The organism is Shimia sp. CNT1-13L.2 (assembly GCF_024331145.1).
GTDB lineage: Bacteria > Pseudomonadota > Alphaproteobacteria > Rhodobacterales > Rhodobacteraceae > Shimia.
Genome location: NZ_JANDJO010000008.1, coordinates 57672 through 114857, shown reverse-complemented (window position 1 = coordinate 114857; position 57186 = coordinate 57672). Strand labels below are relative to the sequence as shown.

Sequence of the window (57186 nt, the reverse complement as noted above, 5' to 3'; positions counted from 1 at the left end):
GGCACTCTGCTATTTGGTTCGTCAGGGTCCACCCAGTTTCCCTATCTTCTCGACGATCCTCGCGTGCGCTATGAGTACAAGGACTGGAGCCCAGTCATGGCCTCAGGAACAGGTGGTGTAGCCTATCTGAATGCTGAAGATGGCGCCAAGTTTGACGGCTCTGCCAATGCTCTACAGGAGACGGACTTCATCTATGGTTCGCAGGGGGCAACCCGCCTCGACCTCGTGCCGCTCTTGGCGTGGCAGATGCTTGGTATGAATGTCGAGCCGGTCTTTGGCATTAAGGGGCGCGGTGACGGCCGCCTGATGTTCGAGCGAGGGGAAGCTAACATCGACTATCAGACCTCATCCGGTTACCTCAAAGGATCCGCAGAAATGGTTGCCAATGGTCAGGCCGTCGCGATGATGACTTGGGGGGCATTGGATGAAGATAGCAATATCGTGCGCGATCCGACCTTCCCCGATATTCCGACTTTCAAGGAAGTCTGTGAAGCTACCGATGGCTGCGAGACTTCGGGCGAAGCATGGGATGCGTGGAAAGCCTTCTTCGTTGCCGGGTTCCCGGTGCAGAAACTCGCCTTCCTGCCTGCTGGCACTCCGCAGGATGTGATTGATACCTACACAAAGGCATTCGAAGCCGTGGTCGCGCGGGATGACTTTGCCGACATCTCATCCAAGCGTGTTGGCAAGTACAAGGTCTTTACCGGTAACGGGGCAAACGCTGCTTTGGGCACTGCAACCTCGGTGCCGGACGCAGCCAAAGTTTACGTCACCAACTGGCTCAAAGAAGCCTATGGCGTCGAGCTGAAGTAAGCTCTCCTCCTCAAGGCGCGCGTCGGTTCGCGAGACACGAGCGCGCGCCACCCTTCTCTACATCTCTACAGAAAGGCGGCTCCCATGGAGGCTTTCGCCACAGCTCTTCCTGCGCTCGGTGAGGCGTGGGCCCTGATCCTGCAACCCGTTGTTCTTGGCTATCTGGTTCTTGGCGTCGTAATGGGGCTGGCCGTGGGGGTCTTTCCTGGACTTGGCGGCATTGCCGGGCTCTCTTTGCTCCTGCCTTTCATGTTCGGCATGGACCCGATCCTTGGTTTGGCCCTGATGATCGGCATGGTTGCCGTGGTTCCGACCTCGGACACCTTTGCTTCGGTGCTCATGGGCATACCCGGCTCATCCGCGTCACAGGCGACCGTGCTCGACGGTTTCCCAATGGCCAAGAAAGGTGAAGCTGCCCGCGCGCTTTCCGCCGCGTTCTCCTCGTCACTCTTCGGTGGGCTTGTAGGGGCCACTTTCCTAACCATATTCATCCTTGTCGCGCGCCCGATCGTTCTCGCTTTCGGTCTCCCGGAAATGCTGATGATTACCATCCTTGGCCTGTCCATGGTTGCGGTGCTTGCAGGTCGTATTCCCCTGAAGGGCCTTGCAGCAGCCGGTCTGGGTATCATGATCGGCACAATTGGCGAGGCCGATGCGGGCGGCAGCTTGCGCATGGCATCTTATGACATTCCATATCTCGCCGATGGTTTGAAACTGGTGATTGTCGGCCTCGGTATCTTCGCCATTCCCGAAATTGTTTCACTGCTGCGCCAGGATCGCTCGATTGCCAAAGGTGCCTCGCTCGGTGGCGGTTGGTTAGATGGTGTGAAGGATTGGTTTGCCAACATCTGGCTCTCGGTACGCTGCTCGATCATTGGGGTTGTTGTCGGCATCATTCCCGGCCTCGGTGGCTCAGTTGTCGATTGGATCGCCTATGGTCATTCTGTGCAGACTACCAAGGACAAGTCCAATTTTGGCAAGGGTGAAGTCCGTGGTGTGATCGGGCCGGAAAGTTCGAACAATGCCAAAGAAGGCGGTGGTCTCGTGCCGACACTTCTTTTCGGTATTCCGGGCTCGGGTTCCATGGCGATTTTCATTGGTGCCGTCGCATTGCTTGGTTCTGGCGACATCGAAGTCGGCCCCGGCATGCTCAAGAACAATCTCGACATCACATACTCTATCGTATGGTTGTTGGCGCTGGCCAATGTTGTCGGCACGATCCTCTGCATCGCAGCCTCTGGTGGTATTGCCAAGTTGACCACCATCCGCTTCACCTATCTCGCTCCTTTCTTGTTCATGCTCATTAGCTTTGCAGCTTTCCAGTCGGGGCAGAACTTCGAAGATCTTCTGGCGCTATTCGCGATCGGCTTGATCGGTATCTTCCTGCGCCGCTTTGATTGGTCGCGCCCGGCGTTTCTGATTGGTTTCGTCCTGTCGAATCCGGTCGAAAAATTTACCAACCAAGCCTTTCAGATCGCGTCCTTCCGTTTCCGCAAGAGCTTTGACGCAGGCCTTGAGTATGTCTTTAGCCCAATCGTGATCGTGCTTATCATTATTACGATGGCGTCGGTCGTTCTTGGCATTCGTCAGGCCAAGTCGATCATGGCCGAAGGCGAGGTTGAGTCGGGCTCCAAACGCGCGCCTCTCGTCTTTCTTCTGGTGATCTTGGGCTACCTGACTTTTGCTCTCGTCAATGCCAATTCGATCCCGGACTACAACATGACCGACAAGATTATCCCGCTTGTCGTGGGAGGCTTCTCGTTGGCCTGTTGCCTGATCCTGATGGTGCAGATGGTGCGCCGCCCCGAAGGCGACAGTATCTTTGCCGACAAGGAGGTTGCGGGTGAAGACGCGGATGCGCCCTATGGTCTTTGGTCTACGCTGGCGTGGTTCGCCGGGTTGATCGTTGCCACCTGGTTTGTTGGCTTCATCATCGCTTTGGTCGGTTTCCTGATTACGTTCTTCCGGGTTCGCGCCGGGGCTGAGTGGGGCAAAACTCTGCTTCTCACTGCCGTGGGTATCGGCTTCATGTGCCTTATGGCTGGCGCTTTGAACCGAGATTTTCCGCCGGGCCTTCTACAAAACGCTGTCGCACTGCCGTGGCCATTGAAGTGAGCGGGATAGTTATGACACAGACAGCTATTCCCTACATCTTCATGCGCGGCGGTACTTCAAAGGGCCCTTACTTTCGGCGGGAGGACCTGCCTGAAGACCTCGACACCCTGTCTGAGGTGCTCATCTCGGCGGTGGGGTCAGGCCATGCACTCAATATCGACGGGATCGGCGGTGGGGCCGCCGTGACCACCAAGGTCGCGATGCTCTCGATGTCAGATGACGAGTGGGCTGACGTGGACTATTTCTTCGCTCAGGTTTCGGTTGAGGACCAGTTGGTCGACTTCAAACCGACCTGTGGCAATATCCTCTCTGGTGTAGGCCCAGCGGCGATCGAGATGGGGCTCATCACCCCAACTGACGATCAAACTGAAGTACGTGTCCGTGCCGTCAATACGGGTGCGAGGATCATCGCCAAGGTTGCGACACCCGGCGGGCAGCTCGAATACGCGGGCGATACAGTCATTGCCGGAGCGCCAGGTAGTTCCGCACCGGTACAGTTGACCTTCATGGGTGTTGTCGGATCTTCAACCGGTGCCTTCCTGCCAACGCAGAACCTGCGCGATGAAATCGACGGGGTTGAGGTGACTTGCATGGATGTGGCCATGCCCGTGGTCCTGGCGCGCGCGCGTGATTTCGGACTGACGGGATATGAAAGCGCCGCAGAGCTGGATTCTAATAGCGCCTTTTTCAAGCGCATGGAGGCGATCCGCTTAGAAGCGGGGAAACGAATGGGGATGGGCGATGTCCGTGAGAGTGTGACGCCGAAATTTGCAATCCTTGCTGAGGCGCGGGCAGGCGGTACGATCTCTTCGCGATACTTCATGCCATGGAACACACACCCCACAATGGCGGTTACCGGCGCGCAATGCATCGCCTCTTGCGCACTTACTCCCGGAACAGTGGCTGATGGCATGCTGGAACGCCCATCGGACTCACCCGCAGAAGTCGTGCTCGAACATGCTTCGGGAACAATTGACGTGTTGGTCGATTTCACGGTCAATAATGGCTTTTCACTCAATGCGGCGGGTCTTGTGCGTACTGCCCGCAAACTGGCTGATGGCCATGTTTATGTGCCTACATCGGTCTGGGCCGGAAAGGAGTTCGCATGACTATCCGCAATATCATGGTTGCTTTCAATGGTTCCGAAAGCGCGGTCAGCGCACTAAAGTACGCTGCGAAGATGGCGGGGGACTCGGCCCACGTCACGGCAGTTCTGGCGTATTCAACCCATGAGGTTGTAAACAGCCGAGCGCCCTGGGTGCCGGCAAAGGCCCGCGAGATCATTGAACAGGCCAACGCCGATATTCTGAGTGAAATTGAGGCGCGGTTTGAAACGGCCAAGGAGGGTTTCGGGCTTGGCGGCAGACTGCATTTCCGGCGTCAAACCGGGCGGGTCGATGCGGTTCTTGCGGAATATGCACGAGGCTTTGATCTACTGGTGATTGGTCAAGATCAGTCCGAAGTCGTCGACGAGCATGTCACCATTCACCCCGACCGGATCGCACTGATGAGTGGTCGCCCTGTTTTGATCGTACCAAAGGGCCATGACAGGGGCGGGTGCCGCACCCATGCTGTCGTAGCCTGGGAAGGAACGCGGGCTTCGGCGCGTGCGCTCTCGGATGGCCTCGACCTTCTGGAAGCTCAAGGTAGGGTTACGGTTTTGACTTTGGGCGAAACTGAATTGGCGCGTCCGGTCGATGAGGTGCTTGATCACCTGCACCGGCATGGCATCGACGCTTCCCACGGCACCCTCTTGACGTCTCCCGGACCGGCGCGGGCATTGCTTGCCTATTGCACTGAAAAGGACCCGTGCCTCCTTGTTATGGGGGCCCATGAACACTCCAAATTCCGCGAGGATTTCCTCGGCGGCGTCACCACACGAGTGCTGCGAAACACGACAGTGCCTGTTCTCCTGTCCCACTGAAAAAGAAAGACCATGCAATCTTCCAAAATTCAGAGACGCGTCAACGAGTGCAAGAACAAGCTGGGCGTTTTACACGATGAGATCGGCAGCGTTTTTGCAGATAGAATTGCTGATTTCCGACGAGAAGGGACATGTCGTCTCTCAGAATTCAAGGCCCGATTTGCCATTTTGTTCATAGTTCTTTGTCGCGGGGTCTAAAATGAAAGTTCACATTCTTGATGACTGGTTTGACACATTGGGCAGCTTGCCCTGTTTTGAAAAGCTTCGCGGCCATGATGTGACGGTCTGGAACGATCATGTTGAGGATGTTGACGTGCTGGCTGAGCGGTTGCGAGAGGCCGACGCCGTGGTTTTGTTTCGCGAGCGAACACAGATCACGCGCGATTTGTTGAAGAAACTGCCCAACCTCCGGCTCATCAGTCAACGCGGTGTCTATCCGCATGTGGATGTAGAAGCGTGCACAGATCTTGGCGTGCTGCTGTGTTCCCGGATGCCCGCGGGAGGCGGCCCGAACTATGCCGCTGCAGAGCTTACATGGGCGCTTATCATGATGGGAATGCGCGACTTGCCTGCGCAGATGGACTCAGTAAAGTCCGGACATTGGCAGGTGGGCGTTGGCAAGACATTGCGGGGGCGTCGGCTCGGCCTCTACGGCTATGGCCGGATCGCCAAGGCGGTCGCGGAATATGCTCGGGCCTTTGGCATGGATGTCATTTGGTGGTCCTCCGAGGAGGGCAGAGCACGCGCTTTGGCCGAAGGAGAGTTTGTTTCGAAAAGTCGCACTGCTTTTTTTGCTGAAAGCGATGTGGTTTCGCTGCATGTGCGCCTCAAGCCCGGGACCCGCGGGGTCATAACGGCTGATGACCTCACCCATATGCAGCCCGGTGCTCTGTTCGTGAACACCTCGCGGGCCGGGTTGATCGAGCCGGGGGCGCTTTTGAAAGCGCTGAATGTTGGGCGACCCGGCAAGGCGGCCATTGATGTTTTCGATACCGAACCGCTGACCAACCCCGAGGACCCGCTTTTGGCGCATCCAAATCTCATAGCGACGCCGCATATCGGTTTCGTGACCGAAGACGAGTTTGAAAAGCAGTTCGCCGACATCTTCGACCAGGTGGTGGCCTATGCCAAGGGTGCACCGATCCAGATGATCAATCCGGAGGTTTGGTCTCGGCCGCGCACATTCGGTGAGTAGTGGCATCTAACCAGTTGCTCCATCGTTGCAGCAATCAGGACTTTTCCGGGAGAAGTTCAGCGAAAAGGAAAATAGGGTGTTGCGGCGGTGTATCCGAAAGGCAGGGCCTCCAATACATCCCAAATCCACTTGGAGGCTGTGACCTTGTCGCAGAGCCGCTCTACACTCCCCGTCCTACTCGAATATATTCAAGTCACGCCGTTGTTCACTCAGCGGCTTGAGATGTGATGCTTGCCTGATCGCGAACCCAATCGCAGAAAGTGGCCGCGTCTTTCCGGTTTTCCGTGGCATCAATGAGGTAGAAGAAATCCCGTTCGATTTCCGGGAACCCTTCCAGTTTTCTGAGTGATCCATCTGAAAGGTAAGGGTCCACCAGTGGGTTGCCGGCCAGGGCGATGCCTTGTCCTGCGATCGCAGCCTGAAGCATGTTGATATAGGTATTCAAGACCACGCCGCTGGACTCTGGCGGAGGCGGGATTTCGCAATTGCGGAACCAGTTCGGCCATCGTGCGCCCGGGCGGTAAATCCCTGAGAGGTGCAGCAGGTTCTCATTGAGCAGGTCTTCCGGAGTTTCCATACCTGTACGGGCCCTGTAGTTCGGGCTGTAAACGGGAAAGACGCGTTCCTGCAATAGAGGCGTCACGTTTTCCCAGTTTGGTGGCGTCTTGGAATATCGAATGGCAACATCGATCCCTTCGGCTTCGAGATCGAGTTTTCGATCGGACACCACGAGGTTCAATTCGATGTCGGGGTGCTGGTTGCTGAAATCGACCAGGCGCGGCATCAACCAGTAGGTGGCGAAGGCCGAGGTCGTGGTGACAGTCAAACGCGTGTCACTTGCGCGCGCCGTCGCGTTCAAAAGGGCTTCGGCAATTTGGTGCAGTGCTGGAGACACCTCGGTTTCCAAAGCACGCCCGGCCTGAGTCAGGGTTACCTTGCGATGATCCCGATAGAACAGTTTTGTTCCAAGTGCCTCTTCCAACTCGGCAATCTGGCGGCTGACGGATACACGCGTAACCCCGAGATATTCGGCGGCTCTTGTAAAGTTACTGTGTCGGCATGCCGCCTCAAAAGTAATCAAGTGAGGCAGCTTGGTAAGGGTTTTTCGTAAGTTTGCCATAACGCTGTGGTTAACATTTTGCTTCGGATTTTGGAACTTCACAATGCGCATTTTCTGACAAACCATGACATCAAAGATTAGCTGCGGCACCGATCAGGGCCCGCATTCATGGGAGGACATCATGAAACACTTCAAGAAAATCGCGCTGGCGACAGCCCTGTCGGCAACACTTTCCATTCCGGCTGCGGCGGCCGATATGCCCGGAAAGGGCGTGTCAGTGTCCCCCATCAAGGGCTCGCCCGCGAACGCCTGGTTCCAGCACATGGTCGTGCAGCTGGGGCTGGAGGCGCTGGGCTATGAAATGGAAGAAACGCTTGAAGCGGATTTTCCGGCTGTTCACCTCGCCGTTGCCTCGGGCGATGCGGACTACACGTTCAATCACTGGAAACCACTGCACAACGGTTTCTTTGACAAATCCGGGGGCGAAAGCGTCATGACTCGCGTGAACCCGGCGATCAAGGGCGCGGGGCAGGGGTTCTTCATGGACAAGAAAACCGCCGAGGCCAATGGCATTACCAGCATTCAACAACTGGGTGATCCGGCGGTGGCTGCATTGTTTGACGCAGATGGTGACGGTCGCGCCAACCTTTCCGGCTGCAACCCCGGATGGGGGTGCGAGATCGCGATCGAGGATCATCTCGACAACCTAAAACTGCGTGACACGGTGCAGCATGATCAGGGGAGCTATTTTGCGATCATGGCGGACACGATTACCCGCTACAACGAGGGTGGCTCGATCCTCTACTACACCTGGACCCCGAACTGGATCAGCGACGTGTTGGTGCCCGGAACAGATGTGGTGCAGATCGGTGTTCAGGCTGAAGGAGACATCGATACCGGGTTTGCAGTGAACGATGTCTACATTGTCGCAAACAACGACTTCCTGAAGGACAACCCTGCTGCCGCGAAGTTCTTTGAACTCGTCGACATCCCGATCGGTGCCGTGAATGCCGCACAGGTCAAACTGCGCGATGGCGAGAATACTTTGGACGATTTCCGCCGGCACGCCGAGGATTGGGTTTCCGCGAACCAAGCAACCTTCGACGGTTGGGTCGCCGAGGCGGCCAAAGCCAACTGATCCCTCCCTGCAACTCCCGGGCGTGGAAATTTCCGCGCCCGTTTTTTCCGAAGGGAACAGCGCCATGAGTGAAGCGCAAATCGAATGCCGTGATCTGTGGAAGATTTATGGACGCCGCGCCGACGAGGCCATGAAAGCCGTTTTGGCCGAGGGCCTTAGCAAGGAAGAGGTGCGCGATCGGTACGACTGTGTTCTGGGTGTCCGGGATGCCAGCTTCAGCGTCCGAAAGGGGGAGATTTTCTGCATCATGGGTCTTTCGGGATCAGGAAAGTCCACGCTGGTGCGCCATGTGAACAGGCTGATTGAACCGACGTCAGGCGAAATCCATGTCGCGGGTCAGCGCGTCGACACGATGAACGAAGGGGAACTTCGTCAACTTCGCGCCGAAACCATCGGAATGGTGTTTCAGCACATGGCGCTCTGGCCGCACCGTACACTGGGCGACAACGTTGGCTTTGGTCTGGAGGTGCGTGGTGTCGCGCCTGAGAAACGCCGGGAGGCTTCGGTAAAGGCGCTTGAGGCGATGGATTTGGGCGGGTGGATTGACCACTACCCCGACCAACTGTCTGGCGGGATGCAGCAGCGGGTGGGTCTGGCACGCGCCTTGGCGGCTGATCCGGAGATCCTTTTGATGGACGAGCCCTTTTCCGCACTCGATCCTCTGATCCGGCGACAGTTGCAAGACCAGTTCCTCGACCTGTCTGCGCACATGGACAAGACCACGCTCTTCATCACCCATGACCTCGACGAAGCGATCCGCATGGGGGATCACATTGCCATCATGAACGATGGTGAAATCGTCCAGATCGGCACACCAGAGGAAATTGTCACCAACCCGAAAGACGACTACGTCGCAGAATTCGTCAAGGGCATCAGCCGCGTTGGTCTCGTGCGTGCGGAAACCATAATGGACAAGCTCGACGGGCGTGATCCGACTGCCAAACAGGTTGGGCTCAACGCTGAACTTGGCGAGATCATCGAGCACTTCATGGAAGATCAGTCCCCCGTCACCGTGATGAGCCCGGATGGGCCCGCAGTGGGACAGATCACCATCAAATCCGCCCTTCAGGCCTTGCGCGGATAAGGAGACGACTATGGAACTCTGGAACATTTTCGATACCGAATGGGTCCCGGTCGGCGCATGGGTGGAAAGCGCCCTGCAATGGGTCGTGGCCAACTTCCGTTTCATTTTTCAGGCGATCAAAGTTCCCTTTGATATCGTTCTAACCGGACTTGAAGACGGGCTGACCCAAGCGCCGGATCTCTTGATCCTGACTCTCATTGTTCTGGTTGCCTGGCAGGCAGGTGGCCGTAGGCTGGGGTTGATTTCACTTGCGTGCATGACGGCCATCGGTCTCATGGGCGCTTGGGAAGAGAGTATGACCACGCTCTCCATTGTCCTGACCTGCGTGGTGTTCTGCTCGCTGATCGGCATACCGCTGGGGGTGATTGCAGCGAAGAACAACCGGTTCTGGATGATCCTGCAACCGCTTCTCGACTTGATGCAGACCATCCCGTCGTTTGTTTACCTCGTGCCGATCGTGATGTTGTTCTCCATCGGAAATGTGTCGGGCGTGATCGTGACCTTCATCTATGCGCTTCCACCTGTCGTGCGCCTGACCAATCTTGGTATTCGACAGGTGCGTGCCGACATGGTTGAGGCCGCGCGCGCGTTTGGGGCCTCGAACCAGCAGACCCTTTTCAAGGTGGAACTGCCGCTTGCGATGCCCACGATCATGGCAGGGGTCAACCAGACCATCATGATGGCACTTTCGATGGTTGTGGTCTCGTCCATGATCTCGGTGACGGGCTTGGGGCAGATGGTTCTGCGCGGCATCGGCCGCCTCGACATGGGGCTGGCGACCGTGGGCGGGCTTGGCATCGTTTTCCTTGCCATTGTGATCGACAGAACCTCGCAAAGCTTTGGCATCTCGGCGCGCGATCGCGGGCATAAGAAGTGGTACGAGACCGGGCCCGTCGGGGCAATTCGCAGCCTTGTGAAGAAGGGGTAGGTCATGACGGATCGTCCAAACATCCTGTTCATTCAGGTCGACCAGCTCACCGCCGGAGCCCTGCGATCCTATGGTGACAAGGTTTGCCATGCGCCGACGCTGGATGCCCTGGCTGAGAATGGCGTCGTGTTCGAAAACGCCTATTGCAACTTTCCGCTCTGCGCGCCGTCGCGGTTTTCAATGGCCACGGGACAGTTGGCAAGCAAAGTCGGCGCCTATGACAACGCCGCGGAGTTCTCTGCTGAAATCCCGACCTATGCCCACTACCTGCGTGCAGCCGGATACCAGACAGCGCTGTCCGGCAAGATGCACTTCATTGGGCCGGATCAATTTCACGGATTTGAAAAGCGCCTGACGGCTGATCTCTATCCGGCTGACTTTGCCTGGGTTCCAAACTGGGGGAACGAAGGAAAACGCGATACCAACGATCCAAGGGCTGTGCGTATTGCCGGCATCTGCGAGCGTTCGGTTCAAATCGACTATGACGAAGAAGTCACGTTCAAAGCGGTGCAACACATTTTTGACATGGCGCGCTCAGGCGATGAGCGCCCCTTCTTCCTTCAGGTATCCTATACGCATCCACACGAGCCTTATCTGTGCCGCAAGGAATTCTGGGACCTCTACGATGGCAAGGACATTCCCATGCCGCATGTCGGGGCATTGCCAGAACAGGAGCACGATCCGCATTCAGCGCGCCTGTTGAAGGACTTTGGCATGCTGGGCATCCAGTTCAGCGACGAGGACATTCAGCGGGCCATTCGGGCCTACTATGGCTCCATCAGCTTCATCGACTCCTTGGTGGCACGGGTTCTGGATGCTCTGCGGGCAACTGGCGCAGACAAGAATACGGTCATTCTCTTCACGTCGGACCACGGCGAGATGTTGGGCGAACGCGGCATGTGGTTCAAGAAGCATTTCTTCGAGAAATCCCTGCGTATCCCCCTGATTATGTCTGGCCACGGTATCACCCCTCAGAGGGTGCAGGAACTGACGTCACTCGTCGATCTTGTGCCGACCTTCAACGCAATTGCTGGAGTGGAAGAGGAAAGCGAACCCCTTGAAGGAGTCGATCTTGCGACATTGACCGATCGTGGCGATCCGGAACCGGCGCGGGCTGTCTATGCAGAGTATCTCGCCGAAGCTACGCCCGTGCCAATATTCATGATCCGTCGTGGGCCGTACAAGTTTATCAGCTCCTCGCATGATGGAGAGCTTCTGTTTGATCTCGGGAACGATCCAAACGAGCGCGTCAACCTTGTCGCGGATGCCGACCATCAAGAGGTGGTCTCACGTTTCCGGCAGGAGGTCGCGGAGAAATGGAGCGAAGAAGACCTGACGCGTGACATTTTGTTGAGCCAGAAACGTCGCGCCATCGTCCGTGACGCCATGAGCAAAGGGGAAAAGCAACGCTGGAACCACGGGGAAAGCAGCAAGGATCAGGTTATCTGGTACCGAGGTGAACAGGGCTATAACGAGTGGGCGTTTGACTATATCTGAGCGGGGGAATTTGGAAAGAAGACGGATCGGCTGTACGTAAGAGCCGGTGAACCTGTTTCGTTTGGTTGCGCGCACACATCGAAGTATGTGTCTGCGCGCCAAATGTGATGCGGTTTACTAAGGTAAAGTGTCCCGCGGATGTTTGGGTGTCTCACGGCATTGGAGCCGTGAGACTTTTGCTTGCAGGCATCGGTGCGCTGGACAGTGCGAATGGCCGTTTTGCCTGACGGAATTCAAACGTAACCTTGGTAACTCGTCCGGTTCACGCACGACGCAACCATGGTGGAGAGAGTTGTCAGGTCAAACACTGGGCGTTCCAGGGCAGCCTGAATGCGGTGCGCATAGGGGGGCAGGTCGGTGCATTCCAGAACGATGGCTCCAATCTCCGGCGCACGGGCGACAAGTGCTTTGCCGGCTGCAATCACTTCATCTGCAACTTTGGCAAGGTCCATGTCATCGCGCTCGTTGCGGAGAATGACCGTGGCGAACTCGCTGGTCTCTTCCAGCCCCTGGATTTCCACGGGAACACCTCCCGCCCCGGCATTGTTCAAATGCGCCTTGGTCAGCGAAGGGGCAGAGGCCGTCAGGATGCCAACTGGTGCGGCGGTCATCACGTGGGCCATTTGCACCTGCACGAGGGACGATACGAAAACGGGGACTTCGACTGCTGCTGCAATATCGTTCTGATAAAGCGCCAGAAATCCGCATGATCCCGTGATCGCCCGCACGCCCGAGGCCTCAAGACGTTTGGCGGCCTTGATGATCTGGTCTTTCATCGCGCCGTTCGGATTGCTGAGCAATTCCGGCACCGTGATCCCATCAAGTATTTCGTACGACAAGGTGAAGGGCAGACTTGACGGGTTCTTGATATGACCGGGTGGTTTGGGGAAATAGCTTTCCAATGACAGCACGCCGATAGAGACGCCGCAGATGTTTTTTCCGCCGGATTGAAGCATTGTTTAGAACCTTGTTGGAGAATAGATGTTCATGTCGATATTGGGACGCGCGCCCGAAACCAGTTCGGCCACCAACTGCCCTGTTTTCGGGGCCTGCATCAGCCCATAGTGGCTGTGGCCGAAGGCCGTTATCAGGTTCGGGAACCCGGGAATTTCGCCAATCGCGGGCAGGCTGTCTGGAAAGCTTGGGCGCTGGCCCGACCATGTGGTCCGTGCCTCGGTTTTCAGCTTGGGGGAAATGCGTTTGGCCAGTTCGATCAGGCCCGTGATGCGCTTTTCGTTGATTGGTGCGTCAAGCCCCGCGAATTCGGCAGTGCCCGCAGCGCGGACTCCGTCTTCCATCGAGGAGGCCACAAATTTATTGTCCGCATCCAGCACCGAGTTGTTCAGCTTTATGCCGGGCTTGGTAAAGGTGACATGATAACCGCGTTCTGCCTCAAGCGGTAAGCGAATGCCGAGTGGCTTCAGGAACTTCGCGGACCAAGCCCCCATGGATAGCACCAGTTTGGGGGTGATGAATTCGCCCGCGTCCGTGCGGTAAATCCACTGGTCTCCATTCGGCGCGATACTGTGCAGCGCTTCTCGACGGATTTCACCACCCATGGTCTGGAATTTCTCGGCCAGAACCGCGCCAATCCGACCTGGCGAGCGGGCCCGCGCCTGGCCCTTGATGATCACAGCGGATTTGAAATCGGGTGACAAGTCGGGTTCTATCTCCAGCAACTCTCCACCGGACACGCAATCCAGTTCGGCTCCTGCAGCCAAGCGAATGCGATTGTCGAGGGTGTCCAGACTGGCTGCATTCGGGTCGCGGTAGGCGTGAACATAATAGCTATCTTCCACCAAGTCCTCGGCCCCGGTTCCGCGCAGATGGTTTCGAAACCCGGTGACACAATCCCTGTTCAGCGTCTCCATGCCAGCCGAAATCTCACGGACCCTGTGTTCCCGACTGTTGGCCAGAAACCTGAGTCCCCAAGTGGCGATCCAGGGAAAATACCTGACGGGGACAGATACGGGACCCAGCGGGTCCAGCATCCAGCCAGGCACCTTTTTCCAGGTGCCCGGCATGGATTGGGGAATGATCGACCACGGGGAGATTACGCCCGCATTGCCAAGAGAGGTGGCTTGGCCCGGTGCGTCGCGGTCGATCAATGTGACCTGATGGCCACGTTCCAGCAGGGACAGCGCAGAGCAGATGCCAACAATGCCAGCCCCTAGTACGGTGACTTGTGTCGTCATGGTTACGCCGCCGCTTCCCGGTTACGCCGCGCGATCAGCTGACTGATGATCGCGGGTGATGCCACGATCAGCGCCACCAGATCAGCTTGCAATGTGGGCGCGATAAAGATCAGCCCTGCAAGCGCCATCAGCCAGCGATACACCGTGCCCATGGGGGCCAGCCAATAGCCAACCACTGCGGCCGAAAGGGCGACAACCCCCATGATGCAGCTTGCGGCGGTATAGGTGAACTCCCACAGATCGAATCCGGTCGAGGACACGAACAGGAGAACCGGCGCGTAGACAAAGGCCATCGGCGCAACCACTTTGCCCAAGCCCAGCGTAAAGGCCGATATGCCGGTTCTGAAGGGGTTGGAATTGGCAATCGCCGCTGCCGCATAGGCCGAGGTACAAACGGGAGGTGTGATTTCGGCTACGACACCGTAGTAGAGAACGAACAGGTGGCTTGCGATCGGAGGAACACCCAACTGGGCAAGCGCAGGCTGCGCCACGGACACCAGCATGATGTAAAGTGCCGTGGTCGGGATGCCCGCGCCCATCAGAATACAGGCCAGAGCGATGAAGACGAGGGAGATAAACAGGGTCAGATCTTCAACCGAGAACAGTTCAAAGCCGCCAAAGCTGAACAACCCGTGCAGATCCGCGCCAAGAGAGCCCGCGCCCTGGGTGACCATGAAACCGATGCGAAAGCCGATCCCGGTGGTGTTGATCACGCCTACGACGATGCCCACTGCAGCCGAGGCCGCGCCCACGGCCAGCGCGTACTTCACGCCAGTCTCAAACGTCTCGGCCATCTGCGGCAGGTTGATACGTTTCTGTGGGTTGAGGGTGGCCAATGCGGAGCAGGCGATAAGAAGGGCGGACATCGGCAAATCGAACCCGCCATTGGAGTATTTCCATATGACAAACGCGATGAAGGCCGCCGGATAGACCAGCGTCATCGGATTTTTGTATCGCGCCATGCCTGCGATAATCGCAACCGAGATACCGCAGAACGCCGACATGAACGGCGTGTAGCCTGAAAACAGCACGACCAGGAGGGCAATCAACGGCAGCATATTCGCCCAACCATCGGCCCAGACTTCCTTGAACTTGGGGAGCATGTCTTTGCTCAATCCCTTCAGGTCGAGCTTGCGCGCCATCAGGTGCACCACGGCAAAAACGCCGGTGTAGTGCAGGATGGCCGGAAAGATCGCTGCAATCACGATGGTGGTGTAGGAGACCTCGAGGAACTCGGCCATGATAAAGGCAGCGGCGCCCATGATCGGCGGCGTGATTTGGCCGCCAGCGGAGGACGCGGCCTCAACCCCGCCCGCGAAATGGCCGGGATAGCCAAGGCGACGCATGTTCGGAATTGTCAGCGCACCGGTTGAAACGGTGTTTGCCACCGAAGAGCCCGAGATCGTGCCGAAGAAAGCGGACGATACCACAGAGACTTTCGCGGGCCCGCCCGTATAACGGCCTGCCAGAATGGTAGCGTTGTCGATGAACAGCTGTCCCAGACCCGTACGCTGGGCGATCACGCCGAACAGGACGAAATGGAATACGATGGTGGAAACGACCCACAGGGTCACGCCGTAGATGCCTTCCTGCGGAAAATACATCGACGAAACAAAGGTGCGGAATTTCACGCCCGGGTGCTGAAGGATGCCGGGGAAGATCGGGCCGAACAGGGCGTAGCACATGAACACGCAGATGATCAGTGGCAGAACCCAACCCAGCGTACGTCGCGCGATATCCAGAACCAGTACGATGATGATGCAGCCAAAGACCATGTCATAGGTATTGGGGTTGCCCATGCGGAACGTCTGTTCCTCGATCCCCAGCCAGGGAACACCATGCCATGCAAACCCGAGGTAAAGCGCCGCCGATACACCAAGGACCATCAGCAACCAGTCCAGATGTGGGATGCCTCCCAGGTGCAGCGCCCCGGTTTTCAGATCGAAAGACGTTTTCGTTTTCGCGAGGGGGAAGAACGCATAAATCAGGATGAAGAGCCCGGCCAGGTGCCACCCCATGTGCCAATGATCGGGCGGCAGGGCGAAACCGGCCGTCAGATAGTGATAAATGGCGAATGCCAGCGCCACCCCGCGCAGCAGCAACCCGGTTTTCTGACCAACTGAGCGGGTCGCGGCGCCTTCATCGTATTTTTCTTCAATGGCGGCCAGCTCTTCGGCTGAAAGCTCATGGGTATTGTCGGCCATCGTGTCCCCCAGGGTACCTTTTTGTTTTTCTCGGAAATTGGGCGGCAGAATTGTCGTTCCACCGCCCGATTCAGTCTTGCGGAAAGTCTGGTCGCCTTAGTCGATCATACCGATTTCGCGGTAGAAACGCTCAGCCCCGGCGTGCAGCGGCACGCCCAGTGCTTCGACGCCGTCCAGCGAAGATTCAACGGTGATCTGCTTGCCCTTGGCGTGACCATTGTCCAGCAGCTTGCGGGTGTTGGAGTTCCACAGCGCTTTTGTGATGCCGTAGATCAGTTCTTCGTCTTGCTCAGCCGAGACAACCAGCATCGCGGACACGGCAGGGGTGTTCACGTCGTAGTCAACGCCTTCGTAGACGCCCGCCGGGATTTTGGACGGGATGTAGGCCGGAATGATTTCGTTGATCTTGGCCAGGTCTGCCTCGGTGAAAGAGTGCAGGTCCATGCCCTTGGTCGAGGCCAGCTGAACCATCGCCGCAACGGGCCAGCCCGCCGCGTAGAAGTAGCCATCCAGTTGGCCGTCAGCCAGACGTTCGGCCGATTGCGAGTTGTTCAGTTCGGCTTCGTCCATGTTGTCGCGGTTCACACCCCATGCTTCCAGCATCTGAAGCACGGCAACCTGGGTGCCGGAACCGGCTTGCGCGATACCGACACGCTTGCCTTCGAGGTCGCCGAGGTCATTGATCGAGCCGCCCTTTGGCAGGACGAGGTGCAGGTCTTCCGGGAAGAGGTTGGCAATGATGCGCAGGTTCGGGTGCGGTTTGCCTTCGAACTTGCCTTCGCCCAGGTACATGGACCGGGTCACGTCAGCCGCAGCCAGACCAGCCTCGAGTTCGCCGTTCTGAACGGCCGCATTGTTGAAAACGGATGCGGTGGTGGACTGCGCAATTGCGATCAGGCCGGGCACGCCACACTGGCCACCCTTGTCACAGGGACGCGCACCGGGAGGGGCGGAGATGCCGTTGGCGATGGTACCGCCAATCGGGAAGTAGGTGCCGCCGGCACCGCCGGTGCCGATGCGGAAAAAGGTCGGGCTCTGTGCCGCCGCAAGCGACGCGCTCAGCAGCGTGGCAATCGCCATAGCGGTCAGCTTTTTAGTGAAATTCATTGTCAAACTCCCTGACGTTATCGTTCTCGCGATGCGTACTGATCGCATTTGGTTTTCACGGAGATATGAGAAATCAGCGAAAGAATAAAAACAAATTGGTAATTATTGTAATTACATAAAAGGAATTTATGATTAAGGTATGAATACCCAGCAGCTTGCCGTTTTTCGTGAAGTTATGGAAACCGGGTCGGTCTCTGCCGCCGCCCGGAACCTAAATCGTACACAACCCGCAATAAGCGCCTCTCTGAAGGCGCTAGAGGCAAGCCTGGGTGCCAAGCTTTTTCACCGTGAGGGCCGTAGGTTAGCTCCTGTTCCCGAAGCGCACTACCTGTTGTCTGAAGCTATAGGTATTCTTGACCGGCTCCAAACAACCAAAGCCCATTTCCAAGACATGTCGACAGGCGAAAGCGGCGAACTTCGCGTGGCGGCCATGCCTGGAACGTCCGCCTATTTGATGCCGGATTTCGTAAGCCGTTTTGCCGCGAAAAAGAAAGATTTGCGCATTACATTGACGACTCGAAGTTCGCCCCAGGTTCTGAATCTCATTGCTGCGCAGAATTATGACGTGGGGTTCTGCGATGTTAGAATCACAAGAGACCAGGCTCATCTTTGCGCAAGTGAAAGCTTGGAAGGGCATTGTGTCGTTGCCCTTTCCGCCTCGCATCACTTGGCAAAATGTGAGTCATTGACTGTGTCAGACCTTTCGGGTGAACCGATGGGGACACTCCACGATACACATCATATTGTTGATCAGACGCGTCAGGTGTTTCAGTCGGCCAAGGCAGAGTTCAACGTCAAGGTACAGACGCAGTTCTTTCTTCCGCTTCTTCGGTTCGTTGAAACCGGATCAATCTGTGCAATCATCGACCCGTTGAGTTTGGTCAGTTATCAAAAGATGTTCGCGTCGAGCGATGCCGTGCGTTTTGTGAGGCTGGAACCAAGCCTTCCATTTCATTACTCAATCGTCACTCCCAGCCAACGACCACTTTCATCAGTTGCGCGGGAGTTCATAGAAGCATGGTCGGTCTATATGCATTCGACGCTAGATATTGGACAATAGTAGTAGATCCCATTTGTTCGCAGAGTTTTCCGGGGACCATCGCAGAGACGGGAGTTTTGCAGGATGATGCAGACGTAGTCTGAATGATTGCATCACCCAATACCGGGTCTTGGTGGTTGAGGGCGGATCGGCTTCGTTCTTGCTGACTATAGCCGTGCCTCTTGCTTCGCTTGTTTGATTGCCTTGATCAGAGCGGCGACCGGTTCGGTCTCCAAGCGCCCGATTCCCCTAAGGATACCAATGCTCCGAAGCAATCGTGGGTCGTTTAGAGGCACGCAGGCGATATGGTCGTTTAGGGCAGCGGATTCCGGGACAAGTGCGGCCCCGAAACCGCCGATTACCATTTCAAGGGCTGTGGAGGTTCGGCCTACCTCGTATCTCCATGTTTTCGTTTGATGGGCTTGGGCTATGGCCTCGTCGATCAGCAAACGATTGCCGGTGCCTCGCGCGGGCAAAATGAGCGGAACATTTTGCAGATCAGTCCAATCCAGAGTGCTTCGTCCTGCCAAAGAGTGACTGCGAGACAGCGCGAGCACAATGCGCTCTTCGAATAGAGGTTCAAATTCGGTTGTCGGTTCAAGCGCCGGAATTGAGGAAATACCAAAGTCTGCTTCGCCGTCGGCAACCGCTTCAGCGACGTCATTTGCAGACATGTCGAGGAAACGAACCCGGAGGAGGAGACCCTGCTCGCGAAGTGTGTCCAATGCAGGCAGCACAACACGGCTGATGACGGTTGGGATTGCAGCAACGGTGACGAGGGCGTTGCGCTGATGTGCGAAAGCGACGCTTTCATCGCGCATCGCTTCAGATGTTTCGCGCGCATCCTGAAGCAAAGCTTCGGCCCGCGCCTGGAGGCGTTTTGCGGCCAAGGTGGGTTTCACTGCACGTGTGGTGCGGACGAACAATTGGCTGTCCAACGCGTTTTCCAGTTTGCGGACCCGACGGGTGATTGCAGATTGCGACAGATTCAAACGGGTTGCGGCTGCATGAAATGAGCCTGTTTCCTTGACCGCGAGAAAGGCTTCCAGGTCACCAAAGTCGTAATTGATGCTCATATCGCATTAATCGAGAATTTTTAGTCATTTGTCAAATCAGATGCCACGCTTTAGCCGATTGGATAACAAAGGACTTTGACCATGACACAGTATGATATTGCGGTGATCGGCGGCGGGAATGCGGCTCTGTGTGCCGCCATGACCGCGGCGGAAGCCGGTGCGAAAGTGCTTATACTTGAGGCCGCACCAAAGGCATATCGCGGGGGGAACTCTCGACATACCCGCAACTTTCGATGCATGCACAGGGGGCCCCTTGGTCCACTTGTCGAAGATTACACCGAAGACGAGTACTTTGATGACCTGATGAAGGTCACCAAGGGGAAGACAGACGAAAACCTGGCCCGGTTGGCGATCCGAACCTCTGAAGAATGCCTGCCGTGGATGGAGCAACGAGGTGTCCGTTTTCAACCGTCTTTATCTGGCACCCTCTCGCTTGCACGAACCAACGCGTTCTTCATGGGGGGGGGCAAAAGTCTCGTAAATGCCTATTACCGCACCTCAGAGAAGCTTGGTGTGGATGTGATTTATGGGGCTGCTGTCACACATCTGGAGCTGAATGGAGATGTGGTCGAGTGGGTTGACTATACCCACGAGGGCAAATCGCATCGTATCAAACCCAAAGCGATTGTCGTGGCTTCGGGAGGGTTTCAGGCGGACACCGACTGGTTGACTCGTGGGTGGGGGCCTGCGGCCAAGAACTTTCTGATCCGTGGCACGCCTTACAATCGCGGCGTGGTTTTGGCGGACCTCTTGGAGCAGGGCGTTAATCAAGTAGGGGACGCCGACCAATGCCATGCCGTGGCGATCGACGGGCGGGCACCAAAATTTGACGGCGGTATCGTGACCCGGCTGGATTGCGTGCCTTTCTCTATTGTCGTGAACAAGGACGCGGAGCGATTTTACGATGAGGGTGAAGATGTCTGGCCCAAACGCTATGCGATTTGGGGCCGTCTCATTGCGGCGCAACCAGAACAGGTGGGGCATGTCGTGATTGACAGCAAGTCCATAAACCTGTTCATGCCTTCGGTCTTTCCGCCGCTCAAGGCGGATACATTGGAAGTCCTTGCTGAGATGATGGGTATCGACGGCACCAAACTCAAGGCCACCGTGAATGAGTTCAACAAGGCATGTGGGGACACGTCTGCCTTTCATCCTACGGAGTTGGACGGTGTGGCCACCAAGGGGGTAATGCCAGCCAAGACCAACTGGGCACGCCCGATCAACGATCCGCCGTTTTATGGTTATTCGCTGCGTACAGGCGTAACCTTTACCTATCTTGGGCTGAAGGTGGATGAAAACGCGCAGTGCAGCACGCAAGAAGGCCCCATCAAGAACCTCTGGGCCGCGGGCGAGACGATGGCAGGTTCGATCCTTGGGCAAGGCTATCTCGCTGGCTATGGCATGACTATTGGAACGGTTTTTGGACGCATTGCAGGACGGGAGGCCGCCACATATGCAAGCTGATCTCATTCAGGAAGCCCGCCGTCAGGCGGAAATCTGCAACGCTTGCCGGTATTGCGAGGGCTATTGTTCGGTCTTTCCCTCTCTTCACGCCAAGCGCGCGTTTACCGATGGTGATATCACGCAACTGGCAAACCTGTGCCATAACTGCCGTGGTTGCTACTACGCCTGCCAGTACACCGCGCCGCATGAGTTTGACCTGAATCTGCCCGCCGCTTTGGCGGAAGTTCGTCGCGACAGTTGGGAGAGTTTTGCCTGGCCACAGACGATGGCACGCCGATTCAATACGCACGGCGGGGCGATTGTGGCTGCTTTGGTGGTTGGGTTTGCTTTGATTTTCGCGGCAATCAGGGCAATTGGTTCGGCTGGCGGCGAAGGATTTTATGCGGTGCTTTCCCACAATGCGATGGTTGCGATCTTTGCCCCGGCTTTCGTGCTGCCGTTGCTTAGCATTTTAATCAGCGTCCGGCGATACTGGCGCGAGGTCGGTGGCAAAGGAGTGAAATTTGCAGACATTAGTGGCGCACTTGGACGCGCAGCAAAGATGCAAGACCTTGCGGCTGGTCACGGTGAGGGATGCAACTTTGAGGAGGAAGACCGGTTCTCCCATGGCCGGCGCCACGTTCATCAGGCGATCATGTACGGATTCCTGCTTTGCTTTGCCTCTACGACCGTCGCCACGCTCATGCACTATGTTATGAACATGCCTGCTCCCTATCCGTTGCTTTCGCTGCCCAAGCTGTTTGGTCTTAGCGGTGGTGTGCTCCTGACAATTGGCTGCATCAAAATGGTGGCGCTCAAACTTAGATCAGATCGTCATGTGGGTGATGCAAAGGCTTGGGGGGGCGATATTGCCTTTGTCGCACTTCTTGGGTTCGTCGGGTTTTCCGGGCTGGCGCTCTACGCACTTGGAGGCACCGCCTTGATGCCGTTGCTTCTTGCGGTTCACCTTGGAGCGGTTCTAACGTTTTTCCTGCTCACGCCCTTCACCAAGATGGCACATGGCTTCTATCGCTTAGCGGCGTTGATCCGCGACGCGCAGCGCAAACGTCTTTCTGATTAGGTCCAAAGGTGATTATCTATACGTAATGCGTGTCCTTTTGGACGTGGCCTTTCAATACGTTTGTCAGCCATGTCGAGGCCGCGCAATGTTCTGATTGGGAACTGGTTAGATTCTGGTCCGTTTCCAGACGTTTCCATAGGGCGCAAATGCGCACCGCTGGTGACGCCGGGTTTAGAACTGCGGCAGCATGTGAAACGTTGATTTATCGGGCCAAGGTCACGAAGGCCAAGTGCGTGTTCATTTTCGAGAAGCTGTCAAACATTTTTTCGTAAGTTGCCATTGTGAGGTTTTGCACTAGGAAATTGTCCTGACTGGACGCATGAAATGGTTCATTGTGTGAGCAGGGAGGAGAGTGGCATTCATCGGGTTTCATAGCAGGCATATCTGGTGCCAGACTGTGAAACCGAAGACTGCCCCCTTTGTCGTGCAGAGTTGATCGGGAAACAAGGAATGGGTCGTGCGCGTGTCTGAAGGCGAGAACAGGTTTGACTATATCGTGGTTGGGGCAGGCTCGGCGGGGTGCCTGATGGCGAACCGGCTGAGTGCCGATCCGAAGAACCGGGTGCTGTTGCTGGAGGCGGGCAAGCCAGACACCTATGCGTGGATCCATATTCCGGTGGGCTATCTCTATTGCATCGGCAACCCGCGGGCGGACTGGATGTACAAGACGCAGCCCGCCAAGGGATTGAACGGGCGCAGCCTGCTGTATCCTCGTGGCAAGACGCTGGGTGGCTGTTCGTCGATCAACGGCATGATCTATATGCGCGGGCAGGCGCGGGATTATGACAACTGGGCGGCGTTGACCGGCGAGGCGGCGTGGAGTTGGGAAAACTCGCTGGACGATTTCAAGGCGCATGAAGACCATTACAAGCTGGATGGCGGGGCTGATCCGGTTACCGGAGACAACAGCCGGTTTTCCGACATGCACGGGCATGGCGGGGAGTGGCGTATCGAGAAACAGCGGCTGCGTTGGGATGTTCTTGACAGTTTTGCGGATGCCGCGGTGGAGACCGGGATTTCGCGCACCGAGGATTTCAACACCGGCGATAATGCGGGCGTGGGCTATTTCGATGTGAACCAGCGTTCGGGCTGGCGGTGGAATACCTCGAAGGCGTTTCTGCGTCCGGCCAGGTCGCGGCCGAACCTGACGGTCTGGACCGAGGCGCAGGTTGAGAAGCTGACATTCGACAGGGGCGCGGATGGCGCGTTGCAGTGTTCCGGTGCCGTGGTGCATCGCGCGGGCAGGCCGGTGACGGCGTATGCAACGAAGGAGGTTGTTCTCTCGGCGGGGGCTGTGAACTCACCGCAGATCCTGCAGCTGTCGGGGATTGGTCCGGCGGGGGTGTTGAAGGAACACGGCATCGAGGTGGTGATGGATGCCCCTTATGTGGGGGAGAACCTGCAGGATCACCTGCAAATCCGCGCGGTCTATAAGGTCAAGGGGACCAGAACCCTGAACACGCTGGCGAATTCGCTGGTGGGCAAGGCGCGGATTGGGCTTGAGTATATGTTCAAGCGAAGCGGGCCGATGAGCATGTCGCCAAGCCAGCTTGGGGCGTTCACGCGGTCAGACCCGAGCCGGCCGCATGCCAACCTTGAATACCATATCCAGCCGCTGAGCCTTGAGGCCTTTGGTGAGGACCTGCATGACTTTCCGGCGATGACGGTGAGTGTCTGCAACCTCAACCCGACCAGCCGTGGCCACATCCGGATCGCGTCTTCGGATTTCCGAAAGGCGCCGGAGATTGCGCCGAATTACCTTGATACCGAGGAAGACCGCATTGTTGCGGCGCAGAGCCTGCGGCAGGTGCGCGAGATCATGGCGCAGCCTGCGATGCGGGCCTATGAGCCGGAAGAGTTCAAGCCGGGCATCCAGTATCAGAGCGATGAAGAGCTGGCCCGTCTGGCGGGGGATATTGCCAGCACGATCTTTCACCCAGTTGGCACGATCAAGATGGGGCGCGTCGATGACGAGACGGCGGTTCTTGATCCGCACCTGCGTATGAAGGGGGTAGCGGGGCTGCGTGTGGTTGATGCGTCGGTGATGCCGGAGATTACCAGCGGCAACACGAATTCGCCCACGATCATGATCGCGGAAAAGGCGGCGGGCTGGATGCTGGCGGGCCAGTAGGGCCTGCCAGTTGTTCAGGACGCGGCGCGTTCGGGTTCCGGTGTCTGCAACGTCAGGCCGCCGACCTCGGCCAGCAATGCCAGCACATCGGCCACGCCTTCGCGGTGGCGCATGGCGGTGAAGACAAAGGGCCGCCCCTGCCGCATCCGCGTGGCATCGCGGTCCATCACCTCAAGCGAGGCGCCGACGTGCGGGGCCAGATCGGTCTTGTTGATGATGAGAATGTCGGACTTGGTGATGGCAGGGCCACCCTTGCGCGGGATTTCCTCGCCTGCGGCAACGTCGATCACGTAGAGTGTCACGTCGGCAAGTTCCGGGCTGAAGGTTGCAGAGAGGTTGTCGCCGCCGCTTTCGATCAGCACAACTTCGACGTCGGGATGACGTTCCACCATTTCCGCCACGGCGGCGAGGTTGATCGAGGCATCTTCGCGGATGGCGGTGTGGGGGCAGCCGCCGGTCTCGACCCCGATGATCCGGTCCTGGGGCAGGATTTGCAGCCGGGTCAGGGCTTCGGCGTCTTCCTGTGTGTAGATGTCGTTGGTGATCACCCCGATCGAATGCGTCTCGCGCAGGGCTTCGCTCAGGGCGGCGGTCAGGGTTGTCTTTCCGGCGCCGACGGGGCCACCGATGCCGACGCGGAGCGGTCCGTTCATCGTGCTCATGTGCGGAAAATCCTTGAATATTGGGTTTCGTGTTTCATCGCGGCGATGTCGCCAAGAAAGGCGGTGCTGGTGAGGGCATCAAGCGAGCCTTCGCAGGTCTGCTCCGCGATTTCGGTGCAAAGCGGGGTGAGATCGCGGATCAGCCTTTGGCCGTCGGTCTGCCCCAGGGGCACCAGCCGCATGGCGACCGCGGCAAGGTTGGAGACAAAGGCCATCAGGTAGAACTGCGTGGTGAGGTCCAGCGGCAGGCCTTCGAGGCGGGCTGCACGGCCGACGGCGACCGGATAGGTCAGTTGGGCGAGGTCGGTTGCCCAGACCTTGGCCGTGACATCGCAAAAGGCCGCACCCTGCAGGCGGGTTTCCTTGAGGCGTTCCGAAGAGGCGGCAAAGGCGCGGGAGGTTGCGTCGATCTCAGCGAGGCCGTCTTGTTCGGCGTGATAGGCGGCGGCGAGGAACAGACCATCGTTCCAGCCCGCGCCGTGGCGCAGCACGTCTTCGATCCATGCATGGGTCTGCGCGGCGGTTGCCACCTCGCCCGCGTCAATGGCCCATTCCAGCCCGTGCGAATAGGCGAAGGCCCCCACCGGATAGGCGGGCGAAAACCACTGGGTCAGCGTGAGGATGTCAGTGGCTGTGGCCATGGGTGCGTCCGTGTCCATAGGCTCCGCCTTCGGGGGTGAAAGGTTCCACCACCTCGCGCACTGTCGCGCCGATCTTGCCGAGCATGTCGCGGATCACATGGTCGCGCTGGATCAGCAGGCGGGTCGCTTCGATCTGGCAGGGGGTGTGGCGGTTGCCGATGTGCCAGGCAAGGCGCGGCAGGTCGGGGCCGGTGACTTCCAGAAGGTTTTCGGGGGCGGCAACGATGCCGATCTCGCGACCATCTTCCAGCACCAGAACACCGCCGTGATCCAGCGAGGTTGTCTTGGGCAGGTCGACGAGGATGGATTGCCCATCCTCGGTTTTCAGAACCTTGCGCCGCAGGAAACGCGCTTCGTAGTCGAGCGCGATCTGGGCCGCGAGGGCCTTGTGGGCATGGGCGTGATAGGCGCGGGCGATGGTTTGGGTCATTTTCGGGGCCTCAGAACAGGAAGTAGCGTTGCGCCATGGGCAGAGTTTCGGCCGGTTGGCAGGTCAAGAGTTCGCCATCGGCGCGCACCTCGTAGGTTTCGGGGTTCACCTCGACCTCTGGAGTGGCGGTGTTGAGCTTGAGGTGGGATTTGCCGATGTTGCGGGTGTTCTGCACGGCCAGCGTCTGCTTGGCGAGACCGAGGCGGTTGCCGATGTCGGCGTCCTGTGCGGCGGCGCTGACGAAGGTGACGGCAGAGTTTTCGACCGAGCGGCCATAGGCGCCGAACATGGGGCGGGAATAGACCGGTTGCGGCGTCGGGATCGAGGCGTTGGGATCGCCCATCTGGGCCATGGCGATGGTGCCACCCAGGAGAACCATTTCCGGCTTCACGCCAAAGAACGCGGGATTCCAGAGCACCAGATCGGCGCGTTTGCCTTCTTCGATGGAGCCGATCTCATGGGCAATGCCGTGGGCGATGGCGGGGTTGATGGTGTATTTGGCGATATAGCGTCGGACGCGGAAATTGTCGTTGTCGCCGGTTTCTTCCGGCAGTTGGCCGCGCTGTTTCTTCATCTTGTCGGCGGTTTGCCAGGTGCGGATCAGGACTTCGCCGACACGACCCATGGCCTGACTGTCCGAGGCGATGATCGAAAAGGCGCCCATGTCGTGCAGGATGTCCTCGGCGGCGATGGTCTCGCGGCGGATGCGGCTTTCGGCAAAGGCGACGTCTTCGGGGATGGATTTGTCCAGATGGTGGCAGACCATCAGCATGTCGAGATGCTCTTCCAGCGTGTTCACGGTGAAGGGGCGTGTGGGGTTGGTCGAGGACGGCAGGACGTGTTCCTCGCCGCAGATCTTGATGATGTCGGGGGCGTGGCCGCCGCCTGCGCCCTCGGTGTGGAAGGCGTGGATGGTGCGGCCTTTCATGGCGGCGACGGTGTTTTCAACGAAGCCCGATTCATTCAGGGTGTCGGTGTGGATCATGACCTGCACGTCGAGGGCGTCGGCCACCGAGAGACAACAGTCAATCGCGGCGGGGGTTGTGCCCCAGTCCTCGTGCAGCTTGAGGGCGCAGGCGCCGCCAAGGATCTGTTCTTCCAGCGCATTCGGAAGGGAAGCGTTGCCCTTGCCCGCGAAGGCGAGGTTCATGGGGAAAGCGTCTGCGGCCTGCATCATGCGGCCAAGGTGCCAGGGGCCGGGGGTGCAGGTGGTGGCAAGCGTGCCATGGGCGGGGCCGGTGCCGCCGCCGAGCATGGTGGTCAGGCCGGAATGCAGCGCGTCTTCGATCTGCTGCGGGCAGATAAAGTGGATGTGGCTGTCAAACCCGCCCGCCGTCAGGATGCGGCCTTCGCCGGCGATGGCTTCGGTGCCGGGGCCGACGGGGATGTTGACGCCCGGTTGCGTGTCGGGGTTGCCCGCCTTGCCGATGGTGTGGATGCGGCCGTCCTTGAGGCCGACATCGGCCTTGTAGATGCCGGTATGATCCACGATCAGCGCGTTGGTGATGACGGTGTCGACGGCGCCTTCGGCGCGGGTGGTCTGGGCCTGTCCCATGCCGTCGCGGATCACCTTGCCGCCGCCGAACTTGACCTCTTCACCATAGAGTGCGGCGTTCGGGCCTGATCCCCCGGTCTGGGCGGCACCGGCCAGTTCCGCCGTCAGATCGCGTTCGACCTCGATGATGAGGTCGGTATCGGCAAGGCGCAGGCGGTCGCCTGTGGTGGGGCCGAACATGGCGGCATAGTCAGAGCGGTGGATGGTGGCGGGCATATGTCGTCTCTTCTTTTGTCTGGTCCACACCCGAAGAGGTTTTTCACCAAGGGCGGGCCCCGACCGCGGGTGGGGGTGAAGCCCCCGCCCATGGGGGCGGTCGGGGGCTGCCCGGGCCTGAGGCCCGGGCGGGAAGATGTCTTAGGTCACAGGTCCCCCATGACCTTTTGATTGAAGCCGAACACGCGGCGTGCGCCGCCAATCGGGATCAACGCGACCTCGCGCCGTTGGCCGGGTTCGAAACGGACGGCGGTTCCGGCGGCGATGTCGAGGCGCAGGCCGTAGGCGGCCTCGCGGTCAAAATCGAGCGCGGGGTTGGTTTCGGCAAAGTGGTAGTGGCTGCCGACCTGAACCGGCCGGTCGCCGGTGTTGGCGACCATCAGCGTGGTGACCTCGCGGCCTTCGTTGAGGGTGATTTCCCCTTCGGCCGGAAAGATTTCGCCGGGGATCATTTCCTGCGCGCCCATGCAAGCATGGCGGCGCCGGCGGCGGTGAGTGCGCCAATCAGCAGCGGCAGCCAGACCGGATCATCGGCGTGCGGGTGCATATGCGCGCCGGTATGGGCAAAGGCGGGTGCGGCGGCGATGAGGGCGAGAACGGTCAGGGTGGGTTTCATAATGGTTCTCCTTCAGCGGATCGGATTGTGAACGGTGACGAGTTTGGTGCCATCGGGAAAGGTGGCTTCCACCTGCACTTCGTGGATCATCGAGGCGATGCCCTCCATGCACTGGTCGGCAGTGATGACATGGGCGCCCGCTTCCATCAGGTCGGCCACCGAGCGGCCATCGCGCGCGCCTTCGACAACGGCGTCGGTGATGAGGGCGATGGCCTCGGGGTGGTTGAGTTTCACGCCACGGGCAAGACGCTTGCGGGCGACTTCGGCGGCCATGGCGACCAGAAGCTTGTCTTTTTCTCTGGGGGTCAGGTTCATCTCACATCATCCAGCATCGGGGGAGGGGGCTGCCGTTCAGGCGGTGCAGGACCGGCAGGAGGGTTTGTCTGAGGGCAAAGCTGTCCTCGGCCAGAAGGCGCAGGACAAGCGTGTCATCGTGCAGGAGGCTGACGCCTGCGGTGTCGGGCAGGGCGGCCTGCAAGGGGGCGAGGTGCGCTTCGGCATTGGCCGCGACCAGCACCACGAGGGCCATTGCCCCGGCACCACCCGCGATGAAGGGGCGGGCAAGGTGGCGGGCCACGTTGCCATTGAGGTTCATGGCATCAAGGAACAGCGGGGTTCCGTCGCGGCGAATTTCTATTCGATCACGGAAGTGAATGTCGGTCAGGGTTTCGCCCATGGCAGGGCGGCCGAAGACCAGCGGTTCGACCATCAGGAATGAGGCATCGGCAGCGAGGTCGACCCGCAAGTGGCGATCAAGCGCGCTGCCGTTGAAGAGGATGGTTTCCTGCGGCAGCCAATTGACGCGCGCGCCGGATGCGATCTTGAGCCGGTTGCGCAGGCGTCCGACCTGACCGGCCTGCGCCTTGTAGGCGCGTTCGCAGGCCTGGGTGGTCAGGGTCAGGGTCGTCGCCGGTGCGGCGTGGGCGGAAAAGGTGAACTGGTCGCCCCCTGTCACGCCACCGGCAGTGTTGAGGAGAACGGCCTCAAGCGCAGGACCGCGGCTGCGCGGGAAGAGACATTTGAAAGAGCCGGACTGGCGAAAATCACTCAGGACGCTGCTCGTGCCGGAGGTCTTGGTGCCCAGATGCACGGTGCCCAGCGCGCGGGGCGGCTGGACGTGGTGAGCGGTCGATATGTCTGACTGTTGGGTGATCGGCTTGATCCCGGGTCATTTCGGACTGCCTCAGGTTTTGCCATCCAAAGGGCAAATCGCCATTGCAAACGGCATTTTGCGGACAGAGCGCGGCTCTTGCTGGTTATTTTTTAGGCAGCAGTCGGGATGGGAGTCTGAAAATTAGGCGCTCACTGGCAGTGGTCAGGAAAACCCCACCCCCAAGTTTGCTAAATTCGCTGCGATGCAGAATCGATAGGGCACCCGCCGGGGACAGCTTGTCCGAAATCGGGGGTGTGTGGCGACCATACGAATTGGACCTCGAAGCGGCCGCCACACGAAATGCAACATCAAGTTGCGGGGGATAGCTAATGGGATGGGGCACATATGTGCAAGCCCTGACGGCGACGGACCCGCCTGGAGGATCGTATGAACTTTCTTAAATCCACACTTGCCGGATCGGTTGTTTTTGCCACGCTGGCGGGCGCTGCCATGGCCGCTGAAGACACTATCAAGGTTGGCGTACTGCACTCGCTGTCGGGCACCATGGCCATTTCGGAAACCACTTTGAAAGACACCATGCTGATGCTGATCGACCAGCAGAACGCAAAGGGTGGCCTTCTGGGCAAACAGCTGGAGGCCGTGGTGGTCGACCCGGCATCGGATTGGCCGCTGTTTGCCGAAAAGGCCCGCGAGCTGCTGACCGTGCACGAGGTGGACGTGATCTTTGGCAACTGGACCAGCGTTTCGCGCAAATCGGTGCTGCCGGTGATCGAAGAGCTGAACGGCCTCTTGTTCTATCCGGTGCAGTATGAAGGCGAGGAATCGTCGAAGAACGTGTTCTATACCGGTGCCGCGCCGAACCAGCAGGCGATCCCTGCGACCGACTATTTCCTTGAGGAACTGGGCGTCGAGAAATTCGCGCTGCTGGGTACCGACTATGTTTATCCGCGTACCACCAACAACATCCTGGAAAGCTATCTGAAGGGCAAAGGCATCGCGGATAGCGATATCTTCGTGAACTACACGCCCTTTGGGCATTCGGACTGGTCCAAGATCGTGGCAGACGTTGTCGCGCTGGGCGCGGACGGTAAGAAGGTTGGCGTGATCTCGACCATCAACGGCGACGCCAACATCGGTTTCTACAAGGAACTGGCGGCGGCTGGCGTATCGGCGGATGACATTCCGGTTGTGGCCTTCTCGGTCGGTGAAGAAGAGCTGGCTGGCCTCGACACCTCGAACCTTGTTGGTCACCTGGCGGCGTGGAACTACTTCCAGTCGGCAGACAGCGATGTGAACGCATCCTTCGTGGAAACCTGGAAAGCCACCATGGGCGAAGAGCGTGTCACCAACGACCCGATGGAAGCGCACTACATCGGTTTCAACATGTGGGTGAACGCGGCGACCGAAGCCGGTTCGACCGAAGTTGATGCGGTTCGTGCCAAGATGTACGGGCAGGAATACCCGAACCTGACCGGCGGTACTGCCGTGATGCTACCGAACCACCACCTGGCCAAGCCGGTGCTGATTGGTGAAATCCAGGAAGACGGTCAGTTCGACATCATCAGCCAGACCACCGAAGTGCCGGGCGATGCCTGGACCGACTACCTGCCGGAATCGGCCGTTCTGGTTTCGGATTGGAAAGATCTGGGTTGCGGTATGTACAACACCGAAACCAAGAGCTGTGTTCAGACCCTGTCGAACTACTGATCCTGACATTGGGAAGGGGCCGAGCACTGGCCCCTTCCACCCAAACACGCGGACATTCCCGACATGTTACGACTTTTCCTTGCGGGTCTCGCAATTCTGCTGTCATGCGTGATGGCAACGGCCGAAGACGGCGCGATCCAGCCCTTGTTGCAGGAGCACCGCGAGGTGATCGCCAAGAGCTCGCGCAAGACGATTGCCCCGGCCATTGATGCCATCGCGGGCAGTGGCCTGCCGCAGGCACAGAGGGTGCTGGAGACCTGGGCGGCGAAAGCCATGTGGATGCGCAAATCCGACGGGCATTTCTTTGCCGGTGAGAAGCTGGACAGCAAGACCTATCAGTTGACGGATTTTGACAGTGGCGAGGTGGTCGGGACCTTTGCCAAAAAAGAATTGAAGCAACTGAAACCGAACAGCGGTATCCGGGCGATGATCGGCACCGCGCTGGTGCAGTTCCAGTTGCTGGACGCCGATATTGCCAAGCGGCAGGCGGCGCTGACCTCGATCCAACGGGATCCTGAGGCGGCCTTGCTGGCCCCGTTGCGGGCGTCAATCGAAGCCGAGCCGGACGCGGGGTTGAAGGCGCAAAAGCAGCGGCTGGAGCGGTTGCTGACCATTGGCTATGACGCAGACACGGCGGCGCGTGTGGCGGCGATCAAAGAGATGTCGGGCGATCTGGGTGTGGACGTGCGCGCCACGCTGAACCCGCTGGTGGCGACGACGCGGGATGTTGCGCCGGGGACGGTGCCGGACGGGGTGAACGTTGCGGCGACGCTGGTGCCCGGAAAGGACGGATTTCCGCAGGTCGAGGCCTATGACCTGTTGGTTGCGAAAGGGTTTGCGCCGGCGCGCGTGACGCTGGATGACATGCGTCTTGGGCTGGCGGCGCATATCGAAGGCGCGACGGTGGGCGGTGTTCCGGTGGCGCAGTTGAATACGGACGAGAACCGCGCCCGCGCCTATGCCGCGCTGGCCGAGGCGGGCAAGGTGGCGCCGCTTGTGACATCGGCAGACGTTCAGGCGGCCCTTGCAGCGCATGTGTTTTATGACACCTATGCCGAACCCTCTGCCCAGGTGGCGGAGGCTGCCGAAGCGGCGTTGGAGGATATCGCGCTCAAGGTGGGGATGAACCAGACGCTTGATCTGACGCTGGATGCGTTGTCGCTCGCGTCGATCTATTTCCTTGCCGCCATTGGCCTTGCCATCACGTTCGGTGTGATGGGCGTGATCAACATGGCGCATGGCGAGTTCATCATGATGGGCGCCTACACGGGTTATGTGGTGCAGCAGATCATTCCCGATCATACGGCGTCGATCATCGTGGCGATCCCGCTGGCCTTTGCGGTGACCTTTGCGGCGGGTGTGGCGATGGAGCGGCTGGTGATCCGCTGGCTTTATGCGCGTCCGCTTGAGACGCTTTTGGCGACCTTCGGGATTTCGATTGCCTTGCAGCAGCTGGCCAAGAACATCTTTGGCACGCAGGCGCGGCCGTTGACGGCCCCGGGCTGGCTGGATGGGGCGCTGGTGATGAACGACGTGGTGTCGATCAGCTATATCCGCATTGCCATCTTCATTCTGGCACTGATCTTCCTCGGTGTGTTCCTGTTCATCATGAAGCGGACACGGCTGGGGCTGGAGACCCGCGCCGTGACGCAGAACCCGCGCATGGCGGCCTCGATGGGGATCAACCCGGGGCGCGTGAACATGCTGACCTTTGGTCTTGGGTCGGGCATTGCCGGGATCGCCGGGGTGGCGATCGGGTTGTTCGCCAAGGTGACCTCGGAGCTGGGCAGCGATTACATCGTGCAGAGTTTCATGACCGTGGTTGTGGGCGGGGTTGGCAATATCTGGGGCACGCTTGCTGGGGCTGCGATGATTGGCTTCCTGCAGAAGGGGATCGAGTGGCTGAACCCGTCGAATACGCTGGCGGCGCAGACCTACATGATCGTCTTTATCATCATCTTTATCCAATTCCGGCCGAGGGGCATCATCGCCCTCAAGGGCCGCGCGGCGGGGGACTGATCCATGTCGGGACTTGATATTCAGGGCGGTGCGGGGGCTGTCCGGCCTGTCGGTCGGGTGGTGCAGATTGCCGGGGGGGTGTCTCATGCAGCGTAGTTTCATTGCCAAGAACCCGTCGGTTCTGATCTTTCTTGCCTGTCTTGCGCTGTTCACGCTGATGGTGACGGTGCTGTCAGAGGGCTTTGGGGTCGGGATGATCTCGACCAGTTTCGTCAAGACGCTGGGCAAGACCCTGTGTCTGTGCCTGATCGCCGTGGCGATGGACCTGATCTGGGGTTTTGCCGGTATCCTGTCGCTTGGCCACTTCGCGTTTTTTGGTCTGGGCGGGTACATGATCGGCATGTGGCTGATGTATGAACGGACGCGGTTGATCGTTGTGGACTCGCTGTCTCAGGCCGAGATACCGCCCACTGGTGCCGAAGTCGTGGACGCCATCGGCAACCAGATTTTCGGTGTCGTGGGATCAAGCGAGTTTCCGGTGATCTGGGCCTTTGCCGATAGCCTGTTCCTGCAGCTGGTGCTGGTGGTGCTGGTGCCGGGGGTCTTGGCGCTGGTCTTTGGCTGGCTGGCGTTTCGCAGCCGGGTGACGGGCGTCTACCTGTCGATCCTGACGCAGGCGATGACACTGGCGCTGGCGCTTTATCTTTTTCAGAACGACAGCGGGCTGCGCGGCAACAACGGGCTTTCGGGCCTGCAGAACCTGCCCGGCGTCGAGGCCTCGCAGGATGTGGTGTCGCTCTGGTTCCTCTGGGCCTCTGCACTGGCGCTGGGTCTTGGCTATCTGCTGGCGGCCTGGGTGGTGTCGGGCAAGTTCGGTTCGGTCATTCGCGGCATTCGTGACAACGAGGCGCGGGTGCGGTTCATCGGGTATTCGGTGGAGACCTACAAGCTGATGATCTTCACCCTGACCGCCTGTATCGCGGCCATCGCAGGCGCACTGTATTATCCGCAGGCGGGCATCATCAATCCAGCCGAGATCGCGCCGATCGCTTCGATCTATCTTGCGGTCTGGGTGGCCATCGGTGGGCGCGGGCGGCTGTACGGCGCAGTCATCGGGGCGGCCTTTGTCAGCCTCTTGTCGACGTGGTTCACGGGCGGGCAGGCACCGGACATTCCGTTGGGTTTCTATACGATCAAGTGGGTGGACTGGTGGCTGGTGCTGCTTGGCATGTCCTTTGTCGCGGTGACGCTTTTTGCGCCGAAAGGCATGGGTGGATTGGTGGACCTCTGGACGCAGCGGCGCGCGCCCAACCGTCATGGTGCGGACCTCGGGCCGGATGACGGGGCATTGCGCGAACAGGAGGCCAGAAAATGAGCACTCTACTGGAAGTTTCCGGCGTCTCGGTCAGCTTTGATGGGTTTCGCGCAATCAACAACCTGTCGTTCCAGATTGGCGAGGCCGAGTTACGGGCGGTGATCGGGCCGAACGGAGCGGGCAAGACGACCTTTATGGATATCGTGACCGGCAAGACCAAGCCGGATGAGGGGCGGGTGATCTGGGGCGAGAAATCGGTTTCCCTGTTGAAGATGAACGAAGCCCAGATCGCGCAGGCCGGGATCGGGCGGAAGTTTCAGAAGCCCACGGTTTTCGAAGACCAGACAGTGCAGGAAAACCTGTTGATGGCGCTGAAAAAGCCGCGTGGCTGGCTGGCCGTTCTGACCTATCGGCCTGCGGGCGAAGATCTGGACAGGGTGGCCGAGCTGGCCCGCGAGATCGGGCTGCACGATGCCCTTGGGCGCACGTCGGGGGAGTTGAGCCACGGCCAGAAGCAATGGCTCGAGATCGGGATGTTGCTGGCGCAGGAGCCGCGGTTGCTATTGGTGGATGAACCGGCCGCCGGCATGACGCCGCAGGAGCGCGAGCACACAACCGACCTGCTTTTGAAGGCGGCCGAAACGCGGGCGGTTGTGGTGGTTGAACATGACATGGAGTTCGTGCGGCGGCTGAACTGCAAGGTGACGGTGCTGCACGAAGGGGCGGTTCTGGCCGAGGGGAGCCTGGATCACGTGACGTCGAACCAGGAAGTCATCGATGTTTATCTGGGGCGCTGAGAGATGCTGAAGCTGCAAGACCTGACCCTGCACTATGGGCATTCGCAAATCCTGAACGGGATTTCGATGGAGGCGGCACGGGGCGAGGTGACCTGTGTGATGGGTACCAATGGCGTGGGCAAGACAAGCCTGATCAAGGCGATTTCGGGCACGCATCCGCGTTCGGGGGGCACAGTCGCGCTGGAAGGGGAGCCGCTTGGCGTTCTGCCCGCGCATGTCCTGGCGCAGATGGGGGTGGCGCTTGTTCCGCAGGGGCGCGAGATCTTTCCGCTTTTGACCGTGCGCGAAAATCTCGAGACGGGGTTTGTCTGTCTTCCCGCATCCGAGCATTTCATCCCCGACGAGATTTTCGAGCTGTTTCCCGTGCTGAAAGAGATGCAGAACCGCCGGGGGGGCGACCTGTCGGGCGGGCAACAGCAGCAGCTGGCCATTGCGCGCGCCCTGATCACCAAGCCGCGTCTGTTGTTGCTGGACGAGCCGACCGAAGGCATTCAGCCCAACATCATCCAGCAGATTGGCGAGGTTATCAAACTCCTGCGGGATCGTGGCGACATGGCGATTGTGCTGGTCGAACAGTATTTCGAGTTTGCTTACGAGCTTGCAGACCGTTTCGTCGTGCTGCGTCGGGGCGAGGTGATGATGTCGGGGCCGAAGGCGGAGTTTTCGAAAGAGGACGTGCTGAAGGGCGTGTCCGTCTGACGCGGTGGCATTTGCCCTTTGCTTAATGGGATCATGCGAAGGGAGTGCAGGGGCCACGTGGCCCCTGCGTTTGGTTTTTAGAAGAAGCCCAGTTTGTTGGGGTTGTAGCTCATCAGGATGTTCTTGGTCTGCTGGTAGTGATCCAGCATCATCTTGTGCGTTTCGCGCCCGATGCCTGACTGTTTGTAACCGCCAAAGGCTGCGTGGGCCGGATAGGCGTGGTAGTTGTTGACCCAGACGCGACCGGCTTCGATAGCGCGGCCAAAGCGGTAGCAGGTGTTGGCATCGCGCGACCAGACGCCGGCGCCAAGGCCGTACATGGTGTCGTTGGCGATCTGGAGGGCCTCTTCTTCGTCTTTGAAAGTGGTGACCGAGACCACAGGACCAAAGATTTCCTCCTGGAAGACGCGCATCTTGTTGTGGCCCTTGAGGATCGTGGGCTGGATATAGTTGCCGCCTGCCAGCTCGCCGTTGAAGAGGGCCGCGCCGCCGCCGGTCAGAACCTCGGCCCCTTCCTCGACGCCGATGGTCAGGTAGGAGAGGATTTTCTCCTGCTGTTCGGTGCTGGCCTGCGCGCCGACCATGGTTTCTGGGTTGCGCGGGTCGCCCTGTTTGATGGCTTTGACGCGTTCGATGCAGCGGGCGATGAACTCTTCGTAGATGTCTTCCTGGATCAGGGCGCGGGACGGGCAGGTGCAGACTTCGCCCTGATTGAAGGCAAAGAGGACAAAGCCTTCGACGGCCTTGTCGAGGAAGGCGTCATCCTTGGCCATGACGTCGGAGAAGAAGATGTTGGGGCTTTTGCCGCCAAGTTCGAGGGTGACGGGGATCAGGTTGTCCGTCGCGGCCTGCATGATCTTCTTGCCGGTCGCGGTGGAGCCGGTGAAGGCGATCTTGGCGATCCGGGGCGAGCGGGCCAGCGGTGCGCCGACTTCTGCGCCATAGCCGTTGACGATGTTCAGGACACCGGCAGGCAGGAAATCTGCCATGATCTCGGCCAGGATCATGATCGCGGCCGGGGTTTGTTCGGCGGGTTTGAGGACGATGCAGTTGCCGGCGGCCAGCGCGGGCGCCAGTTTCCACGCCGCCATCAGGATCGAGAAGTTCCACGGGATGATCTGGCCGACGACGCCAAGGGGTTCGTGGAAATGGTAGGCCACGGTGTCGGCGTCGATTTCCGACATATTGCCTTCCTGGCTGCGCAACACGCCCGCGAAGTAGCGGAAGTGGTCGGCGGACAGCGGGATGTCGGCGGCCATGGTTTCGCGGATCGGCTTGCCGTTGTCCCAGGTTTCGGCCTGAGCAAGGCGATCAAGGTTTGCGTCGATGGCATCCGCGATCTTGAGCAGGATGTTCGAGCGTTCCGCTGCCGAGGTCTTGCCCCAGCTTTCCTTGGCGGCGTGGGCCGCGTCCAGTGCCAGCTCGATGTCAGCTTCATCCGAACGGGCGCATTCGGTGATGGCTTCGCCGGTGATCGGGGTCACGTTGGTAAAGTAGCGGCCGTTCACGGGCGGGGTGAATTTTCCGCCGATGAAGTTGTCATAGCGGGCCTTGAAGGGCGAGACATAGGTGCCTGCCTCGGTGTGAGTCATATCGTTCATTTGGGTTTTCTCCTCCTTGTAAGACCGGACCTCCTCCGGAATTGCCAATGAACATGACCAAGGGGCAGGCCGGAGTCTGCGGGGGGAAAGGGGCGTAGGAGGGGGAAGTGTCTCAGGGCTGAGACAGGTGCGCCTAGTTTTGCTCGAGGCCCAGCCGTTTCATGCGGCGGTAGAGGGTTGCGCGACCGATGCCGAGCTGTCGGGCCGCTGCCGAGACGTTGCCGCCAGCGCGCGTGAGGGCGCGAATGACGGCGGCGCGTTCGGCCTTTTCAAATCCGGTTGCCCCGTCTTGCCGTCCCAACACGTCATTTGCCGGGCGTGGGGCGAGCGGGCCAGCGGCGGCGAGGCCGAAGGCGCGGCGGGCCTCGCGGGTGGCCCCGATGATCAGGTCGTGATCGTCGATGGCAAGGAGGGTCGTGGCCTCGGCGTCTTCGCTTTCGGCCACCACGATGCGGGCCTTGTCATAGGCCGCGCGAAAGTTGGCTTCCTCGATGGCGCGGGCGGTTTGCGCCACCTGTGCGCCGATCAGACGGTTGAAGGCCTCGGTCTGGTCGGCGCGGGCAGAGGAAACGTCCAGAGCGGCGAGGATCTGGCCCTCGGCCCCGTAGATCGGGGCGTCGATGCAGCTCATGGCGGTGTTGCGGGCGTAAAAGTGTTCGTCGCGGTGGATGATGACGCGGCGTTGTTCGGCAAGGCAGGTGCCGATGCCGTTGGTGCCTTCGTGCTCTTCGCTCCAGTCGGCACCGACACAAAGGCCCCAGGCTTCGAAGATGGCGGTGTCGGCCTCGGATATTCGCTGGTCCAGAACGACGCCGTCGTCATCCGTCAGCAGCACCGCACATCCCGACTGGCCGACGAGGGAAAACAGCGTGTCGAGGCGGGGGGAGGCCACCGTCATGAATTTCTCGAAGGCTTCGAGGCGTTCGCGCAGATGCGTGCCTTCCAGCCGCATCGGGCTGCGGTGTTCGCCGGGATCAAGGCCGTGTTTTTCCGCCGAGCGCCGCCAGCTTGCCGCCAGCCGGGAGCGTGCCGCCGCAGAGGGGGAGTTCGCGACTTCGAGGACTTTTTCGATATGGGCGACGGATCGGGTCATGGGCCTTGGGGTTTGGAAATTAGGGCAACGGTAGGTGAAGAATGCGTGTATGGCAAATTTAGGGGGGATGACCTGTCTCAGTTCTGAGACAAGTTTTAGGGAATATTGAAGTCTCTGCGGGGAGTGAGAAGAGAAGCGACGTTACGTCTGAAAATGAAATTGAATTTTACATATTGAAATTTGATAGGCCGGCAGGTACCTCTGGATTCGATCAGTAGTTGCCCTGAAGAACTGGAGAACGCGCAATGCCAAGTCTTATCAACGTGAACCTAGAGGGTGATATTGCCGTGATCGGAATCGACAACCCGCCGGTCAATGCCTTGTCGCATGCCGTCCGTGAAGGGTTGCAAGAGGCCGTGCGCGGGGTGCTGAAAGACGGTTTGGCAAAGGCGATTGTCATCTATTGCGAGGGACGCAGCTTTTTTGCCGGGGCCGATATTCGCGAATTCGGCAAGCCGCCAATGCCACCGCATTTGCCCGACTTGATCGACGAAATCGAGGCGACGACGATCCCGGTGGTTGCGGCCATTCATGGCACGGCGCTTGGCGGCGGCCTCGAGGTGGCGATGGGGGCGCACTACCGCGTTGGGGCCAAGAGTGCCAAGTTCGGTCTTCCCGAAGTTGCCCTTGGTCTGTTGCCCGGAGCGGGTGGGACGCAGCGTTTGCCGCGCCTGATCCCTGTCGAGGACGCGGCTGCGATGATCACGAGCGGCAAACCGATTGGCGCAAGAAAGGCCCTGGCATTGGGGTTGATTGACGAGATCGCCGAGGGCAGCGACATGCGTGCCGCAGGCGTGAACTTTGCCCGTAAGTTGATCGAAGATGGGCAGGGCGTGCGAATGACGCGTGCCTTGGCCTGCAACTCGATGAGTGATGAGGCCGCTGCGACCCTGCGGGCGAAAGTTGCCAAGTCCGCGCGGGGTGCGATTGCGCCTCTGAGCTGTCTGGATGCGATTGATGCGGCGATGACCCTGCCGTTTGATCTTGGGCTGAAGCGCGAGCGCGAGCTGTTTTACGACCTTATGAACTCGGATCAGCGCGGCGCGATGATCCATGCGTTCTTCTCGGATCGCCAAGTTGGCAAGGTTCCTGAACTGGCGACCGGCACGGCGCGGGAGATTGCACAGGTTGGTGTTGTTGGGGGCGGGACCATGGGGGCAGGTATTGCCGTCAGCGCCCTTCTGAGCGGGTTGGATGTGACACTTGCCGAGCGCGACGACGAGGCGGTTGCCGGTGCACAGTCGCGGGTTTCCGGAATGCTGGGCGAGGCTGTCAAACGCGGCAAGCTGGCAGAGGCGGCGCGGGATGCGATCCTCGCGGGCAAGTTCCGGGTAACCACGAACTATGGTGATTTTGCCGATGTGGACCTCGTGATCGAAGCGGTGTTCGAGAGCATGGAGGTGAAGAAGGATGTGTTCACCAAGCTGGACAGCATCTGCAAGCCCGGCGCGATCCTTGCGTCGAACACTTCGTATCTTGATCTGAACGAGATCGCGGCGATGACAAACCGCCCGCAGGACGTGATCGGCCTGCACTTCTTCTCACCGGCCCACGTGATGCGCCTTTTGGAGGTCGTTGTCGGAAACGAGACCTCGGCGGATGTGGTTGCCAGCGGGTTCGCATTGGCCAAGCGGTTGAAAAAGGTCGCCGTGCGGGCAGGGGTCTGTGACGGCTTTATCGGCAACCGGATTCTCTCGCACTATGGCAAAGCGGTCTACAACATGGTTCTCGCCGGCGCGAGCCCCTATGCGGTGGACAAGGCACTGACGGACTTTGGATTGGCGATGGGGCCGTTTGCCGTGGGTGATTTGGCGGGGCTGGATATCGGCTGGGCCAATCGCAAGCGTGTGGCCCCGATGCGGGACCCGAACGAGACCTATCCGGAATTTGCCGATCGCATTTGTGAGCTTGGGCGGTTTGGGCGCAAGACGGGTCGCGGGTTTTATATCTATGACGAGACGTCCAGAGGCGGGCGGCCCGATCCCGAGGTCGAAGAGATCATTGCCAAGGAACGGGCGGAGAAGGGGATCGAGGCCCGCGAGATCGACAGTGGCGAGATGATTGACCGCTACATGGCCGCGATGGTGAACGAATCCGCCCGTGTGGTGGGAGAAGGCATCGCGCTGCGCCCGCTGGACGTCGATGTGACGCTTTTGAACGGCTATGGTTTCCCGCGCTGGCGCGGTGGCCCGATGCACTATGCCGACACCGTCGGTCTTGAGAAGATTTTGGCTGATATTGGTCGCTTTGCCGAGGAAGACGCGACCTTCTGGAAGCCGGCCCCCTTGCTTGAGAAACTGGCCTCGGAAGGCCGGACCTTTGCCAGCTTGAACGCATAAGGAGAGATGAAGATGAAACAGGCGGTTATCGTCTCGACGGCACGGACCGGACTTGCCAAGTCCTATCGCGGTGCTTTTAACGAAACGCATGGTGCCACGATGGGCGGCCATGCCATTGAACATGCGGTCAAACGGGCGGGCATTGACCCGGGCCTGATCGAGGACGCCTTTGTCGGGTGCGGGTATCCGGAAGGTTGGACCGGATCGAACATTGCGCGCCAGTGCGTGATCCGCGCCGGTCTGCCGGTCAGCGTATCGGCGGCGACGGTGAACCGGTTCTGTTCCTCCGGGCTTCAGACGGTGGCAATGGCAGCACATTCGATCGTGATGGAAGGGGCGCCTGCTGCAATCGGCGCAGGGGTGGAAAGCATCAGCCAGATGCCCCCGTCGCGCCCGCCTCAGGCACGGGAAAGCTGGATCGCCGAGAACAAGCCGGAACTGTATCATTCGATGATCCAGACCGCGGATATCGTGGCAGAGCGCTATGGCATCAGCCGCGAGGCACAGGACGAACTGTCGCTGGAAAGCCAGAAGCGGACTGCGGCGGCGCAGGCGGCGGGGCGTCTGGATGACGAGATCGTGCCGATCACCGTGACGCAGGCCTTCAAGGATCGTGAAACCGGCGAGGTGACCCGCAAGGAGGTGACCTTTGGCATGGATGACTGCAACCGCCCGAATACAACGTTGGAAGGCCTTGCTGGTCTGGCGCCGGTGCAGGGTGAGGGGCATTTCGTAACGGCGGGCAATGCCTCGCAGCTGAGTGATGGTGCGGCGGCGTTGGTGCTGATGGACAGCGATCTGGCCGAAAAGCAGGGCGTCGAACCGATGGGGGCGTTCAAGGGCTTTGTGGTGGCCGGATGTGAACCGGACGAGATGGGCATCGGGCCGGTCTTTGCAGTGCCGCGTCTTCTGGAGCGTCATGGTCTCAAGGTGTCGGACATCGACCTTTGGGAGTTGAACGAAGCCTTTGCGTCGCAGGCCCTGTATTGCCGTGACCGGCTTGGGATTGATCCCGAACTCTGCAACGTCAACGGCGGGTCTATTTCGATTGGCCACCCGTTCGGGATGACAGGCGCGCGGATGACCGGACATCTGATGATCGAAGGCAAGCGGCGTGGTGCCAAGCTGGGTGTTGTCACCATGTGCATCGGCGGTGGCATGGGCGCTGCCGGTCTGTTCGAAATCTTCTGAGAGGGCAAAAGATGGACCTGAGTTATACCGAAGAGGAACAGGCGTTTCGCGCCGAGGTGCGGGACTGGCTGAAAGATACGCTGCCCCGCGACCTGAGCGAGAAGGTGCGTCTTGGCAAACGCCTGGGTAAAGCCGACGTGGAACTGTGGCACAGTCTGCTGAACGAACGCGGCTGGCTCGCGCCGAACTGGCCACGTGCCTATGGCGGGTGCGAATGGAATGCCGTGCAGCGCCATATCTATGAAGAAGAAGCCTGTCTTGCACATGCGCCCCGCAATCTGCCGTTTGGCCTGAGTATGCTGGCGCCTGTTTTGATGGCTTTTGGCAGCGAAGAGCAGCGCCAGACGTTTCTACCCCGTATCCTCAACGGTGAGGACTGGTGGTGTCAGGGCTATTCCGAACCGGGGGCGGGTTCCGACCTTGCGGCGGTGAAAACCCGTGCGGTGCGCGAGGGCGACGAATATGTCGTCAACGGCCAGAAGACCTGGACCACCCTTGGGCAGCACGCGAACTGGATTTTCTGCCTTGTGCGCACCGATCCGGACGCCAAGAAGCAGGAGGGGATTTCCTTTCTGCTGATCGACATGAATACGCCGGGCGTGACCGTGCGCCCGATCGTTCTTATCGACGGCGAGGCCGAGGTGAACGAGGTGTTCTTTGACAACGTGCGGGTGCCGGTGGAAAACCTTGTTGGCGAAGAGAACAAGGGCTGGACCTATGCCAAGTACCTGTTGACCCACGAGCGGACCAATATTGCCGGGGTCGGGTTTTCGACGGCGGCGCTGGATACCCTCAAGCAGGTGGCAGAGCAGGTGAAATCAGGCGGCAGGCCGCTTGCCCAGGACCCGCTGTTTGCGGCGCGTATGGCGCAGGTCGAGATTGACCTGATGGCTATGGCGACAACCAACCTTCGTGTGGTGTCGGCGGCGGCCAAGGGGCAGGCGCCGGGCGCTGAAAGCTCGATGCTGAAGGTCAAGGGGACGGTGATCCGACAGGAGCTGACATCGCTGTTGCGCCGTGCCGTGGGGCCGGACGCGATGCCGTTCCAAAGCGATTTTCTGAACGGTGGCGACAATGTCGAGGCCATGGGGCCGGAACATGCGGCTGCGGCGGCGCCCAACTATTTCAATATGCGAAAGCTGTCGATCTTCGGCGGTTCGAACGAGGTGCAGCGCACCATCATCACCAAGGCCATTCTTGGGCTTTAAGAGGGGAAACGGACCATGGATTTCAATCTGACCGAAGAACGCAGCATGCTGCGCGATACCCTTTCGCGGTTCCTAGCGGACAAGTACGACCACGAGGCGCGGCGCAAGCTGATCACCTCGGGCAAGGCCTATGATACCGAGATTTTCGCCGGTCTGGCCGAACTTGGGGTGCTTGGGGCGCTGTTCTCGGAAGACCAAGGCGGCTTTGGTGGCGCAGGGTTTGATTTGAGCGTGGTGTTCGAAGAACTTGGCCGCGCGGGTGTGATCGAGCCGGTTCTGCCGGCTGTGCTGACGGGGGGGCTTTTGGCGGATGCCGGACACGACGATCTGGTTGGCGAGATCATCGCCGGTGCGCAGATCGTGGCGCTTGCGCAGGGCGAGGCGGCGGCGCGGTATGATCTGAACCACGTCGAGACGTCGGTGGCCGATGGTGTGCTGAGCGGGGTGAAGACCCATGTCCTGAACGGTGCGCAGGCGCAGAGTTTCGTGGTTTCGGCGCGTGAAAGCGGGGCGGTGGATGACGAAGACGGCATTTCGCTGTTCCTCGTGCCCGTTGGTGCCTCCGGTGTGACGGTTGTCGACCACATCAACACCGATGGAACCTCGGCGGCGACGGTGCGGTTCGAGGGCGTCGCGGTGGACGACACCATGCGGATCGGAGTTGCAGGTTCGGGGTTTGCGGCGTTGGAAGCGGCGGTTGCACGGGCGTTGTGTGCCATTTGTGCCGACGCCGTTGGCGCCATGGAAGCGGCCAAGGCCCTGACCATCGACTATCTGAAAGAGCGCAAGCAGTTCGGTATTCCGATCGGCAAGTTTCAGGCCCTGCAACACCGTATGGCGGACATGCTGATCGAGGTGGAGCAGGCGCGGTCGGCGGTAATCAACCTTGCTGGCAATCTCGAGCAACCCCGCGACATTCGCGAACGCCATGTGAGTGCTGCCAAGAACCTGATTGGTCGGGTGGGCGCATTGGTGGCTGAAGAGTGTATCCAGATGCACGGCGGGATCGGCATGACCGACGAATACGCGTTGTCACATTTTGCCCGCCGTCTGACGATGATCGACCACCTGTTCGGGGACGTGGATCACCATCTGGCACGGTTCATCGCGCTGAAGGCGGCCTGAGGATTGGCCGGAATGGAGAGTGAGACATGAGCACCCTGTTTCGACATGAAGCCATGGGCAATGTGCTGGTTATCTGGAACTGCAATCCGGGCCAGCGCAATGCCCTGTCGCCCGAGTACTACGAGGGATTGCTCTCGGGGCTCGAGGATGCGGCGGCGGACCCGGCGATCGCTGCGGTTGTCTTGGCGGGTGAGGGTGGCTTCTTCTGTTCTGGGGGCAACCTGAACATGCTGAGAGAGCGCAGGGACATGTCTCTGGAGGATCGCAAGATCCAGATCGAGAAGCTAAGCGCCATCATGCGTGCCATTCGAGCCTGCCCCAAGCCGGTGATCGCGGCGGTTGAAGGCGGTGCGGCAGGCGCAGGTCTGTCGCTGGCCATGGCGTGCGACATGATCGTGGCGGCAGAGGGTGCCAAGTTCACTCTGGCCTATGTGAAGGCCGGTCTGGTGCCGGATGGCGGGGCCACCTATGCGCTGATGCAGGCCATGCCGCGGGCCACCGTGGCGCGGATGGCGATGCTGGGTGAGCCGCTGGCGGCAGAGCGCATGTACGCGCTTGGGGCCGTGACCGAACTGGTGGCAGAGGGCGAAGCCGTTGCGGCGGCCTGTGATCTGGGCAGTCGGCTTGCGCGAGGGCCAGAGGTGGCGATCAGCGAGATCAAGACCCTCCTCAACCAAGCCGAAAGCGCCACGTTTGAAGACCAGTTGACCAACGAGCGGGATGCGATGGCCGAGGCCCTTGGCGGCGACGAGGCCCAGATTGGCATCAACGCTTTCCTGAACAAGAAATCCCCCGTGTTCCGACAAGGATGACTCCCATGACACAGATTCCCGAGATTTTTGATACTGCCGTGACCCGTACCTTCGGGACACGCCTGCCCGTGGTCGCCGGTGGTTTGCAGTGGCTTGCCAATGCCGAATACGTGTCTGCGGCGGCCCATGCCGGGATCATTTCCTTTATCACCGCGGCGAGCTTTCCCGATCTCGAAGACCTACGGGCCGAAATCCGGCGCTGTCGCGAGATGTGCGGTGACAGGCCGTTCGGGGTGAACGTGTCGATGATCCCCAAGCTGGTGCCGGGGGAGAAGACCGAAGAGGTGTTCCGGCTGATTGCCGAGGAAGGTGTGCGGTTTGTGGAAACATCCGGGCGCAGCCCCGAAGCCTTTATGCCGATCCTCAAGGATGCGGGGATCACGGTTCTGCACAAGGTGCCCTCGCTGCGATATGCGGTGAAGGCCGAGGCAGTTGGGGTCGACATGGTGTCGATCGTGGGCGCGGAATGTGGCGGGCATCCGGGTATGGACATGGTGGGCAGCATGGTAAACGCAGGGCTTGCCGATGAGCGGCTGAGCATTCCGTGGCTTGTGGGCGGTGGCATTGGCCACGGCAAGCAGATCATCGCCGCGCTGGCGATGGGGGCCTCGGGGGTGGTGATGGGGACGCGGTTCCTCGTGGCCGAGGAATTGACGGCGCATCCAGGTTACAAGCAGGCGATGATTGATGCTTCGGAACTGGATACGCAGCTGACCATGCATTCTGTGCGCAACACGGTTCGGTCGCTGCGCAATGAGACCACGGAAACCGTGGCCAAGCTTGAGCGGGACAATCCGGATATCGGGATTACCGAGTTGCTGGAACACGTGTCGGGCAAGATCGGGCGCAATGCCTATGCCACTGGTGACGTCTCGCGCGGGATTCTGTCGGCGGGACATGCGCTTGGGTTTGTCGACAGGATCGAGCCCTTTGCCGACATCGTTTCACGGCTTGAAAACGAGGCCCTTGTGGCACTGGGCCGCCTTGGCCTGGCGGCTTGAGACAGGGCTTTGTGAGGAGAACCATGACCAATCGCCTACATGAGCTGCTGTTGTCAGCGGCGACAAACCGGTCTGCCGATCTGGCTCTGATCGATTTCGATGACCGGAGATTTTCCTGGTCTGATCTGAAGGAGGCTGCCGACGCGGCGGCGGCGTGTCTGAAAGCGCAGAATCTCCGCCCCGGAGACCGCGTGGTTCTGGTGTTTGAGAACTGCGCTGAGGTGATCGCGTTTTTCTTTGCCACCAGCATGATTGATGCGACGGCAGTCGTGGTGAACGCGCGGCTGTCGGTGCCCGAGCTGGAGCGTATTTTCGCACATTCGGACCCGAGCGCGGTGGTGTTCTCGACCGGATCTTCGAAAGCGGCGAAGGCACATGCAGAGCACTTTGGCGCAGAGGATGTATCCGGGGCGTTTGGTGCGGCTGCGATCATGTCGCGTTCGAACAGCGTGTCCGAACCCGTTTTGGACGATGGCAAGGAGCAGGTGGCCCTGTTGCTTTACACCTCTGGGACGACCGGGGCACCGAAAGCCGCGATGTTGACCCATGCCAACCTGATCGCGGGGGCCATAGCCTCTGCCGAAGTTCGGGGGGTAAGGGCGGATGACATGACCTATCTCGCGCTGCCGTTGAGCCATATTTTCGGGCTAGTGACGCTGTTGTCGGTTGCACATGCGCAGTCAGCCATGCGGATGGAAGCGAAGTTCTCGGTCGAACGGCTGTATGACGCCCTGAAAGAGGATGTGACCCTGCTTCCGGCGGTGCCACAGATGCACGCGCATTTGTTCAACTATGCCCGGGCCCACAACATGCCAAAGTACGACACGGGCAAGCTCAGGTTCGTGTCGTCGGGCGGCGCGCCGCTTGACCCGGCGTGGAAGCGGGAGGCGGAGGCGTTTTACGGACTTCCCCTGCAGAACGGCTATGGGCTTACCGAAGGCGCGGCCGGTGTTTGTGCTACAAAAAACGAGATCGGAAATCCGGATATCAGTGTCGGGGTGCCAATGGGCGAGTGCGTTTTCCGATTGGACATGGAGGCCCCAGGGGCAACACCAGATCAAGGGATCGGTGAAATTCTGCTCGGTGGTCCACAGGTGATGAAAGGATATTTCCGCGATCCCGAGCAGACCGCGGCCGCCCTGACGGAAGACGGTTTTTTCCGGACAGGCGACCTTGGACGTTTCGATGATGAGGGGCGGCTGCACATTGCCGGGCGGACAAAGGAATTGATTATCCGCTCCGGCTTTAACGTCTATCCTGTCGAGATCGAAGCGACGCTCACCGAACACCCTGATGTGGTTGTGGCCGGTGTTGTTGGTCGCGCGGTTGAAGGCAATGAGGAAGTTTTGGCCTTTGTCACCGCCGCAACCGGCAGCGGGATAGGTGAGGACGACCTGAAGGCCTGGGTTCACGACAAGCTGGCGCCCTACAAGCGTCCGTCGCGAATCATTGTTGCTGATGCATTGCCTGCTGCGCCGACAGGCAAAATTCTGAAGGCCAAACTGATCGAAACCTTTGCGGAGGAGCTCGCGGTCGTCGGCTAGAGGTTTGGGCCGTCTGTGGCCCCTTTTACGGTTTATTTAATGCCCTGAAAACATGGGAGGATTTTGCGTGTCTGCTCGAGGCATGTGAGTTCGATGAAATAAATTTTCACTATGTAAAATTGTCTGGACAGACAGATTAAATTCCACATAGTGAAACTGAACCCGGCAAAAATGGAGGAGATGCCAGCCATGGGACTGATCAAGAATTTTCTGGGGGGACTGACCATCGCGGCCGGTCTGGCCGCAACCGCCGCCCAAGCGGAAACCGTGATTTACTATGGCCACAGTGGTCCTGCACGAGGCACGATCCCTGCTGCGCTTAAGTGGTACAACACCCGGATCGGCGAACTTTCGGGCGGCGATCTCAAGATGGACATCCAGTGGGGTGGCGCGCTGTTCAAGGCAAGCGCGGCGGTTCAGGGCATCAGTGACGGTGTTGCGGATGCGGGCTCGGTTATCGCGGCCTATTTCCAAAAGGAAATGGCGGCTTATTCGCTCGCGGACTTCCCGATTGGCGGGGCCAATGCATGGGTCGCGCTGCGGGCTACGGACCGTCTGATGCGCAGCGAGCCGCAGATCACCGAGAACCTGGCGCGTCAGAACCTGGTCTATATCGGCACCTTCACGGCGTCGGCGGTGAACGTTGGTTGCGCGGGTGATCCGATCCGTTCGATCGAAGACATCAAGGGCAAGAAGGTGCGTGGCGCGGGCGTTTACGGCAAGGTCTTTGGCGATCTTGGCGCCACACGTGTCAACCTGTCCGTCTATGAGGCCTATCAGGGGCTGGACACCGGTTTGATCGATTGTACCCAGGGCTATGACTATGTGATCCCGGCGCTGAAGTGGGACGAGGTCATGGACAACTATACCGTTCTGAACTGGGGACAGATCGGCGGTTATGGGATGTTCATGAACAAGCAGACCTTTGACAGCCTGACCTCCGAGCAGCAGGCGGTCCTGATGCAGGCGGGTGAAGAGCTGGCGGATACCTTTGCCAAGATCGTGACCGGCGCCAACGGCAAGGCGATGACCATGATGAAGGCGGGTGACACCGCGCGTCCTATCGAAGTGATCGAAATGAGCGCCGAAGACCGTGAGAAAATGAACGCGGCGACCACTCCCTACATCGAAGAGTGGAAGGAAAACGCGCGCAGCGTGGGGTTGGATGCCGACAAGCTGTTGGAGACCTACACCGCGGCTGTGGCAGAGTTCACCGCTGAGTTCGAGGCAAATGGATACCCCTGGGCGAGCAGTAACTGAGCCCTAGTCAACAAACATGCGGGCCGAATGGCTGTTCGGGCCGCGACCGGTACACAGGACAGGATTGGAGGAAACGATGCTGCAACGGCTTGAGAAGATCTTTATCGAGATCGCGACGGCTTCGATCATTCTGTTGGCGCTGTTGATCTTTGCGGATGTGATCGCGCTCAATGTTTTCAACAGTTCGGTGCCGGACACGATTGTCATCGTACGCGAGCTGATGGTGTTGGCCATCGTGATGCCGCTCGCTGCGGCGACTGCGAACCGTGCGCATATCTCGGTGGAGTTTCTGACCAACAAACTGCCTGACCGGGTGGTAGGCTGGCTTGTCGTCTTTGGATCGGTTTTCGGGCTGCTGGCGTTTTCGCCCATCCTGTATTCCGGCGGCAAGGAGTTCCTGCACCAATGGAACACGGGCAGCGTGTTCTATGGCGACCTCGACCTGCCGCAATGGCCCGGTCGTCTGGCCTTTGTCATTGGTATCGCACTTGGGTGGCTGCGCCTTCTGGTGATGGTCTTTCAGGACGTGCGCGTTCTCTTGCGAGGCGGAACGTTGGATTTGTACCACGGCTGATCCGCGCCCCGGTTGCTTAACTGTCTGCCCAAACATAACCCTTATTTCGGAGAGACCGCATGGATCCTTCTGTCGTAGGCCTTGTCGCCTTTGCCGTCATGCTCGTGCTTTTGGCCATTCGTGTGCCGATTGCCTTTGCCCTGATGGGCGTCGCGACCTTGGCGGCGTTCACCATCTTTGCCTTTCGCACCGGCACGTTCATGCCCGAGCGCGCGATCCGGGCGACCTCTTCGCTGGTGTTTTCCAACTCGTTCGACCTCGTGCATTCCTTTGATCTGTCGATGATCCCCCTGTTCATCGCGCTGGGCAATATCGCCTATCGGGCGGGCATAACCACGGCGGTTTATGATGCTGCCAAGGTCTGGTTGCTGCGTTTGCGGGGGGGCATTGCAGTGGCGTCCGTGATGGGCTGTGGCGGGTTCTCGGCGATCACCGGATCGAGCCTCGCCTGCGCGTCGACCATGGGCAAAATCTGTACACCTGAAATGCTGCGGCTGGGGTATGATCCCCGGCTCGCGACCGCCAGTGTGGCGGCGGGGGGGACACTTGGCTCTCTGATCCCCCCGAGCATCCTTTTCATCATCTACGCGATCTTTACCGAGACCTCGGTGAACAAGCTGTTCATTGCAGGCATCCTGCCTGGATTGCTGACATTGGCGGGATTTGTCCTGGTGATCTTCCTGTGGATTCAGGCTGATCCGAAAGCGGTGCCGGCCAAGGGGCAATCGGCCAGCTGGGCCGAGAAGATGGCGGCCTTTCGCAGTGCATGGCCTGCGGCGGTGATCTTCCTTGTAATCGTTGTCGGCATCTATGGCGGGTTCTTCACCGCAACGGCAGCGGCGGCGGTCAGCGTAGTTCTGACCTGTGTCATCGGGTTTGCACAGCGACGTCTGAGCCTCGGGGATATCTGGCTGGCGGTGCGGGAAACCTGTGTTCAGACCGGGGCGATCTTTTTCGTCGCGGCGGGGGCGAAGATTTTCGTTGCGGCCATTGCCCTGACTGGCATGGCGCCGGCGCTGGTGGAGTGGGTGTCACAGGCTGAACTTTCGACGGCGACGCTTTTGCTGGCGATCTGTGTGGTTTACCTGATGCTGGGCATGTTCCTTGATCCCATCGGTATCATGGTTCTGACGCTGCCGCTGGTGGTGCCGTTGGTCGAGGCCTATGGTTTGAACCTGATCTGGTTTGGTGTTGTCGTGGTAAAGCTTCTGGAAATCGGCCTGATCACGCCACCGGTTGGATTGAACGTTTTTGTCCTGTCCAACGTCGTGGGCAAAGACGCCCCCATCGGAATGGTGTTCTCCGGGATCTGGCGGTTCCTGAGTGTGGATGTGATCGTTCTGATCCTTCTGGTGGCCTTCCCGTCAATCTCTCTGGTGCTGGCAAGCTCTGTTCAGTAAAGTCTTGGATCAAGGAACAAAGAAGCAAGGTCTGGGCACGTCCAAGCGTGATTGGGCCGCGACAGGGGGAAACATGGCAGGCGACACATCCGACAGGAGATATGCCAATACACTTGCCAGGGGTCTGACCATCCTGCGCGCGTTTCGTCCGACGGATGACGGGCTTGGCAACCTGGAAATCTCGGAACGGACGGGCATTCCCAAACCTACGGTGTCGCGGCTGACCTTTACTCTCTGCGCGCTCGGGTATCTCACGCACGGGCGCAAGCACGACAAGTATCGCCTGGGACCAGCGGCGCTGGCCCTGGGCAATATCGCGGCGGCGTCTTTCTCGTTTGTCGAGGTTGCCTCGCCGACGATGCAGCGTCTTGCGGATGAGACCGGCACCCTGACCGCGATCAGCATCAAGGATGATCGCCGGATGTTGATGACCAAGGCATGGCGGCCTGCGGAGTCTCCTTCGATCTGGCTGGATGTGGGGTATCGGATGCCGCTGCCCAGTTCTTCGAGCGGCAAGGCTTTTCTCGGGGCGCTGGACGATGGCGAGTTCGACACGCTTGTGGAAGGGTTTGCGCAGGACGATGAGGCCGTTGCGCAGGAGCTTGGTCGTATTCGTCTGCAAGCGCGGGACGAGTTGTTGGCCAGCGGGTTCACACAGGTGCGGGGCGTCGAGAGGTTTTCGGAGACGATCAACGCAGTGGCGGTGCCCTACCGACCGAGCGACTTGGGAGAGCCAGTCGCCTTCCTCGCAAGTTCGACGTCCAGCCTGTTGACGGATTCACGTATTCACGACGAAGTTGGCCCGGCTTTGGCGCGCGCGGTTTCTGAAGTGCGACGTGTCACAGGGCAGCAACCTGCGCTGGTCGTCAGTGGTTGAGGATTTGATCGGCGTCAGAAAAGTGGTGCGCTTTTAGGGTGTTTAGGCCTCGGCTTTGACCAGTTTTCCATCGCGCAGGTCCAATGCTTGGTCGGTAAGTGACTTGCGAAAGCCGGGAGAGTGGCTGATCAGGAGGATTGCCTGGGGCAGGCCTTGCAGGATTTCCAGCAGGCGCGCTTCGTTGCGGGTGTCGAGTGCGTTGGTGGGTTCATCCAGCAAGAGGGCTTCGGGTTCCATTGCCAGCACCGTCGCCAGCGTGACCAGACGTTTTTCGCCGCCGGACAGCTTGTGGGTGACGCGGTCTTTCAGGTGCATGAGGCTCAGATCGCCCAGAACCTTGTCGACGATGGCCAGCGCTTCTTCGCGGCTGCGACCAAGGTTCAGGGGGCCAAAGGCGATGTCCTCGGCCACGGTGGGGCAGAAGAGCTGATCATCCGGGTCTTGAAACACAAGGCCAACGCGGCGGCGGACTTCATGGAAGTCGGCCTCGTCCTGACGCAGTTTGCCGAAGGCTGTCACCGTGCCTTTACTTGGTTTTTGCAGGCCAAGCGCAATCCGCAGAAGGGTCGATTTGCCCGCGCCGTTGGGGCCGGTCAGGGCCAGCCTTTGGCCCGGTTCGAGCGAGAGCGAAGCCCCTTCCAGAACGGGGGCATAGCCGGGATATGCGAAGTGAATATCGTCGAGCGCAAGGATGGTCATGCGAATTCCAGCAGGAAGAGACCGAGGCAGACCGCGCCCATGCAGAAGGCAAAAACCTGATCTCGACGACCGATTTCGAACTCGCGCAGCAAAAGGAGCTTGCCAGAGAAGCCACGGCATTTCATGGCACCGAGAATGCGTTCGGAGCGTTCGATGGCCCGCACCAGCATCATGCCGACGAGATAGCCAAAGCTGCGATAGGTGTGCCAGTTGGTGCCGGGGCGGAAGCCGCGGATTTTCATCGCGGCACGCAGGCGCATGTATTCTTCGCGCAGCACTTCGATGTAGCGGATGGTGAACATCAACAGATGCACAAGTGTTTCGGGGCAGCGCATCCGGTAGAGCGCGTGGCCAAGTGTGACGGGTTCCATGGTGCTAACGAGAACCATGACGGCGAGGATCACGGCATTGGCGGTCAGGCCGATTTCGACGGCTTTCCAGAGGCCCTGCCAGCTTGCCGGAAAACCGAAGACGGTGAACATTGCGTCACCGGGCATGGAAAACGGCAGCAGCACCAGCATGAAGATGATGAAGCTGTCCATCATCGCCATACGCCGCAGGGTGCGCCGCATGGGCAGTTTGGAGAGCGTCAGGAGGCCAATGGACACCAGAAGCGCCGCCATGAGCGCGGCGATGGAGGTCAGGGCGACGGTGACGATGGCAAACAGGCAGGCGATCACGATGCGTACGCGAGGGTCCAGAGACCCCAGCAGGCCATAGTGACCCAGTTCCCCCGGTTGGGAGACTGTCTTGTCTGGCTGTTCGAGTACGTAGACCATCAACTGTCCATCTTACGCCGGGCGGCGATGTAGAACCCAAGGCCGAAGAGACCCACGATATAGCCGATGCCGCCAAGGATGGACTGGAGATCGTTTTTCTCGCGGTAGGCGGCGATTTCCCGACGCAGCGGGCGGATCTCGTCGCGTACGGCCTCAGCTATGGCAAGGCGCTCTTTGTCGGAGAGCGATGCAACAGTGATAGTGGCGCTGTTTCCGGTTGCAGTATCGTTTGCGACGGCCTCAACCAGTTCTGCGGCAACACCCATGATCTTGGCCACGTCTTTGGCGGGCATTGTCACTTCGGCCACGTGGCCGGCGCCCATGTCGGCGCGGAAGGTGTGTGCGACGGGCTGTTGGGGCGTGAAGAGGAAGAAACCATCGCCATCGGTGATGGTGCGGCCGATTTCGGCACCATCTGGGCCGAAGACGATGACCTCTTGGGCGACGGCCATATCTCCGTTGGAGAAGCCGAACTCGCCTTCGATCGCGTCGCCTGCGGGAAAGACACCGGCGATGACCTTGTGGGCAAGGGCGGGAAGCGGGGTGCAGAGAAGGGCGAGGGCCAGACAGAGGTGCTTCATGCCGCGCCCCCTTTGACAAAGAGTTCGGGTTTGACCTTGCGGGCCAGCAGAACCGCAAAACCGGTCAGGACGGCTTCGACCACCATGACGGGGATATGGGCGAAGAACACGAGTTTGGCGGCCGGCAAGAATTCATCACCTGTCAATGCGAGAGAGACTGCGACCATAGCCGTTGTGGCGGCAATCGCAAAGGCGCCGCCGATGGCCCCCCAGATGGCGCCCTGAACAGGCGAGCCGCGACCGATCATGCCGCTGAACAGAAGCCCGGCAACAACGGCGGGGAAGGCGATGTTCACGGCGTTGACGCCCAGAACCGTCAGGCCGCCGAAGCCAAAGAACACGGCCTGCAGCAGGAGGCCGATGAAGAGGGCGGGAAAGGCGGCCCAGCCGAGCAGAAGCCCGGCCAGACCATTCAGGATAAGGTGCACGGACGACGGCCCGATGGGCACGTGGATCAGGGAGGCGACAAAGAAGCTTGCCGAGAGCACCCCCGCTGTGGGGATGCGATCAAGGTCCAGTGATCTGAGGCCCATGGCAATCCCGCCCACGGCGGCAACTGCGCCGCCGATGACTACGGGATTGGAAAGTGCGCCGTCGACAATGTGCATGGGGGGTTACTCCAGGTCCCAGGCGCGGATCCAGATCACGGCGTCCTGGCTCAGTTCCTTGCCTTCATGTTCGGTGGCCGGGCCGGAACCCAGAGCGGCAAAGCCCCAGTAGCCAGCTTTCGGCACGCCGAACGAGAAATAGCCGTTGTCGTCGGAGATCGCGACGATTGCGCCACCCGGCAGGGGCGAGGCGGTTCTGGGTTTGGTGCCGTTGCTGTCCATGTCGGGCTCGGCGGCCATGTATTCGATTTCGATTTCAGCGCCTGCCACGGGTTTGCCTTCGCTGAGAACGCGGCCTGTGAAGGTCGAGCCTGCGATGATGTTGTAGGGCTTGTTCAGCGGCAGGATTTCGGTGGCCAGACCTTGCGGCTGATCCCAGTCGGTGGGCAGCTCGTTGCGGTTCAGGTAAGCCTTGGTGATCTGCTGGATGTAGATGTCTTCCGACTCTTCATAGTAGGGCGTGGGCACGGTGACGACGACATAGTCGCCTGAACGCTTGACCGGAACGGAGCCCATGAACGCGGGCGCATTGTTGTCCGGACCTTCGAAGGTGAAGGGCTTGAGGGTGTCCATCAGGTCGGTTTTCTTGCCGTTGTGGATCACGAAGAATTCTTCCGGCTTTTCCATGACCATCGCGTGGCCAGCCTCGTGCGGGTGCCAGAAGATCAGTTTGACCGGAACATCGCCCGGACGTTCGATCATGGTGTCGGTGGTATATTCCAGAAGGAAGTGGGCCTGCGCCATTGCCGGAATGGCCAGTGCAGCTGCGGCCGCGCAAAGCAGCTTTTTCATGAACTTTCGTCCTTTTTCACGTCGTGCCAACCCCGGCACGCATTTAAATTTGACGACTGGACGCAAGATACTATTTGCCGACATGGACAAAAGCATCAGGCGCGCACCCCGCCGCCGACAATGAAATGTCCCTTCCGAGGACACGTATCCGGCAGGTCTCCTGACTTGCGGGTCAATGCGACGGTCTGGCCTTCCCGGGGTGTTCCCCAGTGGCGTTGTCAGCCGCGCTCACCGCTTACAGTTGCGGGGGCAGTTGCAGAGTTGGTGATCTTAATCACCGCACTGCATTCCCTATTTCTTCCGGGATCAACCCGGAACCGGACATTGGTTTTGCATGGCAGAGCATGCGGTTTTCGTCAACTCGGATTCGTGTGTCGGGACATCAAATCGCAGATGGTGAATGTCGGCGGGTTGTCGGAGCAAATGGAATTTACTTGCGAGCCCTTGGACAACCGGTTCGTCGAGCAGGAAAACAGCTCAGGATTGTAAAATACCCCTTTCGGCCACACCTTTTTGTCCTTGGGGGTGTTTTGCGCTATTCATTCGTTAAGCATTGCGCAAAGTCGCTAGAATCAAGGGCATTACAATGGCGAACCTCACCGGAGACAGTGGTAATAACGTGATCGAAGGCACCGCGGATGCGGATTCGATTTCGGGTCTGGCTGGCGTTGATTATCTCTATGGTTTCGGTGGCAATGATACCCTGAGCGGCGGCACCGAGAATGACGGGCTCGCGGGCGGCACCGGCAACGACATCCTTTATGGTGATGCGGGAAATGACCAGCTGTTCGGCGAGGACGACAACGATGCTCTGAACGGCGGCGACGGCGACGATACGCTGTTTGGCGGCAACGGCGTTGATCTGGTTGTGGGGGGGGGCGATGACGACCGCCTGCTTGGCGGCGCGGGCGACGATGATCTTCTTGGAGGCGACGGCGACGATGTCTTGCTTGGCGGTTCCGGTGCGGATGAGCTGGTTGGCGGCAACGGCAGCGACCTGTTCATTGGCACGGCCTCTTCGATGCAGGGAGATACCATCGCGGATCTTACCGCCATCGACCGTATTGCCGTTCTGGGGTCTAATTTCAGCGCCACGGATGTGTCGTTTTCCGTGGTCGGCGGTAACACCGTTGCCAGCATTGATACCGATCAGGACACGATTGCCGATCTGAGCTTCACGATGACCGGCACGCTTGCGGTGGGCATGCTGGTGCTGGCGTCGGAGTCGTTCACTCTCATGCTATTGAATTCGTTCAACGGCACGATCTGGACTGGCACGGCGGCCGATGACAGCCAGGTTGGCAGCGCCGCGGATGACGCGCTGGTTGGCGGCGAGGGGGCCGATACGATTGAAGGGGGCGACGGCCACGATCTGCTGATGGGCGGTGAGGGCAACGACTCTCTGGACGGTGGTCTTGGCAACGATGTGCTTCAGGGCGATCTGGGGGATGACTTCCTGCGCGGGGGCGCTGGCCACGATGTCATTCAAGGCGGTGACGGCGCCGATACCGTGTATGGCGACAGCGGTCACGACCTTATTTCGCTGGGCGCCGGGGCGGATATCGCGAGCGGCTGGTATGGCGACGACAGCATCTATGGCGATGCAGGTGCCGACACGATCTATGGCCGGAGCGGTCGCGACTATCTGGATGGCGGCGCGGACAATGATGCCCTCTCGGGTGGTGAAGGGTCTGATACGCTTGTTGGCGGGGAGGGGGGAGACTCTCTTTACGGTGATGAGGGGGCGGATAACCTTTATGGCGATGCAGGGTCGGACCGTCTTTATGGTGAAGAAGGCGACGACCGTCTGTTTGGTGGCGATGATGCCGACACGCTGGATGGCGGTATTGGCAATGACTCTCTCGCAGGCGGGGATGGTAACGACTATCTGTTTGGTGGCGACGGAGCGGACTCGCTTTGGGGTGAAGAAGGTTTTGACACGCTTTGGGGCGGCGATGGTG

51 protein-coding genes and 1 riboswitch (2 of these 52 running past the window's edge) are annotated in these 57186 nt (G+C 59.5%); of the genes, 30 read left to right on the top strand and 21 right to left on the bottom strand.

Going from position 1 to position 57186, the window contains the following annotated elements:
* The 5 genes from NNA36_RS15920 to NNA36_RS15900 all read left to right on the top strand — a co-directional run.
* Positions 1 to 813 carry the 3' portion of a tricarboxylate transporter gene (locus tag NNA36_RS15920; protein ID WP_255108819.1) on the top strand. It extends 276 nt beyond the left edge of the window, so only the last 813 of its 1089 coding nucleotides appear in the window; its start codon lies beyond the left edge, outside the window; the stop codon is at positions 811 to 813.
* Positions 814 to 897: 84 nt separating this feature from the next.
* On the top strand, positions 898 to 2928 hold the full coding sequence (locus tag NNA36_RS15915; protein ID WP_255108818.1) for a tripartite tricarboxylate transporter permease: 2031 nt from the start codon (positions 898 to 900) through the stop codon (positions 2926 to 2928).
* 11 nt (positions 2929 to 2939) lie between these two features.
* A complete protein-coding gene (locus NNA36_RS15910) occupies positions 2940 to 4037 on the top strand; it encodes a 4-oxalomesaconate tautomerase (RefSeq protein WP_255108816.1) in 1098 nt (365 codons plus the stop codon).
* Complete coding sequence (locus NNA36_RS15905; protein WP_255108814.1) at positions 4034 to 4852, top strand: universal stress protein; 819 nt, start codon at positions 4034 to 4036, stop codon at positions 4850 to 4852. Before NNA36_RS15910 ends, NNA36_RS15905 begins: the two co-directional genes overlap by 4 nt.
* Positions 4853 to 5051: 199 nt before the next feature.
* Positions 5052 to 6047: a D-2-hydroxyacid dehydrogenase family protein gene (locus NNA36_RS15900; RefSeq protein WP_255108813.1), complete on the top strand. Its 996-nt coding sequence runs from the start codon at positions 5052 to 5054 to the stop codon at positions 6045 to 6047.
* Between the two features lie 205 nt (positions 6048 to 6252).
* Here NNA36_RS15900 and NNA36_RS15895 read toward each other — a convergent pair whose 3' ends face one another.
* A complete protein-coding gene (locus NNA36_RS15895; protein ID WP_255108811.1) occupies positions 6253 to 7257 on the bottom strand; it encodes a LysR substrate-binding domain-containing protein in 1005 nt (334 codons plus the stop codon).
* Between the two features lie 31 nt (positions 7258 to 7288).
* On the opposite strand from NNA36_RS15895, the gene proX reads away from it, so the two are divergent.
* The 4 genes from proX (at position 7289) to betC (ending at position 11754) form a co-directional block, all read left to right on the top strand.
* Positions 7289 to 8245, top strand: a complete 957-nt coding sequence (gene proX / locus NNA36_RS15890) for a glycine betaine/L-proline ABC transporter substrate-binding protein ProX (RefSeq protein WP_255108809.1) — start codon at positions 7289 to 7291, stop codon at positions 8243 to 8245.
* A 64-nt stretch (positions 8246 to 8309) separates the two neighbouring features.
* Positions 8310 to 9329 (top strand): glycine betaine/L-proline ABC transporter ATP-binding protein, encoded by a 1020-nt coding sequence (locus NNA36_RS15885; RefSeq protein ID WP_255108807.1) that lies wholly within the window; start codon positions 8310 to 8312, stop codon positions 9327 to 9329.
* 10 nt (positions 9330 to 9339) lie between these two features.
* Entirely contained in the window at positions 9340 to 10257 is a 918-nt protein-coding gene (locus NNA36_RS15880) for a proline/glycine betaine ABC transporter permease (protein ID WP_255108805.1), read from the top strand.
* A 3-nt stretch (positions 10258 to 10260) separates the two neighbouring features.
* Positions 10261 to 11754: a choline-sulfatase gene (gene betC, locus NNA36_RS15875; RefSeq protein ID WP_255108803.1), complete on the top strand. Its 1494-nt coding sequence runs from the start codon at positions 10261 to 10263 to the stop codon at positions 11752 to 11754.
* 233 nt (positions 11755 to 11987) lie between these two features.
* Here betC and NNA36_RS15870 read toward each other — a convergent pair whose 3' ends face one another.
* The 4 genes from NNA36_RS15870 to NNA36_RS15855 all read right to left on the bottom strand — a co-directional run bounded on the left by NNA36_RS15870 (position 11988) and on the right by NNA36_RS15855 (position 17260).
* On the bottom strand, positions 11988 to 12710 hold the full coding sequence (locus NNA36_RS15870) for an aspartate/glutamate racemase family protein (protein ID WP_255108802.1): 723 nt from the start codon (positions 12708 to 12710) through the stop codon (positions 11988 to 11990).
* 3 nt (positions 12711 to 12713) lie between these two features.
* A complete protein-coding gene (locus NNA36_RS15865; RefSeq protein WP_255108801.1) occupies positions 12714 to 13949 on the bottom strand; it encodes an FAD-binding oxidoreductase in 1236 nt (411 codons plus the stop codon).
* A gap of 2 nt (positions 13950 to 13951) precedes the next feature.
* Positions 13952 to 16153, bottom strand: a complete 2202-nt coding sequence (locus NNA36_RS15860) for a TRAP transporter permease (protein ID WP_255108800.1) — start codon at positions 16151 to 16153, stop codon at positions 13952 to 13954.
* 96 nt (positions 16154 to 16249) lie between these two features.
* Positions 16250 to 17260, bottom strand: coding sequence for a TAXI family TRAP transporter solute-binding subunit (locus tag NNA36_RS15855; RefSeq protein WP_255108799.1), 1011 nt, complete (start codon positions 17258 to 17260; stop codon positions 16250 to 16252).
* 139 nt (positions 17261 to 17399) lie between these two features.
* Here NNA36_RS15855 and NNA36_RS15850 point away from each other — a divergent pair, with 139 nt between their 5' ends.
* On the top strand, positions 17400 to 18320 hold the full coding sequence (locus tag NNA36_RS15850) for a LysR family transcriptional regulator (RefSeq protein WP_255108798.1): 921 nt from the start codon (positions 17400 to 17402) through the stop codon (positions 18318 to 18320).
* A 146-nt stretch (positions 18321 to 18466) separates the two neighbouring features.
* Here NNA36_RS15850 and NNA36_RS15845 read toward each other — a convergent pair whose 3' ends face one another.
* Entirely contained in the window at positions 18467 to 19375 is a 909-nt protein-coding gene (locus NNA36_RS15845; protein ID WP_255108797.1) for a LysR family transcriptional regulator, read from the bottom strand.
* An 81-nt stretch (positions 19376 to 19456) separates the two neighbouring features.
* Here NNA36_RS15845 and tcuA point away from each other — a divergent pair, with 81 nt between their 5' ends.
* The 3 genes from tcuA to NNA36_RS15830 all read left to right on the top strand — a co-directional run bounded on the left by tcuA (position 19457) and on the right by NNA36_RS15830 (position 24030).
* A complete protein-coding gene (gene tcuA, locus NNA36_RS15840; RefSeq protein ID WP_255108877.1) occupies positions 19457 to 20839 on the top strand; it encodes an FAD-dependent tricarballylate dehydrogenase TcuA in 1383 nt (460 codons plus the stop codon).
* Positions 20829 to 21899 (top strand): tricarballylate utilization 4Fe-4S protein TcuB, encoded by a 1071-nt coding sequence (tcuB, locus tag NNA36_RS15835; RefSeq protein WP_255108796.1) that lies wholly within the window; start codon positions 20829 to 20831, stop codon positions 21897 to 21899. Before tcuA ends, tcuB begins: the two co-directional genes overlap by 11 nt.
* 463 nt (positions 21900 to 22362) lie before the next feature.
* Complete coding sequence (locus NNA36_RS15830) at positions 22363 to 24030, top strand: GMC family oxidoreductase N-terminal domain-containing protein (RefSeq protein WP_255108875.1); 1668 nt, start codon at positions 22363 to 22365, stop codon at positions 24028 to 24030.
* Between the two features lie 14 nt (positions 24031 to 24044).
* Here the strand turns inward: NNA36_RS15830 and ureG are convergent, their stop codons facing one another.
* The 8 genes from ureG to NNA36_RS15790 form a co-directional block, all read right to left on the bottom strand.
* Positions 24045 to 24692 (bottom strand): urease accessory protein UreG, encoded by a 648-nt coding sequence (ureG, locus tag NNA36_RS15825; protein ID WP_255108795.1) that lies wholly within the window; start codon positions 24690 to 24692, stop codon positions 24045 to 24047.
* Complete coding sequence (locus NNA36_RS15820) at positions 24689 to 25333, bottom strand: urease accessory protein UreF (RefSeq protein ID WP_255108793.1); 645 nt, start codon at positions 25331 to 25333, stop codon at positions 24689 to 24691. The genes ureG and NNA36_RS15820 overlap by 4 nt, the downstream gene beginning before the upstream one ends.
* Entirely contained in the window at positions 25317 to 25763 is a 447-nt protein-coding gene (gene ureE / locus NNA36_RS15815) for an urease accessory protein UreE (protein WP_255108791.1), read from the bottom strand. Before ureE ends, NNA36_RS15820 begins: the two co-directional genes overlap by 17 nt.
* 10 nt (positions 25764 to 25773) lie before the next feature.
* On the bottom strand, positions 25774 to 27534 hold the full coding sequence (gene ureC, locus NNA36_RS15810; RefSeq protein ID WP_255108790.1) for an urease subunit alpha: 1761 nt from the start codon (positions 27532 to 27534) through the stop codon (positions 25774 to 25776).
* A 146-nt stretch (positions 27535 to 27680) separates the two neighbouring features.
* Positions 27681 to 27986 (bottom strand): urease subunit beta, encoded by a 306-nt coding sequence (locus NNA36_RS15805; protein WP_255108788.1) that lies wholly within the window; start codon positions 27984 to 27986, stop codon positions 27681 to 27683.
* Positions 27983 to 28150, bottom strand: coding sequence for a hypothetical protein (locus NNA36_RS15800; protein ID WP_255108778.1), 168 nt, complete (start codon positions 28148 to 28150; stop codon positions 27983 to 27985). Before NNA36_RS15800 ends, NNA36_RS15805 begins: the two co-directional genes overlap by 4 nt.
* A 12-nt stretch (positions 28151 to 28162) precedes the next feature.
* The gene (locus NNA36_RS15795; RefSeq protein ID WP_255108776.1) at positions 28163 to 28465 is read right to left on the bottom strand and encodes an urease subunit gamma; all 303 of its coding nucleotides are present in this window, start codon (positions 28463 to 28465) and stop codon (positions 28163 to 28165) included.
* Position 28466: 1 nt separating this feature from the next.
* Positions 28467 to 29240, bottom strand: a complete 774-nt coding sequence (locus NNA36_RS15790) for an urease accessory protein UreD (protein ID WP_255108767.1) — start codon at positions 29238 to 29240, stop codon at positions 28467 to 28469.
* Positions 29241 to 29690: 450 nt separating this feature from the next.
* On the opposite strand from NNA36_RS15790, the gene urtA reads away from it, so the two are divergent.
* The 5 genes from urtA (at position 29691) to urtE (ending at position 35741) form a co-directional block, all read left to right on the top strand.
* Complete coding sequence (urtA, locus tag NNA36_RS15785; RefSeq protein WP_255108765.1) at positions 29691 to 30971, top strand: urea ABC transporter substrate-binding protein; 1281 nt, start codon at positions 29691 to 29693, stop codon at positions 30969 to 30971.
* 63 nt (positions 30972 to 31034) lie between these two features.
* Positions 31035 to 32990: an urea ABC transporter permease subunit UrtB gene (urtB, locus tag NNA36_RS15780; RefSeq protein WP_255108763.1), complete on the top strand. Its 1956-nt coding sequence runs from the start codon at positions 31035 to 31037 to the stop codon at positions 32988 to 32990.
* 85 nt (positions 32991 to 33075) lie between these two features.
* Positions 33076 to 34305: an urea ABC transporter permease subunit UrtC gene (gene urtC, locus NNA36_RS15775; protein ID WP_255108761.1), complete on the top strand. Its 1230-nt coding sequence runs from the start codon at positions 33076 to 33078 to the stop codon at positions 34303 to 34305.
* On the top strand, positions 34302 to 35042 hold the full coding sequence (urtD, locus tag NNA36_RS15770; RefSeq protein WP_255108759.1) for an urea ABC transporter ATP-binding protein UrtD: 741 nt from the start codon (positions 34302 to 34304) through the stop codon (positions 35040 to 35042). The genes urtC and urtD overlap by 4 nt, the downstream gene beginning before the upstream one ends.
* 3 nt (positions 35043 to 35045) lie before the next feature.
* Positions 35046 to 35741 (top strand): urea ABC transporter ATP-binding subunit UrtE, encoded by a 696-nt coding sequence (gene urtE / locus NNA36_RS15765; RefSeq protein ID WP_255108757.1) that lies wholly within the window; start codon positions 35046 to 35048, stop codon positions 35739 to 35741.
* A gap of 77 nt (positions 35742 to 35818) precedes the next feature.
* Here urtE and adh read toward each other — a convergent pair whose 3' ends face one another.
* Together adh and NNA36_RS15755 are read right to left on the bottom strand one after the other, a co-directional pair.
* A complete protein-coding gene (gene adh, locus NNA36_RS15760; protein WP_255108755.1) occupies positions 35819 to 37342 on the bottom strand; it encodes an aldehyde dehydrogenase in 1524 nt (507 codons plus the stop codon).
* A gap of 133 nt (positions 37343 to 37475) precedes the next feature.
* On the bottom strand, positions 37476 to 38435 hold the full coding sequence (locus tag NNA36_RS15755; RefSeq protein ID WP_255108753.1) for a helix-turn-helix domain-containing protein: 960 nt from the start codon (positions 38433 to 38435) through the stop codon (positions 37476 to 37478).
* A gap of 245 nt (positions 38436 to 38680) precedes the next feature.
* On the opposite strand from NNA36_RS15755, the gene NNA36_RS15750 reads away from it, so the two are divergent.
* The 11 genes from NNA36_RS15750 to NNA36_RS15700 all read left to right on the top strand — a co-directional run bounded on the left by NNA36_RS15750 (position 38681) and on the right by NNA36_RS15700 (position 51766).
* Positions 38681 to 40774 carry an FAD-dependent oxidoreductase gene (locus tag NNA36_RS15750; protein ID WP_255108751.1) on the top strand — a complete coding sequence of 698 codons (2094 nt, stop codon included), beginning with the start codon at positions 38681 to 38683 and terminating at the stop codon, positions 40772 to 40774.
* Between the two features lie 12 nt (positions 40775 to 40786).
* Positions 40787 to 41965, top strand: coding sequence for an acetyl-CoA C-acyltransferase (locus NNA36_RS15745; protein ID WP_255108749.1), 1179 nt, complete (start codon positions 40787 to 40789; stop codon positions 41963 to 41965).
* Between the two features lie 11 nt (positions 41966 to 41976).
* The gene (locus tag NNA36_RS15740; protein ID WP_255108747.1) at positions 41977 to 43173 is read left to right on the top strand and encodes an acyl-CoA dehydrogenase family protein; all 1197 of its coding nucleotides are present in this window, start codon (positions 41977 to 41979) and stop codon (positions 43171 to 43173) included.
* 15 nt (positions 43174 to 43188) lie between these two features.
* On the top strand, positions 43189 to 44298 hold the full coding sequence (locus NNA36_RS15735; RefSeq protein WP_255108745.1) for an acyl-CoA dehydrogenase family protein: 1110 nt from the start codon (positions 43189 to 43191) through the stop codon (positions 44296 to 44298).
* A 26-nt stretch (positions 44299 to 44324) separates the two neighbouring features.
* Positions 44325 to 45110, top strand: a complete 786-nt coding sequence (locus tag NNA36_RS15730; RefSeq protein WP_255108744.1) for an oxepin-CoA hydrolase, alternative type — start codon at positions 44325 to 44327, stop codon at positions 45108 to 45110.
* Between the two features lie 5 nt (positions 45111 to 45115).
* A complete protein-coding gene (locus tag NNA36_RS15725) occupies positions 45116 to 46111 on the top strand; it encodes a nitronate monooxygenase family protein (protein ID WP_255108743.1) in 996 nt (331 codons plus the stop codon).
* 23 nt (positions 46112 to 46134) lie between these two features.
* Entirely contained in the window at positions 46135 to 47655 is a 1521-nt protein-coding gene (locus NNA36_RS15720; RefSeq protein ID WP_255108742.1) for a class I adenylate-forming enzyme family protein, read from the top strand.
* A 189-nt stretch (positions 47656 to 47844) separates the two neighbouring features.
* The gene (locus tag NNA36_RS15715; protein WP_255108741.1) at positions 47845 to 48915 is read left to right on the top strand and encodes a C4-dicarboxylate TRAP transporter substrate-binding protein; all 1071 of its coding nucleotides are present in this window, start codon (positions 47845 to 47847) and stop codon (positions 48913 to 48915) included.
* A 76-nt stretch (positions 48916 to 48991) separates the two neighbouring features.
* Positions 48992 to 49489 (top strand): TRAP transporter small permease, encoded by a 498-nt coding sequence (locus tag NNA36_RS15710; protein ID WP_255108740.1) that lies wholly within the window; start codon positions 48992 to 48994, stop codon positions 49487 to 49489.
* 59 nt (positions 49490 to 49548) lie between these two features.
* A complete protein-coding gene (locus tag NNA36_RS15705) occupies positions 49549 to 50889 on the top strand; it encodes a TRAP transporter large permease (RefSeq protein WP_255108739.1) in 1341 nt (446 codons plus the stop codon).
* Positions 50890 to 50962: 73 nt separating this feature from the next.
* A complete protein-coding gene (locus tag NNA36_RS15700) occupies positions 50963 to 51766 on the top strand; it encodes an IclR family transcriptional regulator (protein ID WP_255108738.1) in 804 nt (267 codons plus the stop codon).
* Positions 51767 to 51808: 42 nt separating this feature from the next.
* On the opposite strand, the gene NNA36_RS15695 is transcribed toward NNA36_RS15700, so the two are convergent.
* From NNA36_RS15695 to NNA36_RS15675, 5 genes are read right to left on the bottom strand one after another with little or no spacing between them, the layout of a single operon-like run.
* Positions 51809 to 52465, bottom strand: a complete 657-nt coding sequence (locus NNA36_RS15695; RefSeq protein WP_255108736.1) for an energy-coupling factor ABC transporter ATP-binding protein — start codon at positions 52463 to 52465, stop codon at positions 51809 to 51811.
* Complete coding sequence (cbiQ, locus tag NNA36_RS15690; RefSeq protein WP_255108734.1) at positions 52462 to 53244, bottom strand: cobalt ECF transporter T component CbiQ; 783 nt, start codon at positions 53242 to 53244, stop codon at positions 52462 to 52464. Before cbiQ ends, NNA36_RS15695 begins: the two co-directional genes overlap by 4 nt.
* Positions 53244 to 53825, bottom strand: coding sequence for a cobalt ABC transporter permease (locus NNA36_RS15685; RefSeq protein WP_255108732.1), 582 nt, complete (start codon positions 53823 to 53825; stop codon positions 53244 to 53246). The genes cbiQ and NNA36_RS15685 overlap by 1 nt, the downstream gene beginning before the upstream one ends.
* Positions 53822 to 54433 (bottom strand): cobalt transporter CbiM, encoded by a 612-nt coding sequence (gene cbiM, locus NNA36_RS15680; protein WP_255108730.1) that lies wholly within the window; start codon positions 54431 to 54433, stop codon positions 53822 to 53824. Before cbiM ends, NNA36_RS15685 begins: the two co-directional genes overlap by 4 nt.
* Before the next feature lie 6 nt (positions 54434 to 54439).
* Positions 54440 to 55225: a DUF4198 domain-containing protein gene (locus NNA36_RS15675; protein WP_255108728.1), complete on the bottom strand. Its 786-nt coding sequence runs from the start codon at positions 55223 to 55225 to the stop codon at positions 54440 to 54442.
* A 132-nt stretch (positions 55226 to 55357) separates the two neighbouring features.
* A riboswitch (cobalamin riboswitch) is annotated at positions 55358 to 55562 on the bottom strand.
* A 249-nt stretch (positions 55563 to 55811) separates the two neighbouring features.
* Here NNA36_RS15675 and NNA36_RS15670 point away from each other — a divergent pair.
* On the top strand, positions 55812 to 57186 hold the beginning of the coding sequence (locus tag NNA36_RS15670) for a putative Ig domain-containing protein (RefSeq protein WP_255108723.1). It continues 8735 nt past the right edge of the window; 1375 of the gene's 10110 nt are visible here — the first part of the coding sequence; it begins with the start codon at positions 55812 to 55814; the stop codon falls past the right edge of the window.

Excerpts from the sequence above, each read along its gene's own strand:
- NNA36_RS15715 (WP_255108741.1), top strand. The coding sequence starts at position 47,845 with ATGGGACTGATCAAGAATTTTCTGGGGGGACTGACCATCGCGGCCGGT.
- NNA36_RS15710 (WP_255108740.1), top strand. The coding sequence starts at position 48,992 with ATGCTGCAACGGCTTGAGAAGATCTTTATCGAGATCGCGACGGCTTCG.
- ureC (WP_255108790.1), bottom strand. The coding sequence starts at position 27,534 with ATGCCCGCCACCATCCACCGCTCTGACTATGCCGCCATGTTCGGCCCC.
- NNA36_RS15755 (WP_255108753.1), bottom strand. The coding sequence starts at position 38,435 with ATGACCCGATCCGTCGCCCATATCGAAAAAGTCCTCGAAGTCGCGAAC.
- NNA36_RS15900 (WP_255108813.1), top strand. The coding sequence starts at position 5,052 with ATGAAAGTTCACATTCTTGATGACTGGTTTGACACATTGGGCAGCTTG.
- NNA36_RS15845 (WP_255108797.1), bottom strand. The coding sequence starts at position 19,375 with ATGAGCATCAATTACGACTTTGGTGACCTGGAAGCCTTTCTCGCGGTC.
- NNA36_RS15685 (WP_255108732.1), bottom strand. The coding sequence starts at position 53,825 with ATGAAGCACCTCTGTCTGGCCCTCGCCCTTCTCTGCACCCCGCTTCCC.
- NNA36_RS15905 (WP_255108814.1), top strand. The coding sequence starts at position 4,034 with ATGACTATCCGCAATATCATGGTTGCTTTCAATGGTTCCGAAAGCGCG.
- NNA36_RS15860 (WP_255108800.1), bottom strand. The coding sequence starts at position 16,153 with ATGGCCGACAATACCCATGAGCTTTCAGCCGAAGAGCTGGCCGCCATT.
- NNA36_RS15850 (WP_255108798.1), top strand. The coding sequence starts at position 17,400 with ATGAATACCCAGCAGCTTGCCGTTTTTCGTGAAGTTATGGAAACCGGG.
- ureG (WP_255108795.1), bottom strand. The coding sequence starts at position 24,692 with ATGAGCACGATGAACGGACCGCTCCGCGTCGGCATCGGTGGCCCCGTC.
- tcuB (WP_255108796.1), top strand. The coding sequence starts at position 20,829 with ATGCAAGCTGATCTCATTCAGGAAGCCCGCCGTCAGGCGGAAATCTGC.
- NNA36_RS15720 (WP_255108742.1), top strand. The coding sequence starts at position 46,135 with ATGACCAATCGCCTACATGAGCTGCTGTTGTCAGCGGCGACAAACCGG.
- NNA36_RS15700 (WP_255108738.1), top strand. The coding sequence starts at position 50,963 with ATGGCAGGCGACACATCCGACAGGAGATATGCCAATACACTTGCCAGG.
- NNA36_RS15795 (WP_255108776.1), bottom strand. The coding sequence starts at position 28,465 with ATGAACCTGACCCCCAGAGAAAAAGACAAGCTTCTGGTCGCCATGGCC.
- NNA36_RS15675 (WP_255108728.1), bottom strand. The coding sequence starts at position 55,225 with ATGAAAAAGCTGCTTTGCGCGGCCGCAGCTGCACTGGCCATTCCGGCA.
- NNA36_RS15725 (WP_255108743.1), top strand. The coding sequence starts at position 45,116 with ATGACACAGATTCCCGAGATTTTTGATACTGCCGTGACCCGTACCTTC.
- urtC (WP_255108761.1), top strand. The coding sequence starts at position 33,076 with ATGCAGCGTAGTTTCATTGCCAAGAACCCGTCGGTTCTGATCTTTCTT.
- NNA36_RS15735 (WP_255108745.1), top strand. The coding sequence starts at position 43,189 with ATGGATTTCAATCTGACCGAAGAACGCAGCATGCTGCGCGATACCCTT.
- NNA36_RS15695 (WP_255108736.1), bottom strand. The coding sequence starts at position 52,465 with ATGACCATCCTTGCGCTCGACGATATTCACTTCGCATATCCCGGCTAT.
- NNA36_RS15805 (WP_255108788.1), bottom strand. The coding sequence starts at position 27,986 with ATGATCCCCGGCGAAATCTTTCCGGCCGAAGGGGAAATCACCCTCAAC.
- ureE (WP_255108791.1), bottom strand. The coding sequence starts at position 25,763 with ATGACCCAAACCATCGCCCGCGCCTATCACGCCCATGCCCACAAGGCC.
- urtE (WP_255108757.1), top strand. The coding sequence starts at position 35,046 with ATGCTGAAGCTGCAAGACCTGACCCTGCACTATGGGCATTCGCAAATC.
- NNA36_RS15915 (WP_255108818.1), top strand. The coding sequence starts at position 898 with ATGGAGGCTTTCGCCACAGCTCTTCCTGCGCTCGGTGAGGCGTGGGCC.
- NNA36_RS15870 (WP_255108802.1), bottom strand. The coding sequence starts at position 12,710 with ATGCTTCAATCCGGCGGAAAAAACATCTGCGGCGTCTCTATCGGCGTG.
- NNA36_RS15880 (WP_255108805.1), top strand. The coding sequence starts at position 9,340 with ATGGAACTCTGGAACATTTTCGATACCGAATGGGTCCCGGTCGGCGCA.
- urtA (WP_255108765.1), top strand. The coding sequence starts at position 29,691 with ATGAACTTTCTTAAATCCACACTTGCCGGATCGGTTGTTTTTGCCACG.
- NNA36_RS15820 (WP_255108793.1), bottom strand. The coding sequence starts at position 25,333 with ATGGCCACAGCCACTGACATCCTCACGCTGACCCAGTGGTTTTCGCCC.
- NNA36_RS15910 (WP_255108816.1), top strand. The coding sequence starts at position 2,940 with ATGACACAGACAGCTATTCCCTACATCTTCATGCGCGGCGGTACTTCA.
- adh (WP_255108755.1), bottom strand. The coding sequence starts at position 37,342 with ATGAACGATATGACTCACACCGAGGCAGGCACCTATGTCTCGCCCTTC.
- urtD (WP_255108759.1), top strand. The coding sequence starts at position 34,302 with ATGAGCACTCTACTGGAAGTTTCCGGCGTCTCGGTCAGCTTTGATGGG.
- NNA36_RS15885 (WP_255108807.1), top strand. The coding sequence starts at position 8,310 with ATGAGTGAAGCGCAAATCGAATGCCGTGATCTGTGGAAGATTTATGGA.
- betC (WP_255108803.1), top strand. The coding sequence starts at position 10,261 with ATGACGGATCGTCCAAACATCCTGTTCATTCAGGTCGACCAGCTCACC.
- NNA36_RS15865 (WP_255108801.1), bottom strand. The coding sequence starts at position 13,949 with ATGACGACACAAGTCACCGTACTAGGGGCTGGCATTGTTGGCATCTGC.
- urtB (WP_255108763.1), top strand. The coding sequence starts at position 31,035 with ATGTTACGACTTTTCCTTGCGGGTCTCGCAATTCTGCTGTCATGCGTG.
- NNA36_RS15750 (WP_255108751.1), top strand. The coding sequence starts at position 38,681 with ATGCCAAGTCTTATCAACGTGAACCTAGAGGGTGATATTGCCGTGATC.
- NNA36_RS15855 (WP_255108799.1), bottom strand. The coding sequence starts at position 17,260 with ATGAATTTCACTAAAAAGCTGACCGCTATGGCGATTGCCACGCTGCTG.
- NNA36_RS15800 (WP_255108778.1), bottom strand. The coding sequence starts at position 28,150 with ATGAAACCCACCCTGACCGTTCTCGCCCTCATCGCCGCCGCACCCGCC.
- tcuA (WP_255108877.1), top strand. The coding sequence starts at position 19,457 with ATGACACAGTATGATATTGCGGTGATCGGCGGCGGGAATGCGGCTCTG.
- NNA36_RS15745 (WP_255108749.1), top strand. The coding sequence starts at position 40,787 with ATGAAACAGGCGGTTATCGTCTCGACGGCACGGACCGGACTTGCCAAG.
- NNA36_RS15730 (WP_255108744.1), top strand. The coding sequence starts at position 44,325 with ATGAGCACCCTGTTTCGACATGAAGCCATGGGCAATGTGCTGGTTATC.
- cbiQ (WP_255108734.1), bottom strand. The coding sequence starts at position 53,244 with ATGGTCTACGTACTCGAACAGCCAGACAAGACAGTCTCCCAACCGGGG.
- NNA36_RS15740 (WP_255108747.1), top strand. The coding sequence starts at position 41,977 with ATGGACCTGAGTTATACCGAAGAGGAACAGGCGTTTCGCGCCGAGGTG.
- cbiM (WP_255108730.1), bottom strand. The coding sequence starts at position 54,433 with ATGCACATTGTCGACGGCGCACTTTCCAATCCCGTAGTCATCGGCGGC.
- proX (WP_255108809.1), top strand. The coding sequence starts at position 7,289 with ATGAAACACTTCAAGAAAATCGCGCTGGCGACAGCCCTGTCGGCAACA.
- NNA36_RS15705 (WP_255108739.1), top strand. The coding sequence starts at position 49,549 with ATGGATCCTTCTGTCGTAGGCCTTGTCGCCTTTGCCGTCATGCTCGTG.